The organism is Streptomyces sp. NPDC048623 (assembly GCF_040650755.1).
Lineage (GTDB): Bacteria > Actinomycetota > Actinomycetes > Streptomycetales > Streptomycetaceae > Streptomyces.
This window is the reverse complement of the sequence record NZ_JBEZHV010000002.1, coordinates 284,983-340,489: the sequence shown is the minus strand read 5'-3', so window position 1 is coordinate 340,489 and position 55,507 is coordinate 284,983. Positions and strand designations below refer to the sequence as shown.

At 71.8% G+C, this 55,507-nt stretch carries 54 protein-coding genes, 2 tRNA genes and 1 riboswitch (2 of these 57 running past the window's edge); of the genes, 29 read left to right on the top strand and 27 right to left on the bottom strand.

What is annotated here, in order from left to right:
• Positions 1–387 carry the 5' portion of a ThiF family adenylyltransferase gene (locus tag AB0C73_RS04605; RefSeq protein WP_362524742.1) on the bottom strand. It extends 828 nt beyond the left edge of the window, so the window shows 387 of its 1,215 coding nt (coding positions 1–387); its start codon is at positions 385–387; its stop codon lies beyond the left edge, outside the window.
• Between the two features lie 212 nt (positions 388–599).
• On the opposite strand from AB0C73_RS04605, the gene AB0C73_RS04600 reads away from it, so the two are divergent.
• The 4 genes from AB0C73_RS04600 to AB0C73_RS04585 all read left to right on the top strand — a co-directional run bounded on the left by AB0C73_RS04600 (position 600) and on the right by AB0C73_RS04585 (position 4,481).
• Entirely contained in the window at positions 600–1,211 is a 612-nt protein-coding gene (locus AB0C73_RS04600) for a M48 family metallopeptidase (protein WP_362524487.1), read from the top strand.
• Between the two features lie 135 nt (positions 1,212–1,346).
• Positions 1,347–3,011 (top strand): TerD family protein, encoded by a 1,665-nt coding sequence (locus AB0C73_RS04595; RefSeq protein ID WP_362524484.1) that lies wholly within the window; start codon positions 1,347–1,349, stop codon positions 3,009–3,011.
• Between the two features lie 14 nt (positions 3,012–3,025).
• Complete coding sequence (locus tag AB0C73_RS04590) at positions 3,026–3,706, top strand: AIM24 family protein (protein ID WP_362524481.1); 681 nt, start codon at positions 3,026–3,028, stop codon at positions 3,704–3,706.
• Between the two features lie 19 nt (positions 3,707–3,725).
• Positions 3,726–4,481, top strand: a complete 756-nt coding sequence (locus tag AB0C73_RS04585; RefSeq protein WP_362524478.1) for an AIM24 family protein — start codon at positions 3,726–3,728, stop codon at positions 4,479–4,481.
• Between the two features lie 75 nt (positions 4,482–4,556).
• Here the strand turns inward: AB0C73_RS04585 and AB0C73_RS04580 are convergent, their stop codons facing one another.
• Together AB0C73_RS04580 and AB0C73_RS04575 are read right to left on the bottom strand one after the other, a co-directional pair.
• Positions 4,557–5,081: an NUDIX hydrolase gene (locus AB0C73_RS04580; RefSeq protein ID WP_362524476.1), complete on the bottom strand. Its 525-nt coding sequence runs from the start codon at positions 5,079–5,081 to the stop codon at positions 4,557–4,559.
• Complete coding sequence (locus AB0C73_RS04575) at positions 5,078–6,550, bottom strand: zinc-dependent metalloprotease (protein WP_362524473.1); 1,473 nt, start codon at positions 6,548–6,550, stop codon at positions 5,078–5,080. Before AB0C73_RS04575 ends, AB0C73_RS04580 begins: the two co-directional genes overlap by 4 nt.
• A gap of 232 nt (positions 6,551–6,782) precedes the next feature.
• On the opposite strand from AB0C73_RS04575, the gene AB0C73_RS04570 reads away from it, so the two are divergent.
• From AB0C73_RS04570 to AB0C73_RS04555, 4 genes are all read left to right on the top strand, one after another.
• On the top strand, positions 6,783–7,892 hold the full coding sequence (locus AB0C73_RS04570; protein WP_362524472.1) for an SDR family oxidoreductase: 1,110 nt from the start codon (positions 6,783–6,785) through the stop codon (positions 7,890–7,892).
• Between the two features lie 79 nt (positions 7,893–7,971).
• Positions 7,972–8,472, top strand: coding sequence for a molybdenum cofactor biosynthesis protein MoaE (locus AB0C73_RS04565; protein ID WP_362524470.1), 501 nt, complete (start codon positions 7,972–7,974; stop codon positions 8,470–8,472).
• Between the two features lie 173 nt (positions 8,473–8,645).
• Positions 8,646–8,882: a hypothetical protein gene (locus AB0C73_RS04560; protein WP_362524468.1), complete on the top strand. Its 237-nt coding sequence runs from the start codon at positions 8,646–8,648 to the stop codon at positions 8,880–8,882.
• A 102-nt stretch (positions 8,883–8,984) separates the two neighbouring features.
• A complete protein-coding gene (locus AB0C73_RS04555; protein WP_362524466.1) occupies positions 8,985–10,073 on the top strand; it encodes a PDZ domain-containing protein in 1,089 nt (362 codons plus the stop codon).
• A gap of 64 nt (positions 10,074–10,137) precedes the next feature.
• Here AB0C73_RS04555 and AB0C73_RS04550 read toward each other — a convergent pair whose 3' ends face one another.
• Complete coding sequence (locus AB0C73_RS04550; protein WP_362524464.1) at positions 10,138–10,698, bottom strand: PPA1309 family protein; 561 nt, start codon at positions 10,696–10,698, stop codon at positions 10,138–10,140.
• Between the two features lie 163 nt (positions 10,699–10,861).
• Between AB0C73_RS04550 and AB0C73_RS04545 the strand changes: the two genes are divergently transcribed.
• The 4 genes from AB0C73_RS04545 to AB0C73_RS04530 all read left to right on the top strand — a co-directional run bounded on the left by AB0C73_RS04545 (position 10,862) and on the right by AB0C73_RS04530 (position 16,241).
• Positions 10,862–13,825 (top strand): UPF0182 family protein, encoded by a 2,964-nt coding sequence (locus AB0C73_RS04545; protein WP_362524740.1) that lies wholly within the window; start codon positions 10,862–10,864, stop codon positions 13,823–13,825.
• A 45-nt stretch (positions 13,826–13,870) separates the two neighbouring features.
• Positions 13,871–13,944, top strand: a tRNA-Met gene (locus tag AB0C73_RS04540).
• Positions 13,945–14,147: 203 nt separating this feature from the next.
• Positions 14,148–16,121: a tetratricopeptide repeat protein gene (locus tag AB0C73_RS04535; protein ID WP_362524462.1), complete on the top strand. Its 1,974-nt coding sequence runs from the start codon at positions 14,148–14,150 to the stop codon at positions 16,119–16,121.
• 46 nt (positions 16,122–16,167) lie between these two features.
• Positions 16,168–16,241, top strand: a tRNA-Met gene (locus tag AB0C73_RS04530).
• 118 nt (positions 16,242–16,359) lie between these two features.
• On the opposite strand, the gene AB0C73_RS04525 is transcribed toward AB0C73_RS04530, so the two are convergent.
• The 3 genes from AB0C73_RS04525 to hisN all read right to left on the bottom strand — a co-directional run bounded on the left by AB0C73_RS04525 (position 16,360) and on the right by hisN (position 18,246).
• Positions 16,360–16,779 carry a Fur family transcriptional regulator gene (locus AB0C73_RS04525; RefSeq protein ID WP_362524459.1) on the bottom strand — a complete coding sequence of 140 codons (420 nt, stop codon included), beginning with the start codon at positions 16,777–16,779 and terminating at the stop codon, positions 16,360–16,362.
• A gap of 106 nt (positions 16,780–16,885) precedes the next feature.
• Positions 16,886–17,272 carry a CBS domain-containing protein gene (locus AB0C73_RS04520; protein WP_362524457.1) on the bottom strand — a complete coding sequence of 129 codons (387 nt, stop codon included), beginning with the start codon at positions 17,270–17,272 and terminating at the stop codon, positions 16,886–16,888.
• 161 nt (positions 17,273–17,433) lie between these two features.
• On the bottom strand, positions 17,434–18,246 hold the full coding sequence (gene hisN, locus AB0C73_RS04515) for a histidinol-phosphatase (RefSeq protein ID WP_362524454.1): 813 nt from the start codon (positions 18,244–18,246) through the stop codon (positions 17,434–17,436).
• Between the two features lie 106 nt (positions 18,247–18,352).
• Between hisN and AB0C73_RS04510 the strand changes: the two genes are divergently transcribed.
• On the top strand, positions 18,353–19,009 hold the full coding sequence (locus AB0C73_RS04510; RefSeq protein ID WP_362524452.1) for a TetR/AcrR family transcriptional regulator: 657 nt from the start codon (positions 18,353–18,355) through the stop codon (positions 19,007–19,009).
• Here the strand turns inward: AB0C73_RS04510 and AB0C73_RS04505 are convergent.
• The 4 genes from AB0C73_RS04505 to AB0C73_RS04490 form a co-directional block, all read right to left on the bottom strand.
• Complete coding sequence (locus AB0C73_RS04505; protein ID WP_362524450.1) at positions 18,901–19,224, bottom strand: multidrug efflux SMR transporter; 324 nt, start codon at positions 19,222–19,224, stop codon at positions 18,901–18,903. The genes AB0C73_RS04510 and AB0C73_RS04505 overlap by 109 nt on opposite strands.
• Positions 19,225–19,333: 109 nt before the next feature.
• Positions 19,334–20,344 (bottom strand): ribosome small subunit-dependent GTPase A, encoded by a 1,011-nt coding sequence (rsgA, locus tag AB0C73_RS04500; protein ID WP_362524448.1) that lies wholly within the window; start codon positions 20,342–20,344, stop codon positions 19,334–19,336.
• A 3-nt stretch (positions 20,345–20,347) separates the two neighbouring features.
• A complete protein-coding gene (aroA, locus tag AB0C73_RS04495) occupies positions 20,348–21,679 on the bottom strand; it encodes a 3-phosphoshikimate 1-carboxyvinyltransferase (RefSeq protein ID WP_362524445.1) in 1,332 nt (443 codons plus the stop codon).
• 31 nt (positions 21,680–21,710) lie between these two features.
• A complete protein-coding gene (locus AB0C73_RS04490; protein ID WP_362524737.1) occupies positions 21,711–22,397 on the bottom strand; it encodes a M50 family metallopeptidase in 687 nt (228 codons plus the stop codon).
• Positions 22,398–22,484: 87 nt separating this feature from the next.
• Between AB0C73_RS04490 and AB0C73_RS04485 the strand changes: the two genes are divergently transcribed.
• The 8 genes from AB0C73_RS04485 to def all read left to right on the top strand — a co-directional run bounded on the left by AB0C73_RS04485 (position 22,485) and on the right by def (position 30,093).
• The gene (locus tag AB0C73_RS04485) at positions 22,485–23,300 is read left to right on the top strand and encodes an SOS response-associated peptidase (RefSeq protein WP_362524442.1); all 816 of its coding nucleotides are present in this window, start codon (positions 22,485–22,487) and stop codon (positions 23,298–23,300) included.
• Between the two features lie 51 nt (positions 23,301–23,351).
• On the top strand, positions 23,352–24,008 hold the full coding sequence (locus tag AB0C73_RS04480; RefSeq protein ID WP_362524439.1) for an alpha/beta family hydrolase: 657 nt from the start codon (positions 23,352–23,354) through the stop codon (positions 24,006–24,008).
• A gap of 231 nt (positions 24,009–24,239) precedes the next feature.
• Positions 24,240–24,896, top strand: a complete 657-nt coding sequence (locus tag AB0C73_RS04475) for a sigma-70 family RNA polymerase sigma factor (RefSeq protein ID WP_362524736.1) — start codon at positions 24,240–24,242, stop codon at positions 24,894–24,896.
• Positions 24,893–25,213 carry a mycothiol system anti-sigma-R factor gene (gene rsrA, locus AB0C73_RS04470; protein ID WP_362524436.1) on the top strand — a complete coding sequence of 107 codons (321 nt, stop codon included), beginning with the start codon at positions 24,893–24,895 and terminating at the stop codon, positions 25,211–25,213. Before AB0C73_RS04475 ends, rsrA begins: the two co-directional genes overlap by 4 nt.
• 173 nt (positions 25,214–25,386) lie before the next feature.
• Complete coding sequence (locus AB0C73_RS04465) at positions 25,387–27,039, top strand: HD-GYP domain-containing protein (RefSeq protein ID WP_362524434.1); 1,653 nt, start codon at positions 25,387–25,389, stop codon at positions 27,037–27,039.
• Entirely contained in the window at positions 27,036–28,310 is a 1,275-nt protein-coding gene (locus tag AB0C73_RS04460; RefSeq protein ID WP_362524431.1) for an HD domain-containing protein, read from the top strand. The genes AB0C73_RS04465 and AB0C73_RS04460 overlap by 4 nt, the downstream gene beginning before the upstream one ends.
• A 79-nt stretch (positions 28,311–28,389) precedes the next feature.
• A complete protein-coding gene (locus tag AB0C73_RS04455) occupies positions 28,390–29,370 on the top strand; it encodes a hypothetical protein (RefSeq protein WP_362524429.1) in 981 nt (326 codons plus the stop codon).
• 72 nt (positions 29,371–29,442) lie between these two features.
• Positions 29,443–30,093, top strand: a complete 651-nt coding sequence (gene def, locus AB0C73_RS04450) for a peptide deformylase (RefSeq protein WP_362524428.1) — start codon at positions 29,443–29,445, stop codon at positions 30,091–30,093.
• Here the strand turns inward: def and AB0C73_RS04445 are convergent.
• The 8 genes from AB0C73_RS04445 to AB0C73_RS04410 all read right to left on the bottom strand — a co-directional run bounded on the left by AB0C73_RS04445 (position 30,069) and on the right by AB0C73_RS04410 (position 38,233).
• Positions 30,069–30,479 (bottom strand): DUF2809 domain-containing protein, encoded by a 411-nt coding sequence (locus AB0C73_RS04445; RefSeq protein WP_362524426.1) that lies wholly within the window; start codon positions 30,477–30,479, stop codon positions 30,069–30,071. The two genes, def and AB0C73_RS04445, sit on opposite strands and share 25 nt — an antisense overlap.
• Positions 30,476–31,018: a 2'-5' RNA ligase family protein gene (locus tag AB0C73_RS04440; RefSeq protein ID WP_362524424.1), complete on the bottom strand. Its 543-nt coding sequence runs from the start codon at positions 31,016–31,018 to the stop codon at positions 30,476–30,478. Before AB0C73_RS04440 ends, AB0C73_RS04445 begins: the two co-directional genes overlap by 4 nt.
• 93 nt (positions 31,019–31,111) lie before the next feature.
• Positions 31,112–32,131: a ribonucleotide-diphosphate reductase subunit beta gene (locus AB0C73_RS04435; protein WP_362524421.1), complete on the bottom strand. Its 1,020-nt coding sequence runs from the start codon at positions 32,129–32,131 to the stop codon at positions 31,112–31,114.
• Positions 32,128–34,491: a ribonucleoside-diphosphate reductase subunit alpha gene (locus AB0C73_RS04430; RefSeq protein WP_362524418.1), complete on the bottom strand. Its 2,364-nt coding sequence runs from the start codon at positions 34,489–34,491 to the stop codon at positions 32,128–32,130. The genes AB0C73_RS04435 and AB0C73_RS04430 overlap by 4 nt, the downstream gene beginning before the upstream one ends.
• Before the next feature lie 127 nt (positions 34,492–34,618).
• A riboswitch (cobalamin riboswitch) is annotated at positions 34,619–34,788 on the bottom strand.
• Position 34,789: 1 nt separating this feature from the next.
• Positions 34,790–35,308: a GNAT family N-acetyltransferase gene (locus AB0C73_RS04425; protein ID WP_362524415.1), complete on the bottom strand. Its 519-nt coding sequence runs from the start codon at positions 35,306–35,308 to the stop codon at positions 34,790–34,792.
• A gap of 82 nt (positions 35,309–35,390) precedes the next feature.
• On the bottom strand, positions 35,391–37,016 hold the full coding sequence (mctP, locus tag AB0C73_RS04420) for a monocarboxylate uptake permease MctP (protein WP_362524412.1): 1,626 nt from the start codon (positions 37,014–37,016) through the stop codon (positions 35,391–35,393).
• Complete coding sequence (locus AB0C73_RS04415; protein ID WP_362524733.1) at positions 37,013–37,276, bottom strand: DUF3311 domain-containing protein; 264 nt, start codon at positions 37,274–37,276, stop codon at positions 37,013–37,015. The genes mctP and AB0C73_RS04415 overlap by 4 nt, the downstream gene beginning before the upstream one ends.
• A gap of 192 nt (positions 37,277–37,468) precedes the next feature.
• Positions 37,469–38,233, bottom strand: coding sequence for a GntR family transcriptional regulator (locus tag AB0C73_RS04410; protein WP_362524731.1), 765 nt, complete (start codon positions 38,231–38,233; stop codon positions 37,469–37,471).
• A 304-nt stretch (positions 38,234–38,537) separates the two neighbouring features.
• Between AB0C73_RS04410 and AB0C73_RS04405 the strand changes: the two genes are divergently transcribed.
• The 4 genes from AB0C73_RS04405 (at position 38,538) to AB0C73_RS04390 (ending at position 43,439) form a co-directional block, all read left to right on the top strand.
• Entirely contained in the window at positions 38,538–39,824 is a 1,287-nt protein-coding gene (locus tag AB0C73_RS04405) for an extracellular solute-binding protein (RefSeq protein ID WP_362524409.1), read from the top strand.
• A gap of 214 nt (positions 39,825–40,038) precedes the next feature.
• A complete protein-coding gene (locus AB0C73_RS04400; protein ID WP_362524407.1) occupies positions 40,039–41,031 on the top strand; it encodes a sugar ABC transporter permease in 993 nt (330 codons plus the stop codon).
• A 38-nt stretch (positions 41,032–41,069) separates the two neighbouring features.
• Positions 41,070–41,909, top strand: coding sequence for a carbohydrate ABC transporter permease (locus AB0C73_RS04395; RefSeq protein WP_362524729.1), 840 nt, complete (start codon positions 41,070–41,072; stop codon positions 41,907–41,909).
• Between the two features lie 9 nt (positions 41,910–41,918).
• Positions 41,919–43,439 carry a glycoside hydrolase family 3 N-terminal domain-containing protein gene (locus AB0C73_RS04390; RefSeq protein ID WP_362524405.1) on the top strand — a complete coding sequence of 507 codons (1,521 nt, stop codon included), beginning with the start codon at positions 41,919–41,921 and terminating at the stop codon, positions 43,437–43,439.
• A gap of 93 nt (positions 43,440–43,532) precedes the next feature.
• Here AB0C73_RS04390 and nagB read toward each other — a convergent pair whose 3' ends face one another.
• Positions 43,533–44,318, bottom strand: a complete 786-nt coding sequence (gene nagB, locus AB0C73_RS04385; protein ID WP_362524403.1) for a glucosamine-6-phosphate deaminase — start codon at positions 44,316–44,318, stop codon at positions 43,533–43,535.
• A gap of 576 nt (positions 44,319–44,894) precedes the next feature.
• Between nagB and AB0C73_RS04380 the strand changes: the two genes are divergently transcribed.
• Complete coding sequence (locus AB0C73_RS04380) at positions 44,895–46,361, top strand: PAS domain-containing sensor histidine kinase (RefSeq protein ID WP_362524726.1); 1,467 nt, start codon at positions 44,895–44,897, stop codon at positions 46,359–46,361.
• Between the two features lie 182 nt (positions 46,362–46,543).
• On the opposite strand, the gene AB0C73_RS04375 is transcribed toward AB0C73_RS04380, so the two are convergent.
• On the bottom strand, positions 46,544–46,801 hold the full coding sequence (locus AB0C73_RS04375; RefSeq protein WP_003953983.1) for a WhiB family transcriptional regulator: 258 nt from the start codon (positions 46,799–46,801) through the stop codon (positions 46,544–46,546).
• A 319-nt stretch (positions 46,802–47,120) separates the two neighbouring features.
• On the bottom strand, positions 47,121–48,089 hold the full coding sequence (locus tag AB0C73_RS04370) for a diacylglycerol kinase family protein (protein WP_362524400.1): 969 nt from the start codon (positions 48,087–48,089) through the stop codon (positions 47,121–47,123).
• 697 nt (positions 48,090–48,786) lie between these two features.
• Here AB0C73_RS04370 and AB0C73_RS04365 point away from each other — a divergent pair.
• Positions 48,787–49,251, top strand: a complete 465-nt coding sequence (locus tag AB0C73_RS04365) for a hypothetical protein (protein ID WP_362524399.1) — start codon at positions 48,787–48,789, stop codon at positions 49,249–49,251.
• Positions 49,252–49,352: 101 nt separating this feature from the next.
• Here the strand turns inward: AB0C73_RS04365 and AB0C73_RS04360 are convergent, their stop codons facing one another.
• The 3 genes from AB0C73_RS04360 to AB0C73_RS04350 form a co-directional block, all read right to left on the bottom strand.
• Positions 49,353–50,414, bottom strand: a complete 1,062-nt coding sequence (locus AB0C73_RS04360; protein WP_362524397.1) for a SigB/SigF/SigG family RNA polymerase sigma factor — start codon at positions 50,412–50,414, stop codon at positions 49,353–49,355.
• Positions 50,411–50,824, bottom strand: a complete 414-nt coding sequence (locus tag AB0C73_RS04355) for an anti-sigma regulatory factor (RefSeq protein WP_362524394.1) — start codon at positions 50,822–50,824, stop codon at positions 50,411–50,413. Before AB0C73_RS04355 ends, AB0C73_RS04360 begins: the two co-directional genes overlap by 4 nt.
• Before the next feature lie 254 nt (positions 50,825–51,078).
• Positions 51,079–51,339, bottom strand: coding sequence for a UBP-type zinc finger domain-containing protein (locus AB0C73_RS04350; RefSeq protein ID WP_362524392.1), 261 nt, complete (start codon positions 51,337–51,339; stop codon positions 51,079–51,081).
• Between the two features lie 178 nt (positions 51,340–51,517).
• On the opposite strand from AB0C73_RS04350, the gene AB0C73_RS04345 reads away from it, so the two are divergent.
• On the top strand, positions 51,518–53,113 hold the full coding sequence (locus tag AB0C73_RS04345; protein ID WP_362524390.1) for a Na+/H+ antiporter: 1,596 nt from the start codon (positions 51,518–51,520) through the stop codon (positions 53,111–53,113).
• Positions 53,114–53,161: 48 nt separating this feature from the next.
• On the opposite strand, the gene AB0C73_RS04340 is transcribed toward AB0C73_RS04345, so the two are convergent.
• On the bottom strand, positions 53,162–54,121 hold the full coding sequence (locus AB0C73_RS04340; protein ID WP_362524387.1) for a pyridoxal-phosphate dependent enzyme: 960 nt from the start codon (positions 54,119–54,121) through the stop codon (positions 53,162–53,164).
• Between the two features lie 95 nt (positions 54,122–54,216).
• Positions 54,217–54,807 (bottom strand): N-acetylmuramoyl-L-alanine amidase, encoded by a 591-nt coding sequence (locus AB0C73_RS04335; RefSeq protein WP_362524385.1) that lies wholly within the window; start codon positions 54,805–54,807, stop codon positions 54,217–54,219.
• Between the two features lie 427 nt (positions 54,808–55,234).
• Here AB0C73_RS04335 and AB0C73_RS04330 point away from each other — a divergent pair, with 427 nt between their 5' ends.
• Positions 55,235–55,507, top strand: partial view of a family 2 encapsulin nanocompartment cargo protein polyprenyl transferase gene (locus AB0C73_RS04330; protein WP_362524723.1) — the beginning only. Its footprint extends 780 nt past the window's final position; only the first 273 of its 1,053 coding nucleotides appear in the window; its start codon is at positions 55,235–55,237; its stop codon lies off the right edge, out of view.

Genomic DNA, 55,507 nt, shown 5'->3' with positions numbered 1-55,507 from the left:
GGCCAGCACACGTGCCGCGCCGTCCGGGGCCCGGTGCACCACCGAGAGCGATGCCAGGTCGGCCCGTAACGGATCGAGCTCCGGATCGGCCCGCCCGTCAGCCCCGGCAGGCGCCCCGCCGGGCGGGAGCACCGAGGCGTCGGCGATCAGCCCGGCCGCCGCGAGCCGGTCGATCAGCTCCTCGAGCCGCCCCTCGGGCAGGCCGAGCGCCGCCGCCTCGGCCCGCAGCAGTTCCATCCCCCGGGTCCCGTCGAGCAGCCCGAGCAGACTGCCGGTCGTGAGGTCCACCGGCCCCAGGACCACCGCGTGCGCCGGCGTCACCCCGAACTGCACGGACTGCATGTCGCGCCAGGCGCGCCGCAGCGCCGGCTTCACCATCGGATGCATCGAGTCCATGGAATCCATCGGTCATCCACCCCCGTCGTCCCCGTCGTCGTGTGTCGTTCCTGTTGTTCCTGCCGTTCCCGGTCATCGCTTCCACGCTCAGGTTGCCCGGGCCGGGCGACCGGTGCGGAAAGTTGTCCACAGGGCTGGGGTATTAATCATTCGAATGGGACGGTGCGCGACTTCCGCCGCCGCCAGCGGGTAACGTCGGGGCCGTGCCGGCCGACCCACAGCGCAGCGTGACCAACCAACCGCCCCGCGGCTCGGGGACGAGCGCGGTCGAGGTCCGCAGAAGCTCCCGCCGGAGCAGAACGGTGTCCGCCTACCGCGAGGGCGACCGGACCATCGTCCTGATCCCCGCCCGGATGTCCGAGGCGGAGGAGAAGCGCTGGGTCACCGTGATGCTCGACAAGCTGGCCGCGCAGGAGAGCAGGAGCGTCCTCGGCGACCGCGAGCTGACCGAGCGCGCCGCACAGCTGTCCGAGCAGTACTTCGGCGGGCGGGCCCGCCCCACCTCGGTGCGCTGGGTCACCAACCAGAACACCCGCTGGGGCTCCTGCACCCCCTCCGAGGGCAGCATCCGGCTCTCCCACCGCCTCCAGGGCATGCCCGAGTACGTCGTCGACTACGTGCTCTGCCACGAGCTGGCCCACCTGCTCGTACCGGGCCACGGCCCGCGCTTCTGGCGCCTCCTGGACGCCTATCCGCGCACCGAACGGGCCCGTGGCTACCTGGAGGGCGTGGCCGCCGCCGCACGGCTCCCGCACCCGCCCCACCCCCCGGCACAGACCGGCGAGGAGCAGAGCCCGGACCGGAATCAGGACTAGCACGGGCCCGCTCCGCTCGGCGGCGGTGTGCTCCGGTTCTGTACCGAACGGGTACGGCCCTGCCGCGATGTCCCGGCCACCCGTTAGCCTGGCGCGACGCAATCGTCGTAATCGGATGGGGGACGGTCGTCACTCATGGCCAGGGAATTCCAACGCGGCCACAAGGCCAAGATCAGCGATCTCACGGCGGGCACCGATCTGTACGTGGGCGTGCAGATCGCGGCGCCCGGCCTGAGCTTCGACATCAGCTGCTTCGGACTGGACGCCGCGGAGCGGCTCTCGGACGACCGCTACTTCGTCTTCTTCAACCAGCCGAAGTCGCCCGAGGAGTCCATCCAGCTGCTCGGCGCGCAGTCCGGTGACACGGAGTCCTTCCGGGTGACGCTCGACCGCATCCCGGCGCACATCCAGAAGCTGTCGTTCACCGCGACCATCGACGGCGCCGGGCAGATGTCCCAGGTCGGGCCCGGCTGGATCCGGATCGTCGCGGGCGGCGAGGAGGTGGCCCGCTACGCCTTCACCGGCGCGGAGTTCACCACCGAGCGCGCCGTCATGCTCGGCGACTTCTATCTGAAGGACGTGTGGCGGTTCGCCGCCGTCGGCCAGGGCTTCGACGGGGGCCTGGAAGCGCTCCTGAAGAACTTCGGCGGCGAGGTCGCCGAGGAGGAGCCCGCCGCGCCCGCCCCGCAGCAGCAGCCGGCCGCCGCTCCCGGCTTCGCCCCGCCGGCCCAGGCCGCCGCGCCGCCCGCCTTCGGCGCGCCCGCCGTCCCGGCCCCGGCGCCCGCCCCGGCTCCCGCGCCCGCCCCGGCGTTCGGTGCCCCGGCCGCTCCCACGCCGCCGCCCGCACCCGCGCCGGTGCACTCCGCGCCGACGATGGTCGGCCCCATGACGCCCCAGGCGCCCACCCCGCCGCCCGCTCCGGCTCCGGCGCCCGCCCCGTACGGGCAGGTCCCCGGCCAGACCCCGCCGCACGGCGCGCCCGCGCCCTACGGCCAGCCGGCCCAGGCCCCCTACGGACAGCCCGCGCCTGCCCCGTACGGACAGCCGGCGCCCGCCCCGTACGGGCAACAGCCGCAGTTCGGACAGGTCCCCGGCCAGGTGCCGCCGCAGGGCATGCCCCAGGGCATGCCGGCCGCCGGCGCCGGGCTCGCCGCCGCGCTCGCGCCGTACAAGGAGACCGCGACCGGCGCCCGCTGGACCCCGCAGAACCAGCAGCTCATGCGGGTCGACCTCGCCATGGGCGGCACCCCCGTGCTCGCCCGCCAGGGCTCCATGGTCATGTACCAGGGCAAGGTCGACTTCGCCTACAAGGGAGCCGGATTCGCCGGCCGCATCGTCGGCAACGCCACCGGCCAGGAGATGCAGCTGATGCGCTGCACCGGCCGCGGTCAGGTCTTCCTCGCCGAGAACGGCGCCCATCTGCACCCGATCGAGCTCCAGGGCGACGCCATCTGCGTCTCCGCCGAGAACGTGCTCGCCTTCGACGAGTCGCTCCAGCACGAGGTGCGGCGCATCGAGGGCCACGGCATCCCCGGCGGCGCGCTGTTCACCATGCAGTTCCAGGGCACCGGCACCGTCATCGTGAAGACCCACGGCACGCCCGTGGTGCTGCCCGTGACCCCGACCACCTTCGCCGACTGCAACGCCGTCGTCGCCTGGTCGGCCGCGTCCCAGGTCATCCTGTCCAGCCAGGTCCGGCTGCGCCGCAACGCCTACCCGGGCCACAGCGGCGAGACCGTGAACCTCCAGTTCCGGGGTGCCCCCGGCAACTTCATCGTCGTCCAGCCCTACGAGGTCTGAGGGAGCCCGGAACCATGAACCAGCAACTCGCGGGCTACGCCCCGACCCCGATCGCGGCCCGGATGGAGAACCACGGCCGCGCCATGCTCAAGGTCGCCATGGCCTCCGGCCAGGACCTGTACGCGCGCACCGGCTCGATGGTCGCCTACGAGGGCTTCGTCTCCTACGAGCCCAACCCGCCGGCCCTCCGGCAGCATGCCCAGCAGTGGCTCACCGGCGAGGGGGCGCCGATCATGAAGTGCACCGGCGACGGCCTGCTCTATCTCGCCGACTACGGCGCCGACGTGGTCGTCATCAACCTCAACAACGACTCCCTCTCCGTGAACGGCACCAACCTGCTCGCCTTCGACGCGCACCTCCAGTGGGGTGTCGAACGGGTCAAGGGGCTCGCCAAGTTCGCCGGCCAGGGTCTGTTCAACGTCGAGATCGCGGGCACCGGCTGGGTCGCCATCACCTCCCGCGGCACGCCGATCGTCGTCGACTGCGGGCGTGGCGAGGACGAGACGTACGTCGACCCGGACGCGCTCGTCGCCTGGTCGCCCGCGCTCAAGGTGAAGGGCAAGCGCAGCTTCAAGGCCTCCTCCCTGATCGGACGGGGCAGCGGCGAGGCGTACCAGATGGCCTTCTCGGGCCAGGGCGTCGTCGTCGTACAGCCGAGCGAGGACAGCAGCGACCGTCTCCGGGTCCGGGGCTGAGGGGGAGCGAGAACACACCATGCAGAGCCCGCTTTTCAACCACGCCGAGCAGCAGAGCCAGGACCGCTACGTCGTGCAGAACCCGCAGATGCTGCGGGTCGCGCTGACGGGGCAGGACGACATCCTCGCCCGCAAGGGCGCGATGGTGGCCTACCAGGGCCTGGTCGACTTCGACGGCGAGTACCAGTCCTCCACCCAGCGCCGGGCCCGCGCCCGCACCGGTGAGGGCCTCGACCTGATGCGCTGCTCCGGGCAGGGCACGGTCTACTTCGCCAACCTCGCCCAGTACATCCACGTCGTGGACGTGGATCACGAGGGCCTGACCGTCGACAGCGCCTATGTCCTCGCGCTCGACTCGACGCTGCACACCGAGGTCATCGCGGTGGACAGCCAGTACGGGGTGTCCGGCACCGGCAAGTACCAGCTGAACATCACCGGCCGCGGCAAGGTCGCCCTGATGACCTCCGGCCAGCCGCTGATGCTCCAGGTCACGCCCGACAAGTACGTCAGCGCCGACGCCGACGCGATCGTCGCCTGGTCCACCGGCCTCCGGGTGCAGATGCAGGCCCAGACGGTCAACAGCAGCGTGATGCGCCGGCGCGGCAACACCGGCGAGGGCTGGGAGCTCAGCTTCCTCGGCCAGGGCTTCGCCCTGGTGCAGCCGAGCGAGGTCATGCCGCCGCAGAACGCCGCGATCGGACAGGGCCTCGGCGCCCAGTTCGGCGTCGGCCAGCACGGCGCGCGCGCCCAGAACCAGAACAACGCCTGGAACTGAGGCGGAGCACGCCATCTTGTAAGGGGCGGTCGCCCTGGCGACCGCCCCTTACACATGCCCCCACTGCCGCGCTGCTCAGAGGCGCTTCAGCGTGTTCTCCATGAGCTGCACCACCGAGGTATCCGCCACCTCCGCCACCTCGTCGTACGCGAACCAGCGCAGGTCGAGGGACTCGTCGCTGATCTGTTCCACGACACCGGCCGGGGCCAGCGCCGCGTACTGCACATCCAGGTGCCAGTTGCACGGCGCCGGGATCGGGTGCCGGTCGAGCCGCACCGGACCGCCCGGCAGCAGCGTCAGCCCCGCGATGCCGGACTCCTCCGTGCCCTCGCGCAGCGCCGCCTCCGCCAGGGTCGCGTCCTCCGGCTCGCAGTGCCCGCCCATCTGCAGCCACATGTTCAGCTTCTTGTGCAGCGTGAGGAGCACTCGCCCCCGCTCGGGGTCGATCACCAGCGCGCTCGCCGTCACATGCCCGGCCGAGCACGGCTTGTACATGCCGTCCTCGCCCCGCGCCATGAGGTGCTCCAGATAGACATCACGCAGCTCCGGCTGGTCCGCGTACTCCTTGAGCACCAGGACCGCGTCGTCGTACAGGCTCACTTCTCGGTCTCGTCCTTGCCCTCGTCGCCCTCGTCGCCCTCGTCGTCCGTGCCCGCGTCCTGGGAGCGCCCCTCGGCCGCCTCGCCCAGCATCTTGTCGAGCTCCGAGAAGTCCAGCTGCTCGCGGTGCACGAAGCCGTCCGGGTCGTCCAGGTCGGTCGCCGTCGGCAGCATGTCCGGGTGCTCCCACAGACCGTCCCGGCCGTCCACGCCGCGCGCGTCGGTGAGCGAGGCCCACAGCCGCGAGGCGTCCCGCAGCCGGCGCGGACGCAGTTCGAGGCCGATCAGGGTCGCGAAGGTCTGCTCGGCCGGGCCGCCGGTCGCACGGCGCCGGCGCAGCGTCTCACGCAGCGCGTCCGCCGAGGTCAGACGGGTCTTCGCGGCCTCGTGGACCACCGCGTCCACCCAGCCCTCGACCAGCGCGAGCGCCGTCTCCAGGCGGGCCAGGGCGGCCTTCTGCTCCGGCGTGTCCTCGGGCTGGAACATGCCCTGCTGGAGCGCCTCCTGCAGCTGCTCGGGGTGCGTCGGGTCGAGCTGACCCACCGCCTCCTCCAGCTTCGAGGTGTCGACCTTGATGCCCCGGGCATAGCCCTCGACCGCGCCGAACAGATGCGAGCGCAGCCACGGCACATGCGCGAAGAGACGCTGGTGGGCGGCCTCGCGCAGGGCCAGATACAGCCGGACCTCGTCCGCCGGGACACCCAGGTCCTTGCCGAAGGCCGCGACGTTCAGCGGCAGCAGCGCCGCCTTGCCGGCCGGGCCCAGCGGCAGGCCGACATCGGTCGAGCCGACGACCTCGCCCGCGAGCACGCCCACGGCCTGCCCGATCTGCTGGCCGAACATGGCGCCGCCCATGGAGCGCATCATGCCGATCAGCGGGCCCGCCATGGCCTGCATCTCCTGCGGCAGCACATCGCCCATCGCCGCGCCGACCCGCTCGGCGACCGGGTCCACGAGCTGCTTCCAGGCCGGCAGGGTCGCCTCGACCCACTCCGCGCGGCTCCACGCCACGGCCGTGCTCGCGCCCGAGGGCAGCGAGGTCGCCTGGTCGAGCCACAGGTCGGCCAGACGCACCGCCTCCTCGACCGCCGCCTTCTCGGCGGGGCCGACGCTCGCGTCCTTGGTGCCGTCCGGGGTGCCCTGCGCCACGACCTGGCGGGCGATCTGCTTCGCCATGTCCCAGTTGACCGGCCCGCCCTCGTAACTGAGCATCTGGCCGAGCTGCTGGAAGGCCGCGCCCAGGTCCTGGGGGTTCAGGTTCCCGAACATCGCGGCGAACGGGTTGTCCGCGCCGCCCGGTCCGCCCATGCCGGGCAGCCCGCCGAAACCGAACGGGTTCGCCCCGAACGGGTTGCCGCCGCCCTGGCCACCGGACCCCTGGCCACCTCCGGCGGGGTCCTTCTTCTTGCCCTCGTCGCCGTTGTCCGGCTCCTCCGGCGGAAGGCCGAATCCGAATGGGGTGTCACTCACAGGTTTCCTCGGCTCGTCGGGCCGCCGGCTTCCTGCCGACGGCGGGCTCTCACCACCAGCGTAGGCGGTGGTTCACCGGTCAGGCCGGGCCGACCGGCGGGCCACCGCCCCGACATCCGCACCGGATCCGGGCTCGGTGCTCCGCCGGGCCGTGGCCTGGGGCAGGATGGACGCCACCTGGTACGTACGCGTCATTCGGGTACGTACTGAAGACAACCGCTGGAGACGCCCGGTGAGTTCCCCTGATCCTCAGGTTCGCGCAGCGCGAAACCACTCAACCCGGTCCGCCGCGCGCGGCCCCGTCGTCGCGGTCACCGGTGCCGCGTCCGGCGTCGGAGACCTGCTGACCCGGCGACTCGCCGCGTCCGAGGAGGTCAGGCAGGTCATCGCGATCGACGAGCGCCGCGGCGAGGTGTCCGAGGCGCAGTGGCACATCCTCGACGTGCGCGATCCGGCCATCGCCGAGAAGCTGCGCGGCGCGGACGTGGTCGTGCACCTCGCCGTCGACCTCGACCTGGAGACCGACCCGGCCGCGCGCACCGCCTACAACGTGCGCGGCACCCAGACCGTGCTCACCGCCGCCGCGGCCGCCGGGGTGCACCGGGTGGTGCTCTGCACCTCGGCGATGGTCTACGGCGCGCTGGCCGACAACGACATCCCGCTCTCCGAGGACGCCGAGCTGCGCGCCACTGCCGAGGCCACCGGCGTCGGCGACCTCCTGGAGATCGAGCGGCTCGCCCGGCGCGCCCCGCGCGCCCACCCCGGTCTGAACGTGACCGTCGTCCGGCCCGCGGTCCTCGTCGGCGGTACGGACACGGCGCTGACCCGCTACTTCGAGTCGCCCCGGCTGCTCGTCGTCGCCGGATCGCGCCCCACCTGGCAGTTCTGCCACGTCGACGACCTGGTCAGTGCCCTGGAGTACGCGGCCCTGGAGAAGGTCGACGGCGAGTTCGCGGTCGGCTGCGACGGCTGGCTGGAGCAGGAGGAGGTCGAGGAACTGTCCGGCATCCGGCGCATGGAGCTGCCCTCGGCGGTCGCCCTGGGCGCGGCGGCCCGGCTGCACCGGATCGGCCTCACCCCGTCACCGGCGGGCGACCTCGCGTACACGATGCACCCCTGGGTGGTCAGCGTCGGACGCCTGCACGACGCGGGCTGGCGGCCGCAGTGGACCAACGAGGAGGTGCTCGCCGCGCTCCTGGAGGAGGTGCAGGGCCGCCACACGGTCGCCGGACGCCGGCTCGGCCGCAAGGACGCGACGGCGGCGGGCGCGGCCGGTGCGACGGTGGCGCTGCTCGGCACGGCCGCGCTGGTACGCCAGATGCGGAAGCGGCGCGGCCTGTAGGACCCTCCTACGGAGGGTCCGCCGCCCCGGCGGAAAGGGCGATTCCGCGATGTCGGTGCCGTACGGCACGATGGAGGGCATGGCAGACACGCACGCCCACGGCCAAGCCCACGGTCACGCCGGCGCCCGCCCCGACCACCCCGGCGAGCGGGTCGCGGACGACCCGATCAAGCTGCTCGCGATCCGTGACGCCCCGCTCTCGGTCGACGAGGTCCTCCGCGCGGCCAGCGACGACGCCGCGGGCGGCACGACCCTGTTCGTGGGCACGGTGCGCAACCACGACGGCGGCGCCGACGTGGACGCCCTGGGCTACTCCTGCCACCCCACCGCCGAGGCCGAGCTGCGCCGGGTCGCCGAGAAGGTCGTCGCGAACTACCCGGTCCGCGCCCTGGCGGCGGTCCACCGGGTGGGTGACCTCCGTGTGGGTGACATCGCGGTGGTCGTCGCGGTCTCCTGCCCGCACCGCGGTGAGGCCTTCGAGGCCTGCCGCATGCTCATCGACGACCTCAAGCACGAGGTCCCGATCTGGAAGCACCAGACGTTCTCGGACGGTACGGAGGAGTGGGTCGGCGCCTGCTGAGAGGCGTGGCCGCGCAGGATTCCGTATGCACGCTGCATGGCAACGCGCCACGCCGACGACCCGTAGCCGAACGCCCCGATTTGCGTAACCGCCCCCCGCGCGTGAGCGTTGATTCCGCGGATGAATAATCTGCTGATCAACTCACTGCGGACCATTGGGGATGGGAGGTCGGGATGGCAGCGCTGGCGTGGTTGTTGATTCCGCTTTTCGCCGTCGTCGGGGCGGCGATATGGGGAAGCTGGGCTTCGAGGAACAAGACGACAGGCGACGTCGCCGAGCTCGCGGGGTACGCACGGTTCAGGGACGCCATGGAGCGCACCCACACCGTCCCCGCCGACCCCACGACCGCCGCCGCTTCCGCTTCGCTGGTGCCCGAGCGCGAGGCCGCGCCGGCGACCACCACCGGCTGAACCGTACGGCCCGCGCCGCCGGCCCCGTACCGGCGAGCCCGCTTGATCACGTACGGACCGCCCCAGGGGCGCACTCACAGGCCGGTCCCGTACTGTCGTTCCATGCCACGCCGCACCGCGACGATGCTCGCCTCCACCCTGGTCCTGATCACGCTGCTCTGTGTCGGCGTCCTCATTCCGGTCCCGTACTCGGAGATGAGCCCCGGCCCGACCGTGAACACGCTCGGTGAAGCCCGCGGCGAACCGGTTCTGCAGATCTCCGGGCACCAGACCTACCCGACCTCCGGCAACCTCAACATGACGACCGTCCGGGTCACCGGCGCGGACTACCGGATGAACGCGGTCGAGGCCGTCTACGGCTGGCTGGCGCACGACAGCGTGGTCGTCCCGCACGACACCCTCTACCCGGACGGAAAGACGGAGGAGGAGTCGAGCCAGGAGAACGCCGAGGAGTTCAGCCAGTCCCAGGAGAGCGCCAAGGCGGCCGCCCTCAAGGAGCTGAACATCCCGGTGACCACCCGGGTCGTCGTCGCCACCGTCGTCAAGGGCACCCCCGCCGAGGGCAAGCTGCACGCGGGCGACGTGATCCGCGCCGTGGACGGCGTCGCGATCAAGGAGCCGGGCGACGTGGCCAAGCAGGTCACCAAGCGCAAGCCCGGCCAGGACGTGGTCTTCACGATCGTCCCGGCCAAGGAGGCCGCCGCCGCGGAGCAGGCCCACAAGGACGCCACCACCACCGAGCAGGTGGTCATCAGGACCGCCAAGGCGGAGGAGGGCGACCGGGCGATCGTCGGCATCCAGGCCGGCACCGACCACGTCTTCCCGTTCACCATCGACATCAAGCTCGCCGACGTCGGCGGCCCCAGCGCCGGACTGATGTTCGCGCTCGGCATCGTCGACAAGCTGACCCCGGGCGCGCTCACCGACGGGAAGTTCATCGCCGGCACCGGCACCATCGACGACAAGGGCGAGGTCGGCCCGATCGGCGGCATCGAGATGAAGCTGGTCGGCGCGCGCCGCGCGGGCGCCGAGTACTTCCTGACCCCCGCCGACAACTGCGCCGTCGCGGCCGCCGACACACCCGCCGGCCTCACCCTGATCAAGGTCGACACCATCACCGACGCGAAGAAGTCGCTGGAGAAGCTGCGCAACGGCGACACGAGCTCGCTCCCCAGCTGCTCCAAGAGCTGACCGCCGCCCCGTGCGCGTGAAGGGGGCGCCCACCCGGGCGCCCCCTTCACGCACGCGTGCGGCCTCAGGACTCGAACGTCGCCGCCAGCGCGTCCGCCAGCCCCGGCACCAGGTCCGGGCCGGTCAGCACCTCGCTCGGCGAGTCCTTCTCGCGCAGTCGGATCGCGGCCTCACGGGCCCCGTCCCGCAGCACCGCGACCGTCATCCGGACCTCCTGCCGGTCCGGGTGCCGGGCCACCCACTTGGCGAGCCCGGCCTCGTTCAGGCCCTTCGGCACGGCGGCCTCGGCCGACGGCGGCAGCATCAGGCGCTCCACCGTGAGCGCGCAGCCGGCCACGCCGTCGGGCCAGGCGATGGTGCCGAGGAACTCGTCGAGCGCCTTGCCCTTCGGCAGCTCCTCCTGCTCGATCGGCGTGTACGAGGTGGTCTGGTCGGTACCGGCACCGGCGCCGAGCTGCGAGGCGAGCGAGGGCGCCTGGGCGCGCAGCCGTGCGGTGTCGACCAGGGCGAACAGGCGGGCCGGCCGGTCCCAGCCGAGGCCCGAGGCGTACTCGTCGATCTCGAGCACCGCGCGGGTGAGGGGGCTCGCGGCCATCGGAGGGCCGGAGGGGGAAACGTTGGACATGAGCAATATCCTGCCTGGTCTTCTCCCGAAGACGGGAACTAGGTAAAGCCTCAGTAAGTTGCATCAGTGGGCTCTACGATCGCGGAGCCTGCTTACCGACGCATTCGAAGCACTAGAACGCATTCGAAGTATCAACCTCGAGGGGCGCACGTTGGCTTTCCAGATGCCGGACCGCGGCGGCGGCACAGGTCCTTCCGGGCCGAGGATCAGAGTCGGCCGGCCGTCCCGGCGCGCCCGTACGCTGCTCATGACGCTCGGCGTCCTGGCGGTGCTCGCCATGGTGTTCGTGATGTTCAGCGGGTTCTGGACGGACTGGCTGTGGTTCCGCTCGGTCCACTACTCGTCGGTGTTCACCACGACCCTGTGGACCAAGATCGGCCTGTTCCTGGTGTTCGGTCTGCTGATGGCGCTCGCCGTCGGCCTGAACATCTGGCTGGCGTACCGGCTGCGGCCGCCGCTCAGCGCGATGTCGCTGGAGCAGCAGAACCTCGACCGCTACCGGATGGGCGTGGCGCCTTTCAAGAAGTGGGTGCTGCTCGCGATCACCGCCCTGGTCGGCCTGATCGCCGGTGCCTCCGCCTCCGGGCAGTGGCGCACCTGGCTGATGTGGGTGAACGGGGTCTCCTTCGGGCAGCGGGACCCGCAGTTCCAGCTGGACGTGTCCTTCTACGCGTTCGACCTGCCCTGGTACCGCTTCCTGCTCGCCTTCGGCTTCGCCGCCACCGTGCTCTCGCTGATCGCCGCCGCCCTCACCCACTATCTGTACGGCGGGCTGCGCATCACCAGCCCCGGCGCCCGGGCCACCGCCGCCGCGACCGGGCACCTCTCCGTGCTGCTCGGCGTCTTCGTGTCGCTGAAGGCCGTGGCGTACTGGCTCGACCGGTACGGCCTGGCGGTGAAGTCCAGCGACTTCAAGGCCACCGGCAACTGGACCGGTCTGCGCTACGTGGACGCCAACGCGTACCTCCCGGCGAAGACCATCCTGTTCTGCATCGCCGTGATCTGCGCGCTGCTGTTCTTCGCGACGCTGTGGCGGCGCACCTGGCAGCTGCCGGTGATCGGCTTCGGTCTGATGGTGCTCTCGGCGATCCTGATCGGCGGCCTGTACCCGGCCATCGTGCAGAAGTTCCAGGTGCAGCCGAACGAGCAGGCCAAGGAAGCGCCGTACATCCAGAAGAACATCGACGCGACCCGCAAGGCCTACGCGATCGACTCGACCGAGCCCGAGGACTACTCGGGCAAGTCGACGGTCAAGGCCAAGGACCAGCTGCGCACCGACGCGGACACGGCGGCCAGCTACCGCCTGGTCGACCCGAACGTGGTCTCGCCGACCTTCCAGCAGCTGGAGCAGAAGCGGAAGTACTACCAGTTCCCGCTCACCCTGGACGTCGACCGCTACCAGGGCAAGGACACCGTCGTCGGTCTTCGTGAGCTCAACATCAAGGGCATCCCGAAGCGGAACTGGATCAACGACCACTTCACCTACACCCACGGTTACGGCGCCATCATGGCGACCGGCACCCAGACGGACAGCAACGGCTCCCCGATCTTCACCGAGCAGGGCCTGCCGACCACGGGCATGCTCCCGAAGTACGAGCAGCGCATCTACTACGGCGAGAAGACCGACCAGTACTCCATCGTCGGCGGGCCCCAGAAGGAGCTCGACTACGAGGAGAACGGCGAGAAGACCACCAGCTACCAGGGCGGCAGCGGGGTCAGCCTCTCCAGCGCCTTCAACCGGGCGGCGTACGCGGTCGCGTTCAGCGAGCCGCAGATCCTCTACTCGGGCGCCATCGGCGACGGTTCGCGGATCCTCTACAACCGCACCCCCAAGGAGCGGGTCGAGGCCGTCGCGCCGTGGCTGACCATCGACGGCGACGCCTACCCGGCGGTCGTCGACGGCCGGATCCAGTGGATCGTCGACGCCTACACCACCACCAACGGCTACCCGTACGCCTCGCGCACCACCCTGGGCGAGAGCACCGCGGACGCCCTGACGGTCGGCAACCAGCAGCGCGCGGTCGTCGCCCAGCAGAACCAGGTCAACTACATCCGCAACTCGGTGAAGGCCACCGTCGACGCCTACGACGGCACGGTGAACCTCTACCAGTGGGACACCCAGGACCCGGTCCTGAAGACCTGGATGAAGGCCTTCCCCGGCACGGTCAAGGAGCGCTCCGCGATCAAGCCGGACCTGCTGGCCCACCTGCGCTACCCGCAGGACATGTTCAAGGTCCAGCGCGAGCTCCTGACCCGCTACCACGTGCAGGACCCGGCGCAGTTCTACAGCGGCTCGGACGCCTGGCAGGTGCCGGACGACCCGACCAGCAAGGACGGCAACGCGGTCCCGCCGTACTACCTGAGCATGAAGATGCCCGGGGACACGGCGCAGAAGTTCTCGCTGACGACGACGTTCACGCCGAACGGGCGGCCCAACCTGGGCGGGTTCATGGCGGTGGACGCGGACGCCCACAGCAAGGACTACGGCCGGATAAGGCTGCTGAGGGTCGGCGAGAACGTGCCCGGACCGCAGCAGGTGCAGAACAAGCTCAACAGCCTCCCGTCGGTCGCGACCTTCGTGCGGGACATGAAGGGCGCCGACTCCGACATCATCTACGGCAACCTGCTCACGGTCCCGCTGGACGGCGGCTTCCTGTACGTGGAGCCGGTGTACGCGCAGGGGCGCACCGGGCAGTACCCGCTCCTGAAGAAGGTGGCGGTGTCCCACGTGGACACGGACCAGCCGAAGGGCGACACCACCACGGACACCACGGTGTTCGCGGACAATCTGACGGACGCCCTGAACGCGGTCTTCGGGGTCGAGGGCACGCAGCCGCCGGCCACCCAGCCGCCCGGCACCAAGCCCCCGACGACGCCCACGACGCCGCCGACCAACGACGCCGCCCTGAAGCAGGCCATCGCGGATGCGCAGAAGGCGTACGACGACGGCCAGGCGGCGCTCCAGAAGGGCGACTGGGCGGCGTACGGCAAGGCCCAGACGGCCCTGCAGGACGCCCTCCAGCGCGCGGCCGACGCGGGAGCGAAGCTCCAGCCCAGCCCCTCGGCCAGCCCGGCGCCCGGCCAGTCCGGTCCTGCGCCCGGCCAGTCCAGCCCGCCCGGCAGTTGATCGGTCAAGGCCTCACCCCGCGTCGTGATACGGTTTCTCTACCGACGCGGGGTGGAGCAGCTCGGTAGCTCGCTGGGCTCATAACCCAGAGGTCGCAGGTTCAAATCCTGTCCCCGCTACTGACGAAGAGGGCCCGAATCCATAAGGATTCGGGCCCTCGGCGTGTGTCCGGAGCCATCCGGAGGCCGAAGAGCGGTATGGATGGGGGGAGTTGACGCAGGACGTGTTTGACTTGTCTCTCTGTGGGCATGTCGACAAAACGCTGAAGTGACCTCACTGGCTGCGGTATACCAGGTGTACGCAGGTTGCGGGTGGTGCGACGATGGTATTTATGGGGGACAGGGCAACTCTGTTGGAGACAGGGCGGTTTGTGCAGCGGCATGCCGGAAACGCCGCAGACGAGATCATCGAGGCCGCGGGAGCAGCCGTCGATGCGGCCGTCGACACCACCGCCGACCAGGAGACCGAGGCCGAGACCGAGGCCCGCCACCGCCTCGCCGCCGAGAAGGGCGACGCCGCGTCCATGAGCGTGCTCGGCGCGCTGCTGCTGCGCCGCGGGGACCTGGACGGCGCCGAGCCGTATCTGCGCGGTGCCACCGGCCAGGGCGACCGTGCCGCCGCCAACAACCTGGGTGTCCTGCTGCACCAGCGCGGCTACCCGGACGAGGCCGCCGGCTGGTGGCGGGTCGCCGCCGTCGCCGGCTCCGCGCCTGCCGCGCACGCCCTCGGCCGGCACCACCGCGAGCGCGGCGACGAGCCCGCCGCCGAGTACTGGCTGCGCCAGGCCGCCGAACAGGGCCACGCCCTCGGCGCGTACGCCCTCGCCGACCTCCTGGAGCACCGCAGCGACGTCGGCGCCGAGCGCTGGCTGCGCGCCGCCGCCGAGCAGGGCCACCGCGAGGCCGCCTACCGGCTCGCCCTCGCCCTGGAGCGGCGGGCCTCCGGACCGGCCGCCCGCGGCCCGCACGCGTACGACACGGGTACGGGCACGGGTACGAGCACGGGCCTGCGCGCCGTGCGTCCGGCGTCCGCCGGGCCCGAGCACCGCGACGCTGCCGGCAAGACGAAGCCCGCTGCCGCCGCCGACGGGCTCGCCGAGGCCGAGCAGTGGTTCCGGCAGGCCGCCGCGCGCGGCCACCGGCGGGCCGCGCTGCACCTGGGCGCCATCCTGGAGAAGCGCGGCGACCTCAAGGAGGCCGGCCGCTGGTACCTGACCTCCGCCAAGGACGGCGAGGCCCGGGCCGCCTGCGCGCTCGGCTTCCTGCTGCGCGACGCCGGCGACGAGGAGAGCGCCGCCGTGTGGTGGCTGCGCGCCGCCCAGGACGGCGACGGCAACGCCGCCAACGCGCTCGGCGCGCTGCACGCCGCCCGCGGCGAGCAGCAGACCGCCGAACGCTGGTACCGCGCCGCCATGGACGCCGGTGACGTGAACGGCGCCTACAACCTCGGGCTGCTCTGCGCCGCCCAGGAGCGCACCGCGCAGGCCGAGCAGTGGTACCGCCGGGCCGCCTACGCCGGCCACCGCGAGGCCGCCAACGCGCTGGCCGTGCTGCTGCTCCAGGCCGGCGACGCCAACGGCGCCGAGCCGTGGTTCTCCAAGGCCGCCGAGGCCGGCAGCGTCGACGCCGCCTTCAACCTGGGCATCCTCTACGCCGGCCGCGACGACGACCGCACCGCGCTCACCTGGTACGAGCGGGCCGCGGCCGCCGGCCACACCGAGGCCGCGCTCCAGGTCGGCATCGCCCACCTGCGCGACGGTGACGAGCAGGCCGCCGAGCGGCATCTGCGCTGTGCGGCGGGCGGCGGCAGCCCCGAAGCCGCCTACCGGCTCGCCACCGTCCTCGACGCGCGCCGCCCGGCGCCCGGGCCGCCGGTCCTCGGGGCCCCGCGCGAGGAGAAGAGCGAGTGCGAGGAGTGGTACGAGCGGGCCGCCCAGCAGGGCCACCGCCGCGCCCAGGTCCGGGTCGGCATGCTCGCCGCCGCCCGCGGCGACGTCGCGGAGGCGGCCCGCTGGTACCGGGAGGCGGCCGAGGCCGGCTCCCGCAACGGCGCCTTCAACCTGGGCCTGCTGCTCGCCCGCGAGGGCGCGGAGCGGGAGGCCGCCCTCTGGTGGACCCGCGCCGCACACGCCGGCCACGGCCGGGCCGCCCTGCGGCTCGCGCTGCTCGCGGCGCGGCGCGGCGAGCTCACCGAGGGGCGCCGCTGGTGCGACCGCGCGGTCGAGCTCGGCCCGGCCGAGGTGGCCGAGCGGGCGGCGCGGCTGAGCGAGGCGCTGCACCAGGAGCTCACCGCTTAACGGATTTGCGCTGGTGAGGGCCGTCCCGTAAGGTTGGGTTCACCGACGCGGGGTGGAGCAGCTCGGTAGCTCGCTGGGCTCATAACCCAGAGGTCGCAGGTTCAAATCCTGTCCCCGCTACTCAGTAGCACGAAGGCCCGGATCCTCAGGATCCGGGCCTTCGTCGTATGTACGGGCTGGGCCGGCAGGCACGGAAAAGCCCCGCCCGAAGGCGGGGCTCTCGTGTGTCGCCGAGAAGCTACGCGGTCGTCGCGCAGCTCGGGCAGATGCCCCGGTAAGTGACCTCGACGTTCGAGATCGTGAAGCCGAAGCGCTCGCTCGCGGGCAGGTCCGCCAGCGGGTCGCCGGCCGGGTGCACATCGCGGATCGCGCCGCAGCGGGCGCAGACCAGGTGCTGGTGCGGACGGTGGGCGTTCGGGTCGTAGCGCTTGGCGCGCCCGTCCGTGGCCACCTCGATCACCTCGCCGAGCGTCACCATCTCGCCCAGCGTGTTGTAGACGGTCGCCCGCGAGATCTCGGGCAGGCGCTCCACGGCGCGGGCGTGGACCTCGTCGGCGGTCAGGTGCACATGATCTCCGTCGAGCACCTCGGCCACGACGCGACGCTGCGCGGTCATCCGCCAGCCACGGCCGCGCAGTCGTTCCAACAGGTCACTCATGGGGGTCAGAGTAACAGTCGCGGCAAGCGAGTCCCGAACGGGTGTGAGTTTGGATACCCCCTCGGATTGGACAAAGTCCAATCCGAGGAGGGCGTGTCGTGGCGCGTCAGGCGGCGCTGTGCACCGGGAGCCAGCAGCGGATGATGTCGCGGACGGAGACGATGCCGACCGGCCCGTGGTCGTCGAGCACCACGAGATGGCGGAAGCCGCCGCGGGTCATCGCCTCCGCGGCCTCCTCCAGGGTCCAGGTCGGGGCGGCGAAGACCACGTCACGGGTGGTGTGGGCGTCGCAGGTCTCGCGGTCGGGGTCCCGGTCGGTGCCGATGGCGTTGAGGACGTCGCGTTCGGTGAGGATGCCGAATCCGCCGGCGTCGCCGTCCTGGACGACGGCCGCGCCGACGCGGCGCGCCGACATCAGCCGGGCGGCCTGGCGGAGTGTGTGGGCCGGTCCGATGGTGAGGATCACGGTGGTCATGGCGTCACGGACGAGCATGGAGGGAACCACCTCCGGTTCGGAGACTTCACAGGCGGAGACTTCGAGAACTTTTTCACAAGTTCACAAAGGGGGGATTCTCAGAGTGACACCGGGGGAGGGAGCCGACAAGGGGGCGCGCGGAGCTCCCCGCGGAGTGCGCGGGGGCGCGTGACGGATGCTCAGTCCTGCTGCGCCGGCTCCGTGTTGAGGTAGCTCAGGAGCTCACCGTGGAGCAGGCCGTTCGACGCCGCAGCGTTGCCGCTGTGCGGGCCGTGCCGGCCGTCGAGGCCGGTGAAGGTGCCGCCGGCCTCCTGGACCACGATCGCCGTGGCCGCCATGTCCCACAGCGACAGCTCGGGCTCGGCGCACAGGTCCACCGAGCCCTCGGCGACCATCATGTACGGCCAGAAGTCGCCGTACGCGCGCGTGCGCCAGACCGCCCGCGTGAGGTCGAGGAAGCCGTCGAGTCGGCCCCGCTCCTCCCAGCCGGTCAGGCTGGAGTACGCGAACGAGGCGTCCTCCAGGCGCCCGACCTTAGAGACCCGGAGCCGGGTCGCCGAGGCCAGGCTGCGGCCGGTGTACGCGCCGAGCCCCTTCGCCGCCCACCAGCGCCGGCCGAGCGCCGGGGCCGACACCACGCCCACCACCGGCTGGAAACCGGTCTCGCCGGCCTCCATCAGCGCGATCAGGGTCGCCCACACCGGCACCCCTCGAACGTAGTTCTTGGTGCCGTCGATCGGGTCGATCACCCAGCGGCGCGGGCCCGAGCCCTCCACGCCGTACTCCTCGCCGAGGATCGCGTCCCGCGGCCTGGCGCGCTGCAGCTGCCCGCGGATCAGCTCCTCCGCGGCCTTGTCCGCCTCGCTCACCGGCGTCATGTCGGGCTTCGTCTCGACCTTCAGGTCGAGCGCCTGGAACCGGTCCATGGTGGCCGCGTCCGCGGCATCCGCGAGGACATGGGCGAGACGCAGATCGTCGTGGTAATCGGCCATGGTCGAAACTCTATCCCCCGAAGGCGCGTCGCCCCGCGGTGGCCCTTGACACTGCGTGGCCGTGCGTCAACGCTGTGCGCAGTACCGATACGGCCGGGAGGCGACGATGCCTACTGCCCGAGAGTCCCTGCTCGACACGGCCCTCGCGGCCCTCGCCACGCTGCCCTGGTCCGCCGTGCGGATGGTCGACGTCGCCGCCCGCGCCCGGGTGTCCCGGCAGACCCTCTACAACGAGTTCGGCAGCAAGGAGGGGCTCGCCCGCGCGCTCGTCCGGCGCGAGGCCGACACCTACCTCCAAGGGGTACGGCGGGTGCTCGCCGCCCCCGCACCGCCCGAGCGCAATCTGGTCGCCGTCGCCGAGTGGACCGTCGCCCGCGCCGCCGAGCGCCCGATCCTGCGGGCCCTGCTCACCGACGCCTGGACCGAGGGCCTGCCCCGGCCGCGGCCCGCGAGGACGGGGGCGAGGACCGCGCCCGTACCCGCCCAGCGGCGCGCCGACGCGGGGCCGCCCGCGCCCGGCGAGCTGGTCGCCGAGACCGCCGCCTGCGCGGGGGAGCGCTGGGCCGTCGGCTGCGAACTCGCCGTACGCCTCGCGCTCAGCCATGTGGTCGCGCCGCCGATCGCCGTCCCGAGGGCCCCGGACACGCCCGACGCTCAGTGCGCCGAGCCGGAGAGCTGGAGGCCGATCACGCCGACGATCACCAGCGTGATCGAGACGATCTTGAGCGTGGAGACGACGTCGCCGAGGAAGACCATCCCGTAGATCGCGGTGCCCGCCGCGCCGATCCCGGTCCACACCGCGTACGCCGGACCCACGTCCAGCTTGCGCAGCGCGAGGGTCAGCAGGCCGAAGCTGCCGAGGGCGAAGGCGGCGAACGCGATCGTCGGCCAGAGCCGGGTGAAGCCGTGCGACAGCTTCAGGCACACCGCGAATCCCGTCTCCAGGAGCCCGGCGACCACCACCAGCAGCCACGCCATCGTCAGTGCCTCCCACGCCCCGTAGGGATCCACCCCGCGGGGCCGCCCGTATGGATCACTTGGTGCGATTATGCACTTACCGTTCGCGCCGGTTCGCAAACGCGCGCGGTCAGTCGCCTTCGCGCCGCTCCCGCGTCGCGAGCAGCCGGCGCAGCGAGTAGAGCCGGGCCGGGTCCGCGTGGCCCTCGGCCACCCAGGCGTCGAGCGCGCAGTCCGGCTCGTCGTGGCTGCACGCGCGCGGGCACTCCTCGGTGCCCGGCTCCAGGTCGGGGAAGGCGTGGATGACCCGGGACGGATCGACATGGTGCAGGCCGAAGGAGCGCACGCCCGGGGTGTCGATGACCCAGCCGTCGACCTTGTCGAGCGGCAGCGCGAGCGCCGAGGTCGTGGTGTGCCGGCCGCGGCCGGTCACCGCGTTCACATGCCCGGTGAGCCGCCGCCGCTCCTCCGGCACCAGCGCGTTCACCAGGGTGGTCTTGCCCACGCCGGAGTGCCCCACGAACGCGGTGACCCGGTCGCCCAGGTACTCGCGCACCCGGTCCGCCGCCCCGCCGTCGTACAGCTCCTCGCGGTTGACCACCACGTACGGGATGTCCAGGTCGCCGTACAGCTCCAGGAGCGTCGACGGCGGCGCCAGGTCCGACTTGGTGAGCACCAGGAACGGGTCGAGCCCGCCGTCGTACGCCGCCACCAGGCAGCGGTCGATCAGGCGCGGGCGCGGCTCGGGGTCGGCGAGCGCGGTGACTATGGCCAGCTGGTCGGCGTTGGCGACGACCACGCGCTCGTACGGATCGTCGTCGTCGGCCGTGCGGCGGAGCACCGAGCTGCGCTCGCCGATCCGCACGATCCGGGCCAGGGTGTCCTTCTCGCCGGACAGGTCGCCGACGAGCGAGACCCGGTCGCCGACCACGGCGGCCTTGCGGCCCAGCTCGCGGGCCTTCATCGCGACCACGGCCCGGTCGTCGACCAGACAGGTCAGCCGGCCCCGGTCGACGGTGAGGACCATGCCCTCGACGGCGTCCTCGTGCTTGGGGCGGATGTTGGTCCGGGGGCGGCTGCCCTTGGGGTTGGGCCGCTGGCGGATGTCGTCCGCGTCGGTGTGCTTGCCGTAACGCCGCATGGCTCAGACTCCGAGCATTTCGGTCCACATCCTCGGGAAGTCGGGCAAGGTCTTCTCCGTCGTCCGCACGTTCTCGATCTCCACACCCTCGACGGCCAGGCCGACGATCGCGCCCGCGGTCGCCATCCGGTGGTCGTGGTACGTGTGGAAGACGCCGCCGCGCAGCGGGCGCGGGCGGATGTGCAGGCCGTCCTCGGTCTCCGTGACGTCGCCGCCGAGCCCGTTGATCTCCCGGGTCAGGGCCGCGAGCCGGTCGGTCTCGTGCAGCCGCAGATGCGCGACGCCGCGCAGGGTGGACGGGGAGTCGGCGAGCGCGGCGACCGCCGCGATGCCCGGGGTCAGTTCGCCGACCTCGCCGAGGTCGACGTCGATGCCGCGGATCCGGCCGGTGCCGGTGAAGGTCAGCCCCCGGTCCGTCAGCTCGCAGGAGCCACCCATCCGGGTGAAGATCTCCCGCAGCGCGTCACCGGGCTGGGTGGTCCTGGCCGGCCAGTCCGGCACCGTGACCCGGCCGCCGGTGACCAGGGCCGCGGCCAGGAACGGCTGGGCGTTCGACAGGTCCGGCTCCACCACCAGATCGCGCCCGAGCAGAGCGGACGGGGCGACCCGCCACACGTCGGGGCGGCCGCCGTGCTCCGGCTCGTCGACCTGGGCGCCGACCGCGCGCAGCATGTCGACGGTCATCCGGATGTGCGGCAGCGAGGGCAGCCGGCCGCCCACGTGCCGTACCTCCACGCCCTGGTTGAAGCGCGCGCCGGAGAGCAGCAGGGCGCTGACGAACTGGGACGAGGACGAGGCGTCGATCTCCACGACCCCGCCCTCCAGACCGCCGCCGCCGTGCACGGTCATCGGCAGCGCGCCGCGCCCGTCGTCGTCGATCCGGGCGCCGAGCGCGCGCAGCGCGTCGATGACGCCGTGCAGCGGGCGCTCGTGGGAGCGCGGGTCGCCGTCGAAGCGGACCGGGCCGTCGGCGAGGGCCGCGACCGGCGGAAGGAAGCGCATGACCGTGCCGGCGTTGCCGACGTCCACGGTCGCCGGGCCGCGCAGCCCGGCCGGGATGATCCGCCAGGCCTCGCCGGTGCCGTCCGGGCCCACGCCCTCGTCGATCTTCACGCCCAGGGTGCGCAGCGCCTCCGCCATGAGCACGGTGTCGCGCGAGCGCAGCGGGCGCCGCACCCAGCCCGGCTCCGCGGCCAGGGCCGCGAGCACCAGGGCGCGGTTGGTGACCGACTTGGATCCGGGCACGGTGACGGTGGCGTCGACGGCGCCGCCCGCGTACGGGGCGGGCCACAGGCCGGTGAGCGGATCGGTGGTGGACGCGGTGCTGTCGGTCATGCCCTCACTTTACGGGGGTGAACAGCGCCCGCTACACGCCGAGCAGCCAGCGTCCGCCGCCGATCAGGGAGCAGATCGAGACCGCGTGGAAGAACAGCAGCCACAGCACGGGCGGTACGTGGGTGAGGCGGCCGAGCTGGTCCGCGTCGGAGTCGCCGGCGCCCTCGTGCCGCCGCTTGGCCTGGAGCTCGAAGGCCGGGCGCACCCCGCCGAGCAGCAGGAACCACACCACCGCGTACGCGAACACGGACTGCACGTCCGGGCCGGTGAACCAGGACACCAGGAGGAACACGCCGCCGGTGAGCAGCACCGTGAAGATCCCGTACGCGTTGCGCACCATCAGCAGCAGCGCCACGAGCAGCGCCGTGGCCAGCCAGAGCAGCAGGGTGATGTGGTGCGTGGAGAGCAGCGCGGCGCCGCCGAGGCCGAGCAGCGGCGCGGCGGTGTAACCGGCGGCGGCCGTGAGGATCATGCCGAGGCCGGTGGGGCGGCCGCGCGAGACGGTGAGGCCGCTCGTGTCCGAGTGCAGCCGGATCGACTGGAGCCGGCGGCCGCTGAGCAGCGCGATGAGGCCGTGGCCGCCCTCGTGCGCAATGGTGATGGCGTTGCGGGACAGGCGCCACAGGGGGCGGGGCAGGACGGCGGCGAGCGCGGCGACCGCCGTGACGATCACGATCCACTGCTCGGGCGCGCTCTGGGTGCCGAGGACGTCCGCCATGCCGAGCACGTCCGCCATGCCGAGGACTTCTGACATTTCGTGTACGGGCTCCTCGGTCGGGGGCGGGATCGTGGCAGTGTGGCACGTATGTGCGGACGGTATGCGGCGAGCAGGCGCCCCGAGGACCTGGTGGACGTCTTCGAGGTCGAGAAGTGGGAGCCCGAGGAGACCCTGGCCCCCGACTGGAACGTGGCCCCGACCAAGGAGGTCTACGCGATCCTGGAGCGTCCTCTGAAAGACGCGGAATCCCGGCGCCCGGTTCGCCAGATGCGGGTCCTGAAGTGGGGCCTGGTGCCGTCCTGGGCCAAGAACCCGGAGGGCGCCGCCCGGATGATCAACGCCCGCGCGGAGACCCTCCACGAGAAGCCCTCCTTCAAGCGGGCCTTCGCGCAGCGCCGCTGCATCCTGCCGGCCGACGGATATTACGAGTGGGTGACCGGCTCCGAGGAGCGGGACCTGGAGGTCGAGGGGAAGAAGAAGCGGCCCCGCAAGCAGCCGTACTTCGTGACCCCCGCCGACGGCTCGGTCTTCGCGATGGCCGGGCTCTACGAGTTCTGGCGCGACCGGACCCTGCCCGACGAGGACCCGCTGGCCTGGTGGGTGACCTGCTCGGTGGTCACCACGGAGGCCGAGACCGGACCCCTGGGCGTCGCCCCGGCCGAGGGCCCGCGCTCGCTCGCCGACATCCACCCCCGGATGCCGCTGATGCTCACCCCCGACCGCTGGGACGCCTGGCTCGACCCGGCCCGCACGGGCCTCGACGAGCTGCGGGGGCTGCTCGCCCCGCCGCCGGAGGGCCTGATGCGGGCCTACCCGGTGCCGACGGCGGTCAGCAACGTGCGCAACAACGGACCCGAACTGCTGACGGAGCTGGCCGCACCGGAGGTCGCCACGCTCTTCTGAGACCTGCCCCTCTTAAACCTCTCCTTGGTCTTCGCGCGAGAGGATGGGGGCGTGACGAAGAGCGAGATCGTTCCGACCGACGCCGGGGACGCCCGGATCACCTGGCACGCGGCGAAGAAGCCGTGGACCGTGCTCGCCGTGAGCCACGGTGCCGGCGGTGGCATCGAGGCCCGCGACCTCGTGGCCCTGGCCGCCGCGCTGCCGGCCGAGGGCGTCACCGTGGCCCTGGTCGAACAGCCCTGGCGGGTGGCCGGCAAGAAGCTGGCCCCCGCGCCGAAGACCCTCGACACCGGCTGGCGCGGCCTGTGGCCCGCGCTCGCCGCCCCCGGCCTGCCGGTGATCGCCGGCGGACGCAGCGCCGGCGCCCGGGTCGCCTGCCGCACCGCCCGCGAACTCGGCGCGAGCGCCGTCCTCGCGCTGAGCTTCCCGCTGCACCCCCCGGGCAGGCCGGAGCGCTCCCGAGCTGACGAACTCCTCGGCGCGGGCGTGCCGACCCTCGTCGTGCAGGGCGGCAACGACCCCTTCGGGAAGCCCGCCGAGTTCCCGGCCGGCGACCACACCCTCGCCGAGGTGCCGTACGCCGACCACGGCTTCGCCGTACCCAAGCGCGCCCCGATCACCCAGGACGAGGCCCTGGACACCGTCGTGAGCGCCGTCACCCAGTGGCTCGCGTCACTGGGCCGACCGCCTCGCACGGGCCGGGAATGACGGGCGGGGCGGTGCTGTTGTGACGGACATCGGTGCTTGGAGCAAAAGGAAGAGGGAGTCCGTCGCATGGGTTCTGCCATCTGCCGTGAGCGCCCGCAGGCCGCTGACCTCGACTGGACAGTGCTGCCCGGGCCCAAGGCCGCCCCAGTTCGGGCGGCGGGCGGAGCGGTTCCTCGTCTATCCTCCGAAGCGAGCGGGTCCGCGTTCGGATTCGCCGCAGCGCTGGAGGAGGTGGGTCCGGTCACTGGGACCGACACAGGGACCGACGACGGCCCCGAGGAGACGACCGAGGAGCGCAACGCGCGCTTCGAGCGGGACGCCCTCGGCTACCTCGACCAGATGTACTCGGCCGCACTCCGCATGACGCGCAACGCCGCGGACGCGGAGGACCTCGTGCAGGAGACCTACGCGAAGGCGTACGGCTCCTTCCACCAGTTCCGTGAGGGCACCAACCTCAAGGCGTGGCTGTACCGCATCCTCACCAACACCTTCATCAACTCGTACCGCAAGAAGCAGCGTGAGCCCCAGCGTTCGGCCGCCGAGGAGATCGAGGACTGGCAGCTCGCCCGCGCCGAGTCGCACATGTCGACCGGCCTGCGCTCCGCCGAGTCCCAGGCCCTCGACCACCTGCCGGACTCCGACGTGAAGGAAGCGCTGCAGGCGATCCCCGAGGAGTTCCGCATCGCCGTCTATCTCGCGGACGTGGAGGGCTTTGCGTACAAGGAGATCGCGGACATCATGGGTACACCCATCGGCACGGTGATGTCCCGACTGCACCGGGGCCGCCGCCAGCTGCGCGGCATGCTCGAGGACTACGCCCGCGACCGCGGGCTGGTTCCCGCGGGCGCCGGAGAGTCGTCGCACGATCTGAAAGGCTCGGGCTCATGAGCTGCGGAGAGCCGCACGAGACGGACTGTTCGGAGATCCTGGACCATCTCTACGAGTTTCTCGACCGGGAGATGCCGGACAACGACTGCACCAAGTTCGAGGTGCACTTCGAGGAGTGCTCCCCGTGCCTGGAGAAGTACGGGCTCGAGCAGGCCGTGAAGAAACTGGTCAAGCGCTGCTGCGGCAGTGACGACGTGCCGATCGATCTGCGGGCCAAGGTGATGGGCCGGATCGAGCTGATCCGCGAGGGCCATCTGCTCCCCGAGCAGGACGCCCAGGACGCCGCGCCCGCGCCGGCGGCCCCGCAGGAGCAGTAGGGCCTGTCCGCACACTTACCCGGGAGGCCGGGCGCGCATGGATCATTGCCGCGCCCGGCCTCCGGCGTACGTGTGAGCGGTGTGTCCGTCGGCTGATCGGTTTGTATCACCCGATGGTGCGAATCGTTCCCGGCCGCCGGTCGCCGCCGCCCCGACTCGCTAGCGTGACCGGCGTGAAGGTCATTCCGCGGGGCAAGGGCGTCCCGCTCGCGGCACGCGGCTATGTCGGCTGCGCGCTTTTCGCCGCCGCCGCGGTCGTCCTGCCCGCGTTACGCCCCGGGGCCGGCACCCCCTGGCCGACCGTGCTGCTGCTCGCCGCGCTCCACCCGCTGTGCGAACTGCCCGCCCGCTGCCGCCTCTTCCGCGGCTACCGCGGCCTTTTCGGCGGCCGCGACGGCGGACCGGCACCCCTCGGCACCGGCTCCTTCTTCCCCGTCCTCATCGCCGCCGCGCTGCTGCTTCCGCCCGCCGCTGCCGCGCTCACCGCCCTGCCCGGCGCGCTGCTCACCCGTGTCGACCGGCCGCCCGCCGTGCTGCGCCGGGCCTGGCGGGCCGCCGAACTCGCCCTCGCCGTCGGGGCCGCGGCCGCCGTCGGCCAAGCGCTGCGCTGCCCCGAAGCCCTCGGCCTCGGGCCGCGTACCCCCGACTTTCCGTACGTCCTGCTCCCCGCCGGGGCGACCGCGCTCACCTTCTGCCTGGTCCTCACCGCCCTCGACGGCGGCATCCGCGCCACCGCCGAACAACTGCCCCCGCACACCGCCTGGCGCGGACTGCTCGGCCGGGCGCTCGCCCCGCACGCCGTGCACGGCCTCGCCGGACTGATGACCGCGGTGCTCTGGCGCAGCGGATACGGGCCGGTCGCCGCGCTGTTCGCGCTGCTGCCCATGTACCTGTCCTGCTGGGGCTTCGCCCAGTACCACCGTGAGCGCGCCGCCCACCAGGCCACCATCCGCGCCCTGGTCCAGGCCGTCGACATCAAGGACCGCTACACCCGCGGCCACAGCGAACGCGTCGGCCACGCCTCCGTCCTGATCGCCCGTGAACTCGGCATGCCGGAACCGCGCCTGGAGGTCGTGCGGTTCGCCGGCATCCTGCACGACGTCGGCAAGCTCGGCGTACCCACCCGGGTGCTCCGCAAGGACGGCCCGCTCACCCCCGAGGAACGCCGGATCATCGAGCTGCACCCCGAGTACGGGCACGAGATGGTGCGCGGCATCGGCTTCCTCGGCGAGGCCCGCACGGCGATCCTCCACCACCACGAACGCATGGACGGTTCCGGCTACCCGTACGGCCTCAAGGGGGACGAGATCCCCGAGTACGCGCGCGTGGTCGCCGTCGCCGACGCCTTCGACGCCATGACCTCCACCCGCTCCTACAGTCGCGCCCGGCCGGTCGGGACGGCCCTCGCCGAGCTGGAGCGGTGCGCCGGCAGCCACTTCGACCCGCGGATGGTCGAGGCGCTCGTCCGCGCCCTGGACCGGCACGGCTGGCAGCCCGAGGTCACCGCCGACGAGCCGGCCGTCCCCACCCCGCGCACTCCGGGCCCGGCGCCGGCGACGGCCCCGGCCGCCGGTGCGGACGGCCGCGCCACGGCCACGATCGGCGTGCCGGGCAGCGTGCCGCAGGCGCCCGCTGCCGCGGCCCCCGCCGAATCCATCCCCGCCTCCGCGTCCATGCCCGCCCAAGTCCCCGCGCCCGCGCCCGGCCCGGCCCCGGCCGCCGGTGCGGACGGCCGCGCCACGGCCACGAGCCGCGCGCCGGGCGGCCCGCCGCAGGGCCCCGCCGCCCCGGCGCCCGCGCCCGCACCGCTCCAGGAGCCCGCGTGAGCACCGGCCGCGCCACCGTCGGCCTCGTCGGCCCGGTCGGCCCGGTCGGCCTGATCCACGGCGCCGCCCTGCTGCTCACCCTCGCCGGCCTGGGCTCCACCCTCTGGTACGGCCTCGACGAACCCGGCAACGCCCTCGCCTTCGGCGTCCTCATCGCCTTCGGCGAGCTGACCCGCTGGGGCGCCCGGCGCGGCGAGAGGGAGCCCGCACCGCTCGCCGCCGCCGGCGCGCTCGCGTACGCCCTGCTCGGCCAGAGCGGCGGCCGGCCCACCACCCACGGCGTCCTCCAGACCGTCGCCGTGGTCGTCGCCGCCGGCCTTGCCGGGATCGTGCCGCACGTCGCCCAGGGCCGCGGCCCCGACCCCGACCAGCTCGCCCGCCGGGTCCTCACCGTCGCCTTCGCCGCCCTCTGCTTCCAGCCCCTCTACAACGCGGGCATCGTCACCGCCCGGATCGGCGAGGGCCCGCCGTACGCCCTCTTCCTGCTCCTCCTGCTGCTCCTCACCGCCCTCTGCGACGCCGTCCTCGCCGCCCTGCTGCGCCGCGCCCGCCGCGGCCACCCCTTCGGCCCGCTGCTCCGCGACGAGCTGCGCGCCCTGCTCGGCATCGGCTCCGCCGTGGGCGCCACCGGCGCCGTGATGGCCCTCGGCGTCGCCGTCGCCGGCCTGTGGGCGCTGCCCGTCTTCGCCGTACCGCTGCTGCTCACCCAGGTCTCCCTGCGCCGTTACGCCGCCGTCCGCACCACCAACCGGCAGACCATCGCCTCGCTCGCCCGCGCCACCGAGATCGCCGGCTGCACCCCGCCCGGCCACGCCCGCCGGGTCGCCGTGCTCAGCCGGGCGGTGGGCCGCGAGCTCGGCCTGTCCGGGGCGGAGCTGACCGTCCTCGAATACGCGGCGCTCATGCACGACATCGGACAGCTCTCACTCGTCGACCCGGTCGCCGGCGGCGCCACCGCCCCGCTGTCCCCCGAGGAACAGCGCCGGATCGCCCTGCTCGGCGCCGCCGTCGTGCGCCAGACCGGGGTCCCCGAGGCCGTCGCCCGGATCGTCGAGCAGCAGGCCGACCCGTACCGCGAGCAGCCCCTGCCCGCCCGGATCGTGCGCACCGTCAACGCCTACGACGACCTGGCCGGCACCGGTGCGGACGGCGGCCTCGGCGCCCTCGAACGCCTTCGGCTCGGCACCGCCCGCGATCACCACCCGGACGTCGTCGAGTCCCTCGCCCGCGTTCTCGCGCGAGGCGGCGTCGCCCCAGCTCCTCCGGGGTAACCCATGGGTAATGAGCGCGCGTCCGACCGGGCATGGTTGGATGCGAACAAGAGGGTGTAGCGACCGGCAGGCGGGAATCGTGAGGATCTTCGGGAAGGTACGGCATCGGCCCTCCGCCTCGTGGCGGCAGGCCACCGACCGCGCGTTCACGCTGATCGGCGACGGCCGGTACGAGGACGCGGGCGCGCTGCTCACGCGCGCGGCCGATCTGGAGCCGTGGCTCTCCGAGTCCTGGTTCAACCTGGCCCTGCTGCACAAGTTCCGGCACGACTGGGAGCAGGCCCGCGCCGCCGGCCTGCGGGCCGTCGCCCTGCTCGACAAGGAGTCCGGCGCCCCCGACTGGTGGAACGTCGGCATCGCCGCCACCGCCCTCCAGGACTGGCCGCTGGCCCGCCGCGCCTGGCAGGCCTACGGACTGAGGGTGCCCGGGGCCGCCGCCGGCACCGGCGAGCCGGCCGGCATGGAGCTGGGCAGCGCGGCCGTGCGGCTCTCCCCGGAGGGCGAGGCCGAGGTCGTGTGGGGCCGCCGCCTCGACCCGGCCCGGATCGAGGTCCTGTCCATCCCGCTGCCCTCGTCGGGGCGGCGCTGGGGCGAGGTCGTCCTGCACGACGGCGTGCCCAACGGCGAGCGCACCACCAGCGCCGGCCCCTCCTACCCCGTCTTCGACGAGATCGAGCTGTGGGCGCCCTCGCCGGTCCCCACCTGGGTGGTCCTCCTGGAGGCCGCGACCGAGGCCGACCGCGACGCCCTGGAGCAGCTGGCCGCCGACGCGGGCTTCGCCGCTGAGGACTGGTCGTCCTCCGTACGGCTGCTCTGCCGCGCCTGCTCCGAGTCGACCATGCCCAGCGCCGAGGGCGAGGGCGAGCACCTCGACCCGCACGACCACAGCGAGCCCGGCCACCCCGGCCCACTGGGCCACCGCTCACCCGGCGAGCTGTGGGTGCCCGAGCGCGAGTGCGGCATCGCCGCCCCCGCGGGCCTGGTCCGCGGGCTGCTCGACGGCTGGGTGGCGGACAGCCCGGACAGCCGGGAATGGCGTGATCTGGAAGAAGTCTGCTGACCGCTGCCCGTAGGCTGTACCCCGCATCTATGACGGATCCCTCGGATCTCAGGAAGAAGGCGTACGGCGGACATGTCGCAGCAGGGCACTGAGCAGGAGCAGACGGGCGTGTACGCCGTGGACGACGAGGGCTTCATCGTCGACACCGAGGACGCGGAGGAGCGCGAGACCGCCCACCGCGAGCGCGGCACCTCGCGGCCCATCACGGTCGTCGGCAACCCCGTGCTCCACCGGGAGTGCAAGGACGTCACCGAGTTCGACGACGAGCTGGCCACGCTCATCGACGACATGTTCACCAGCCAGCGCACGGCCGAGGGCGTCGGCCTCGCCGCCAACCAGATCGGCGTGGACCTCAAGGTCTTCGTCTACGACTGCATGGACGACGAGGGCAAGCGCCACGTCGGCCACGTCATCAACCCGGTCCTCGTCGACCTGCCGGCCGACCAGCGCCACCTCGACGACTCCAACGAGGGCTGCCTGTCCGTCCCCACCGCGTACGCCGAGCTCGCCCGCCCGGACTACGCCGAGGTCACCGGCCAGGACCTGAAGGGCAACCCGATCAAGGTCCGCGGCACCGGCTACTTCGCCCGCTGCCTCCAGCACGAGACGGACCACCTCTACGGCTTCCTCTACATCGACAAGCTGTCGAAGCGGGACCGCAAGGACGCCCTGCGCCAGATGGAAGAGGGCACCCCGCGCTACGAGATCGTCCCCAACGCCTGACCCCTGCCCCTGCGCGCACCCACGGCGCGGTGGACGGCCCAGCCGACCGCCGCGCCGATCGCGTACCAGAACAGGTCCGGCCCATTGAACGTCGTCCCGAGCACGAGCCGCGCGAGCGCACTGCGCGCGGCAAGCTCCGCCGGCACCCCGGTCAGCTGGAACAGCTCCACGCCGCAGCTGACCCCGAGCGCGACCCCCGCCGCCACGCCCGGCCGCACCCGGGGCGCGACAGACACCACCACGGTCAGGACCAGGATCGTGTAGAGCGCGTCCCCCGCGTACTTGGCGACCACGCCCGACGCCGCGGACCTGATCCCCAGGCCCGCGGCGACGGTGAGCAGTGCGGCACAGCACGCCACCAGCCGCGTGCGCAGGAACATCCTCATGACTCTCCGAGCGCGAACGACGCCCGTTCCTGCCACTTCGTGCCGTCGTGGACGATGAGTTCGACCGACGAGACGCGGGAGGTGAACGGGAGCCTGTCGGCGAGATCGGCCTCGATCTCCTCCAGGACGGCGTCTTCCTGACCTTGAGCGACGGTCAGGTGCGGGATGATCTCGGCGAATCGGCCGCCGTACGGCGGAGCCTCGGGCCAACGATCGGCGATCGCCTCCGTGAGCTGCCGCAACGGCGTGCCGGGCTCGGGGACGAGATGGAGCACTCCCGGCAACCGTCCGCATCGCTCGAACCGCAGGTCGAATGCCCGATGGCGGCCCAGTACGTCCGCGAGCGCGGAGTGGACGAGCCCGTCTATTCGGCTCTCGTCGAGGAACGGAAAGAGCACGGTGACGTGGGCCGGAACCCCGGCCCGGGCCGAGGGGTCGAACCGCTCACGCCACCCGCGCACGGATGCTTCCGCTTCCGGGACCCGGACGATGAGTCCCGTCTGGCCCGCCTGGAACCCACTGGTGTTGTCGTCTGCCATGACACCGCATGGTGTCAGCTCCGATGCCACCGTGGGCCGCCCCCGGCACGCAGTCGGGGGCAGCCCACGTCGACACAGCTGTCGGAGCAGCGGTCAGAAGTCCTCGTCCAGGTCCACCGAGCCCTCGACCGCCACCTGGTAGGCGGAGGGACGGCGCTCGAAGAAGTTGGTCAGTTCCTGAACGCCCTGGAGCTCCATGAAGGAGAACGGGTTCTCCGAGCCGTACACCGGGGCGAAGCCGAGGCGGGTGAGGCGCTGGTCGGCGACGCACTGGAGGTACTCGCGCATCGACTCCGTGTTCATGCCCGGCAGGCCGTCGCCGCACAGGTCGCGGCCGAACTGGAGCTCCGCCTCGACGGCCTCCTTCAGCATCTCCGTGACCTGCTGCTGCAGCGCGTCGTCGAAGAGCTCCGGCTCCTCCTTGCGGACGGTGTCCACGACCTCGAAGGCGAAGCTCATGTGCATCGTCTCGTCGCGGAAGACCCAGTTGGTGCCCGTCGCCAGGCCGTGCAGCAGGCCGCGGCTGCGGAACCAGTAGACGTACGCGAAGGCGCCGTAGAAGAACAGGCCCTCGATGCACGCGGCGAAGCAGATCAGGTTGAGCAGGAAGCGGCGGCGGTCGGCGGCCGTCTCCAGGCGGTCGATCTTCTCGACAGAGTCCATCCACTTGAAGCAGAACTGCGCCTTCTCGCGGATGGAGGGGATGTTCTCGACGGCCGCGAAGGCCGCCGCCCGGTCGTCCGGGTCGGGGAGGTAGGTGTCGAGCAGCGTCAGATAGAACTGGACGTGCACGGCCTCCTCGAAGAGCTGGCGCGAGAGATAGAGCCGCGCCTCCGGGGAGTTGATGTGCTTGTAGAGGGTGAGCACCAGGTTGTTGGCCACGATCGAGTCGCCGGTCGCGAAGAAGGCGACGAGGCGGCCGATCATGTGCTGCTCGCCCGGGGACAGCTTGGCGAGGTCGGCGACGTCCGAGTGGAGGTCGACCTCCTCCACGGTCCAGGTGTTCTTGATCGCGTCGCGGTAGCGCTCGTAGAAGTCCGGGTAGCGCATCGGACGCAGGGTCAGTTCGAAGCCCGGGTCGAGCAGGTTGTGGTTGCGGCTGGGGGTCGTCACTGGCAGGCCTCGCAGGACTCGGGGTTTTCGAGGGAGCAGGCGACGGCGTCCGCGTCGGGCGTGGCCTGCTGCACGGGGATCGTGGTGGCCTGGGCGGCGCGGGCGATCCGGGTCGCCGGGCGCGAGCGCAGGTAGTACGTGGTCTTCAGGCCCTGCTTCCAGGCGTACGCGTACATCGACGACAGCTTGCCGATGGTCGGCGTCTCCATGAAGAGGTTCAGGGACTGCGACTGGTCGAGGAAGGGGGTGCGGGCGGCGGCCATGTCGATCAGGCCGCGCTGCGGGATCTCCCAGGCCGTGCGGTACAGCTCGCGCACCTCGGCCGGCACCCAGCCGAAGCCCTGCACCGAGCCGTTGGACTCCCGCAGCGCCTCGCGGGTCTGCGCGTCCCACACGCCGAGCCGCTTCAGCTCGTCCACCAGGTACGAGTTGACCTGGAGGAACTCGCCGGACAGCGTCTCGCGCTTGAACAGGTTGGACACCTGCGGCTCGATGCACTCGTAGACACCGGCGATCGAGGCGATCGTCGCGGTCGGGGCGATGGCGAGGAGGAGGGAGTTGCGCAGGCCGGTCGACGCGATCCGCTCGCGCAGCGCGGCCCAGCGCTCCGGCCAGGTCAGCTCGACGTCGTAGTGGTCGGGGTGCAGCACCCCGCGCGCGGTGCGGGTCTTCTCCCAGGCGGGGAGCGGGCCGTTGCGCTCGGCGAGGTCGGCGGAGGCCTCGTACGCGGCGAGCATGATCCGCTCGGCGATCCGGGTGGACAGGGCGCGGGCGGCGGGGGAGTCGAAGGGCAGCTTCAGCTGGAAGAAGACGTCCTGGAGGCCCATCGCGCCCAGGCCCACCGGGCGCCACTTGGCGTTGGAGCGGCCGGCCTGCTCGGTCGGGTAGAAGTTGATGTCGACGACCCGGTCGAGGAAGGTCACGGCGGTGCGCACGGTCGCGTCGAGCCGCGCCCAGTCCATCTCCCCGTCCACCACGAAGGCGCCGAGGTTGACCGAGCCGAGGTTGCAGACCGCGGTCTCGCCGTCGTCGGTGACCTCGATGATCTCGGTGCACAGGTTCGAGGAGTGCACGACCGCGCCGGGCTCGGCGGTCTGGTTGGCGGTCCGGTTGGAGGCGTCCTTGAAGGTCATCCAGCCGTTGCCGGTCTGCGCGAGGGTGCGCATCATGCGCCCGTACAGGTCGCGGGCCGGCATGGTCTTGCGGGCCAGGCCCGCCGCCTCGGCCTTGCGGTACGCGGCGTCGAACTCCTCGCCGTACAGGTCGACCAGCTCGGGCACGTCGGCCGGCGAGAACAGCGACCACTCGGCGTCCGCGTTGACCCGGCGCATGAACTCGTCCGGGATCCAGTGCGCCAGGTTGAGGTTGTGCGTACGGCGGGCGTCCTCGCCGGTGTTGTCGCGGAGCTCCAGGAACTCCTCGATGTCCGCGTGCCAGGTCTCCAGGTAGACCGCGGCGGCGCCCTTGCGGCGGCCGCCCTGGTTCACGGCGGCGACGGACGCGTCGAGGGTCTTGAGGAAGGGGACGATGCCGTTGGAGTGCCCGTTGGTGCCGCGGATCAGCGAACCGCGGGCGCGGATGCGGGAGTAGGCGAGGCCGATGCCGCCGGCGTGCTTGGAGAGGCGCGCGACCTGGTGGTAGCGGTCGTAGATGGAGTCCAGCTCGTCGAGCGGGGAGTCGAGCAGGTAGCAGGACGACATCTGCGGGTGGCGGGTGCCGGAGTTGAAGAGCGTGGGGGAGGAGGGCAGGTAGTCGAGCCGGCTCATCAGCCCGTACAGCGCCGTCACCTCGTCGAGCGCGCGGACCGAGTCGTCCTCGGCGAGACCGGCCGCGACGCGCAGCATGAAGTGCTGGGGGGTCTCGACGACCTTGCGGGTGATCGGGTGGCGGAGCAGGTAGCGCGAGTAGAGGGTGCGCAGGCCGAAGTAGCCGAAGCGGTCGTCGGCGGCCGGGTCGATCGCCGCGTCCAGGCGGTCGGCGTGCAGCGCGACGAACTCGGCGGTGCGGTCGGCGATCAGGCCCTCGCGGTGCCCGACGGCGACGGAGGCGGAGAAGGAGACCGCGCCCTGGCCGGCCGCCTCCTCGGCGACGGTACGGGTGAGCAGGCGGGCGGCGAGCCGGGAGTACGCCGGGTCCTCGGCGATCAGACCGGCGGCGGCCTCGGTGGCCAGCTCGCGCAGCTCCGCCTCGTCCGAGCCGGGGTGCCGGCCGCGCAGCGCGGCGGCGGCGACCCGGCCGGGGTCGGTGTCCGGGAGGTCGGCGGTGAGATCGGTCAGGGTCCGCAGCAGTGTGGTGCCGGGGCCGTCGGTCTCGACCGCGGAAGCCTCGGCCGAAGCCGGATCGGCGGGCGCGATGGTCACGTGGGGGCTCTCCCTCGCTCGGCTCGGGGCCAGGACGGGAGGCGGGAAACGGGCGCCGTACGCACGGCGGCGCCGCGTCCACCGGCCCACTCCGCGAGGCCCGGACGTCTGTGGCACCCGGAACGGACGGTCCGGGCGCGCTGTCGGCAGGTCCTCGGACTCACGTCGTACGGAAACGCACTTGGTACACCGTTGCGGGACAGTTCCGGATTTGCACCGGATTCCCCTGCGACGACAGCGAGGATGAGCATACATGTGGGGGGCGCTCCTCGGAGCACCCCCCACATGTTGTGTGTCGTCAGCTAGCGTGCAACTCCAGGCAGTAGCAGAGCAGCGTGAATTCCGGCTGGTCGGGGATGGGGCTCCAGTCCCGTTCCGGGGTGCGGTGGAAGCCGAGCCGCTCGTAGATCCGGTGTGCGGTGCGCATCTCGGGCTGGGTGGACAGGACGATCCTCTCGCAGCCGGGGACGGCCCGGGCGCGTTCGACGCAGGCCCGGACGAGCGCCTCGCCGACGCCGCGGCCGCGGGCCGCGCGGTCGACGGCCAGCATCCGGATCTCGGTCTCGCCCTCGGTGGCGCGGTCGCCCATCACGCCGGGGGCCGGGACGAAGGTCACGCCGCCGAGGACGGTGCCGTCCGCGTCCACGGCGGCCAGCACCTCGGCGACCTCGGCCCGTCCGGCCACGTTCCGCAGATGCCCGTAGTACCAGTCGTCCTCGCCGTGGAGGAGGAACCCGTCGTCGAGGTAGGCCCGTCCGGTGAGTTCGCCGAGGGTCTCGTACTCCTGCGGCCGTACCGCTCTGATCATGAAGTCCATGCCCGGCAGTCTGCCCCCGGTACGGCTCCGCCCGCCCCCGGGTTTCCGGAGGCGGGCGGAGCGTACGGAGGGACTGGTGCGATCAGTGGTCGGCGGCGCCGACCTTCGGCAGCTCGGTGACGACGCCCGCGTCACCCGCGTCGGCCGTGTAGTCCGCCGGCGAGGTCTCGTCCACGCCGTCCGGGGCCTTGACGGCCTTCAGGACGAAGGTGAGGACCACGGTGACGAGCACGTTGAGGACGAAGGCGGTGAGGGCGATGTAGCCCATCTCGCCGATGCCCGGGATCTCGGCGGCGGAGCCGCCGAAGTGCTTCTGGGTCGGGCTCGCGACGCCGTACGCGGCGACCGTCCCGTACACCATGCCGACCGCCCAGCCGGCGAGCAGCGCCCAGCGGTGCATCCAGCGGGTGAACAGACCGCCGACCAGGGCCGGGAAGGTCTGCAGGATCCAGATGCCGCCGAGCAGCTGGAAGTTGATCGCGACGGTCTTGTCCATGGTGAGGACGAAGATCAGCGCGCCGACCTTCACCAGGAGCGAGACCAGCTTGGAGACCTTGGTCTCCTGCTTGGGGGTCGCGTCGGGCTTGATGAAGTCCTTGTAGATGTTGCGGGTGAAGAGGTTGGCGGCGGCGATCGACATGATCGCGGCCGGGACGAGGGCGCCGATGCCGATGGCGGCGAAGGCCACGCCCGCGAACCAGTCCGGGAACATGTTCTCGAAGAGCTGCGGGATGGCGAGCTGGCCGTTGGTCACCTTCACGCCGGCCGCGATCGCCATGAAGCCGAGCAGCGCGAGCAGACCCAGCATCAGCGAGTACAGCGGCAGGATCGTGGTGTTGCGGCGGATCACCTCGCGGCTCTTGGAGGACAGCGTCGCGGTGATCGAGTGCGGGTACATGAACAGCGCGAGCGCCGAGCCGAGCGCCAGCGTCGCGTACGTCCACTGGCCCGTCTCGCCGGGCACCAGCGCGCCCTTGGGCTTGCCGGTGGCCGGGTTGACCGTGGCGAAGGCCTCGCTCGCCCTGCCGAAGATCTCGTCGAAGCCGCCCAGCTTGATCGGGATGTAGATGATCGCCACCGCGATGACGAGGTAGATGAGCGTGTCCTTGACGAAGGCGATGAGCGCCGGGGCCCGCAGACCGGACGAGTAGGTGTACGCGGCGAGCACGCCGAAGGCGATGAGCAGCGGCAGGTCCTTGACGAACCAGTGGGTGCTCTCGCCGCCGCCGACGCCCATCACGTCCAGGACGGCCTGGATGCCGACCAGTTGGAGCGCGATGTACGGCATGGTGGCGAGGATGCCGGTGATCGCGACCGCCAGGGACAGGCCCTTGGAGCCGAAGCGCCCGCGGACGAAGTCCGAGGTCGTCACGTATCCGTGCCTGTGCGACACCGACCAGAGGCGGGGCAGGAAGGTGAAGATCAGCGGATAGACCAGGATCGTGTACGGCACGGCGAAGAAGCCCGAGGCGCCCGCCGCGTAGATCGCCGCCGGGACGGCGACGAAGGTGTACGCGGTGTAGAGGTCGCCGCCCAGCAGGAACCAGGTGATCCAGGTGCCGAACGAGCGTCCGCCCAGGCCCCATTCGTCGAGGCTGTGCTCGTTCTCGGCCCGGCGCCACTTGGCGGCCAGGAAGCCCATGACCGTGACGGCCAGGAAGAAGAAGACGAAGACGCCGAGCGCGACGCCGTTCACGCCGTCCTTCATCGCGACGCACCCCCCTTGCGGGCGCGCTGGTCACGCTGCCACAGCTTGTAGGCCAGCATGGTGAGCGCGGTCGAGATGAGCACCCACAGCATCTGGTACCAGTAGAAGAACGGGACGCCGATGAAGGTGGGTTCCACCTTCGCGTACGAGCTCACCCACAACATCGCGACGAACGGCGCGAAGAGGCAGAGCGCGATCACCACCCTGATCGGGGTGATGACCGGTTGTTTCCCTTGTGATGCTTGTGTCGCTTGTGACATGGCGATCTCGTCCCATCGCTGCTGACCTGGCAAGTGCCGAGGAAATCTAGGGGACCGATCGGGTTCTCGGAACCCCCGTGCGTATCACGGATCACTTCCCCGGACGGTTCACCTGAATTCCGCGCGCGCTCATGCCGAACGGCCGCACCCCCGCCGGGGGTACGGCCGTTCGGCGAAACCGGATCCGTCGTGTCAGCCGTTGGGGCGCTGGAGCCGGGCCACGAACTTGTAGCGGTCGCCGCGGTAGACCGAGCGCACCCACTCGACCGGCTCGCCGTTGGCGTCGAGCGAGTGGCGGGAGAGCATCAGCATCGGCAGGCCCACGTCCGTACCGAGCAGGCCGGCCTCGCGCGGGGTGGCGAGCGAGGTCTCGATGGTCTCCTCGGCCTCGGCGAGGTGCACGTCGTACACCTCGGCGAGCGCGGTGTAGAGCGAGGTGTACTTGACCAGCGAACGCCGCAGCGCGGGGAAGCGCTTGGCGGACAGATGGGTGGTCTCGATGGCCATCGGCTCGCCGCTGGCCAGGCGCAGGCGCTCGATGCGCAGCACCCGTCCGCCGGCGGTGATGTCGAGCAGCCCGGCGAGGGTGTCGTCGGCGGTGACATAGCCGATGTCGAGGAGCTGCGAGGTCGGCTCCAGGCCCTGCGCCCGCATGTCCTCGGTGTACGAGGTGAGCTGGAGGGCCTGGGAGACCTTGGGCTTGGCCACGAAGGTGCCCTTGCCCTGGATGCGCTCCAGGCGGCCCTCGACGACCAGCTCCTGGAGGGCCTGGCGGACCGTCGTGCGCGAGGTGTCGAACTCCGCGGCGAGCGTCCGCTCGGGCGGCACCGGCGTGCCGGGTGCCTGGGTCTCGGTCATGTCGAGCAGGTGCCGCTTGAGGCGGTAGTACTTGGGCACGCGCGCGGTGCGGGTGGCGATCCCGCTGTCTGTCTCGGTGTTTCCCGCGTCCGTGGCCATGGCCTGCCTCTCCGACTCCTGTGCTGCTGCCGTCACCGGCTCCTCCGTCTGTCGCGGCTCACATGGTGGCACGGACCGGTCACGGGTCGTCGCCCTCCCTCAGGTGTCGGTCCGGTAACGGACCCGACTGCCCTTCTTATACACCCTTGACACCCCTAAAGGTCTAGGCCAAGCTCCCGGTACTGGTCTACACCATTTAAGGCCAGGTCCCAGCCCCACAGCATTACTCGACGTATGACTCGTCGTAAGTCTTCGCGTCTTCGCGCGGTGGGAGGGGGGAGCAGGCATCCCTGAGGAGGGTGGCGTGAAGCGCAAGCTCATCGCGGCGATCGGCGTCGCGGGCATGATGGTCTCTATCGCTGCGTGCGGTTCCGGCAGCGATGACAAGGGTGGGGCGAACGCCGGCGGCGACGCCAAGGAGCTCACCGTCTGGCTGACGGTCGACGCTCAGAACAACTGGCCCGAGCTGGTCAAGGCCGCCGACGACGCGGTCACCAAGAAGCACCCGGGCATCAAGATCAACCACGAGTACTACGGCTGGCCGGACAAGAACACCAAGCTCGACGCGGTGCTCGCGACCGACAAGGCCCCGGACGTTGTCGAGATGGGCAACTCCGAGATGATCAGCTACATGGCCAAGGGCGCCTTCGCCGAGGTCGACCCGTCGAAGTTCGAGAACTCCGACAAGTGGCTGGACGCCCTCAAGGACTCCGTCACCTACAACGGCAAGACCTACGGCGTCCCCTACTACGCCGGTGGCCGCGTCGGCACCTGGCGCAAGGACATCGCCGCCGAGGCGGGCGTCAAGGCCGCCCCGAAGACCTGGGCCGAGCTGACCGCCGCGCTCGACGCCATCCAGAAGAAGAAGGGCGACAAGTTCAGCGCCTGGTACCAGCCGTCGCCGGACTGGTACGCCGCGATGTCCTTCGTCTACGAGCAGGGCGGCTCCATCGCCAAGCAGGAAGGCGAGACCTGGAAGGCGAACCTGTCCTCGCCGGAGTCCATCAAGGGCCTCACCGAGTACAAGAACATCGTCGACAAGTACATGCACGGCGACAAGACGAAGGACGAGTCCGACCGTCCCGTCGTCTTCGGCCAGGGCAAGTCCGCGACGATCTTCGCTGCCGGCTGGGAGGGCGCCACCTCCGCCACCCCGGAGAACGACAAGGTCGGCGGGCTGACGGACAAGCTCGAGAACTTCGTCATGCCCGGCCCGACCGGCAAGAACCTCCCCGTCTTCCTCGGCGGTTCGGACCTCGCCGTCCCGGTCAAGTCCAAGGCGCAGGGCGTCGCGGCCGAGTGGATCAACGCCTTCACCGGCGCCGAGGGCCAGAAGGGCCTCGTCGCCAAGGGCAACCTGCCGAACAACAAGACGGACCTCGCCCCGCTGAAGAGCGCCCCGGCCACCACGGTCGCGGCCACCGCGGCCGAGTCCAGCTGGTTCGTCCCGACCGCCCCCGGCTGGGGCCAGGTCGAGAAGGCCCAGACCCTCAAGACGATGCTCATCGAGATCGCCAACGGCAAGAAGTCGGTCGAGCAGGCGGCCAAGGACGCCGACGCCGCGATCGACAAGGTCATCAACACCAAGTGACCTGACGTGCAGGGCCCCGTCGGCCTGGCGAGTGAACCGAAGGGGCGCGCGGGTGTCGAAAGGGAGAACGCGCGGAGGGTCGCGAGGAACGAGCGACCCGAGCACGATCGACCGTCGACGCACGCTGAGAGCGCCCCGGAGGAGAACCGAGCCTCAAAGGGCGTGACGGGGCCCTGCCGCCCGTACCAGGAGAGGGATCGCTGAGGAGCACGGGATGAGTGCCGCAGACACAACCACCGCGAAGGTGCCGCCGGCGCGGCAATCGCCACCATCCGGCTCCACGGCCGGTACGCCCGCCCCACGCGGCGGGAAGTCCAGGAGCGGGGCCGGGGTCCCCTGGCTGCTGCTCGCGCCATGCCTGCTCGTGCTGCTCCTGGTGCTGGGCTATCCGCTGGTCCGCCTGGTCACCCTCTCGTTCCAGCACTTCGGCCAGCCGCAGCTGTGGGGGTTCCAGGAAGCCGAGTCGGCCGGCCTCGAGAACTTCACCAAGATCCTCGGTGACGGCGAGTTCTGGGCCGTCGTCCTGCGCACCGTGATCTTCGCGGCCGGCGCCGTGATCGTCACCATGGTGCTCGGCATGCTGATCGCCCTGCTCCTCCAGCGCGTCTCGGGCTGGGTCAAGGTGCTGATCAACATCGTGCTCGTGGCGAGCTGGGGCATGCCCATCATCGTCGCCACCGCCATCTTCAAGTGGCTCTTCGACGCCGACTACGGCGTCCTCAACTGGCTGCTCAGCCGCCTGCCCGGCGTCGACATGATCGGCCACAACTGGTTCGCCAGCGGCCCCGAGGGCCTGGCCGTGATCATGCTCCTGGTGGTCTGGGGCGCCGTGCCCTTCGTGGTCATCACCCTGACCGCGGGCCTCACCCAGGTGCCCAAGGAGCTCGAAGAGGCCGCGCGCCTCGACGGCGCCGGCGCCTGGGGGGTGTTCCGCTACGTCACCCTGCCCATCCTCAAGCCCGTCATCGTCATGCTGACGACGCTCTCGGTGATCTGGGACATGGGTGTCTTCCCGCAGGTCTACGTGATGCGCAACGGGCACCCCGAGGCGGAGTTCCAGTTGCTGACCACGTACTCCTTCGACCGCGCGTTCGTCGTCAACGACTACGGCACCGGCTCGGCCATCGCGCTCGTCACGGTGCTGCTGCTGCTCGGCGTGGTCGCGGTGTACATGCGCCAGATGCTCAAGATCGGAGATGTGGAGTGAGCGCCACCGAGGCACCCGCCATCACCCAGGCACCCGCCATCACCCGCCGCCCGCGCAAGCCCCGCAAGTCCAAGCTCGGCTGGAACCTGCTCGGCCTGCTCGTCTTCGTCACGGCCGGCTTCCCGGTCTACTGGATGCTCAACACGGCCTTCAAGCCGGCCAAGGACGCGATCGACCCCGATCCGCACTTCTTCCCGAGCACCTTCACGCTGGAGAACTTCAAGCGCGCCCTGGACATCGCGGACTTCTGGGGCCCGGTCGTCCGCAGCCTCGTCGTGTCGACCGTCGTCGTCGTCATCGGCATCGCGGTCGGCCTGCTCGCCGCCCTCGCCATCTCCCGGTTCGCCTTCCGCGGCCGCAAGATCGTCATCGTCGGCATCCTCGCCGTCCAGATGGTCCCGCTCGTCGCGATGATCATCCCGGTCTTCCTGCTGCTCAACGACCTCGGGCAGTACGACAAGCTCAGCGGCCTGATCATCACCTACCTGACCTTCATCCTGCCCTTCACGGTGTGGACGCTGCGCGGCTTCATCGTCAACATCCCCAAGGAGCTGGAGGAGGCCGCCCAGGTCGACGGCTGCACCCCGACCGGGGCCTTCCTCCGGGTCGTCTTCCCGCTGCTCGCCCCGGGCATGGTCGCCACCTCCGTCTACGGCTTCATCCAGGCGTGGAACGAGTACCTGTACGCGCTGATGCTGATGAGCCAGCAGAACCAGACGGCCACCGTCTGGCTGTCCAACTTCATCACCAAGAACGGCACCGAGTACGCGCCGATGATGGCCGGCTCGACCATGATGGCCGTCCCCATCGTGGTGCTCTTCCTCCTTGTCCAGCGCAAGATGGCCGCGGGTCTCACCGCCGGCGCGGTGAAGGGATAACGGCGCCCCATGACCACGCTCGCAACCGGTTCCGACACCCTGACCCGGGACGCGCTCACCGTCCTCCAGCCGGGCTTCGTCGGCACCACCGCCCCCGACTGGCTGCTCCGCCGGATCGGCGAGGGACTGTCCTCGGTCGGCCTCTTCGGCCGGAACATCGTCGCTCCCGAACAGCTGGCGGCGCTCACCGCCCGGCTGCGCGCCGAGCGCCCGGACGTCCTGGTCGCCATCGACGAGGAGGGCGGCGACGTCACCCGCCTCGAGGTGCAGCAGGGCTCGTCCTTCCCCGGCAACTACGCCCTCGGCACCGTCGACGACGTCGAGCTCACCCGGGCCGTGGCCCGCGAGCTCGGCCGCCGGCTCGCCGAGTGCGGGGTCGACCTCAACTGGGCCCCGTCGGCCGACGTCAACTCCAACGCCGACAACCCGGTCATCGGGGTGCGCTCCTTCGGCGCCGACCCCGACCTGGTCGCCCGGCACACCGTGGCCTATGTCGACGGCCTCCAGGCCGTGGGCGTCGCCGCCTGCACCAAGCACTTCCCGGGACACGGCGACACCAGTGTGGACTCGCACGACGCGATGCCCCGGATCGATGTGGACCTCGCCACACTGCACGCCCGTGAGCTGGCACCTTTCCGCGCGGCCATCGCCGCGGGTTCCAAAGCGGTGATGAGCGCGCATATCCTGCTTCCCGCGCTCGACCCCGAGCGGCCGGCCACCCTGAGCCCGCGGATCCTCACCGGACTGCTGCGCCGGGAGCTGGGCTTCGAGGGGCTGATCGTCACCGACGGGATGGAGATGCAGGCCATCGCGTCGACGTACGGCATCGAGCGCGGATCCGTCCTCGCGATCGCCGCGGGCGCCGACGCCATCTGCGTCGGCGGCGGGCTGGCCGACGAGGACACCGTACTGCGGCTGCGCGACGCGCTGCTTGACGCGGTACGGGCCGGTGAACTGCCCGAGGAGCGGCTGGCCGACGCCGCGGCGCGCGTGCGCGCCCTGGCGGCCTGGACCCAGGCGCACCGGGCCAGGGGGGCTGTATCGGGGCCGGGCGCGGCGTCACAGGAGGGGACCGCGCCCGGCACCGAGGTCGGACTCGTCGCGGCCCGCCGGGCCCTGCGGCTGACCGTGGGGGAGCGGCCCTTCGAGCCGCTGACCGAGGCGCCGTACGTGGCCTCCTTCAACCCGGTCGCGAACTTCGCGGTCGGCGACGAGACGCCCTGGGGCGTCGGGGCCGAGCTGGAGAGCCTGCTGCCGGGCACCACGACCGGCTGGTACGGCGAGGAGGCCTCGGCCGCCGCCGTGCTCGCCGCCGCCGGGGAGCGGCGCGTGGTCGCCGTGGTCCGCGACGCCCACCGGCACCCGTGGATGGCCGGCACCCTGGACGCCCTGCTCGCGGCCCGCCCGGACACCGTCGTGGTGGAGATGGGCCTGAACGAGTCGGTGCCCCGCGGCGCCCTGCACATCGCCACCCACGGCGCCGCCCGCGTCTGCGGCCGCGCCGCGGCGGAGGTCATCGCGGGCGTCTGAATCGCGGGAGTCCGAGGGGTACGAGGAGGGGCCCGGCACCTGGATCAGGTGCCGGGCCCCTTCCCGTACGGCTGCGTGGGGTGGCTGGGTGCCCTAGATGCCCTGCCAGGTGGGCTTGTTCGCGTAGGTGTGGCGGAAGTAGTCCGCGAGCTTCAGCTTGGAGGCGGCGGCCTCGTCCACGACCACGGTCGCGTGCGGGTGCAGCTGGAGCGCGGAGGCCGGTACGAGCGCCGCGACCGGGCCCTCGACGGTCTGCGCCACGGCCTCGGCCTTGCCCTCGCCGGTGGCCAGCAGCACCAGGTGGCGGGCCTCCAGGATGGTCCCGATGCCCTGGGTGATCACGTGGTGCGGCACCTGGTCGATGTCGTTGTCGAAGAAGCGCGCGTTGTCGATCCGGGTCTGCTCGGTGAGCGTCTTGATCCGGGTGCGGGAGGCGAGCGACGAGCAGGGCTCGTTGAAGCCGATGTGCCCGTCGGTGCCGATGCCCAGGATCTGGAGGTCGACGCCGCCGGCCTCGACGAGCGCCCGGTCGTAGGCCTCGCAGGCGGCCTGGACGTCCTCGGCCGAGCCGTCGGGGCCCATGAAGGAGTCGGCGGAGAGCCCGAGCGGCTCGACGACCTGGCGGAGCACGGTCGCCCGGTACGACTCGGGGTGCCCGGTGGGCAGGCCCACGTACTCGTCCAGCTGGGCGACCCGCGCCCGGGACACGTCGACGGAGCCGGCCCGGACCTTGGCGGTCAGGGCGTCGTAGATGGGCAGCGGGGTCGAGCCGGTGGCCACGCCGAGCAGCGCGTCGGGCTTGCGGCGCAGGAGGCCGGCTATGCCGTCCGCGATGAGCTCGCCGCCCGCCGTGGCGTCCTTGACGATGACAACTTCCACGCTGTGCCTGCCGATCTGAGTTCGGGCCTGAAGAAGAGCCGGTGGTATAGACCAATCTAGGCTCAAATCTAGCAGAGCGGGACCCCTTTCCTCATGTTGTTCCGGCTCCTGGGCGGCTCCTGGGCGGGGTGCTGGACGGGTGCCGGACGCGGCTGTTCTCATCGTCGGCCGCACGGGTCCCACGGGCCACTCGAAAAGGCTCGGGGAGGGGGCGGGGAGGGGGAGGGAGGGGGTCGGGGGATCGGAGAGGGCCCGGAAACAACTGCGGGCCGCGGCGCCGGGACGGGACCCTCAACCCGTCCGGCACCGCAGCCCGGAGTTTGCCCGGCCGGGGATGTGCGGTCCCTCGGCCGTTTCGGGAGGCCTCGGCGCAGTCAGGGCAGAGAGCGCCGGGTGCCTCGTCCGTCCTCCTGTGCGGGGAGGACGGAGGTCTATGAAAATATTGTGGACTAGACCAATCCTGTCTGTCCATCCACAGGACCGCTGTCGTTCCGGGCCCATCCTCCAACACGGACGCCGGGAACTCCAGGTTCATCGTCCGGTAATTCCACGGGTACGCTCGCTGACGTGCCCTCCATGAACGACCTCGTCCGCCAGCACACCGCGCTGAGCGAGTCCGACCTCGACTGGCTCCACCTGCTGGTCTCGGAGTGGCAGCTGCTCTCCGACCTCTCCTTCGCCGACCTGGTCCTGTGGGTCCCCACCCTGGACGGCACCCGCTATGTCTCCGTCGCCCAGATGCGGCCCAACACCGGGCCCACCTCCTACCAGGACGACATGGTCGGCCACCTGGTCCCGCGCGGCCGCCGCCCGCTGCTCGACGCCGCCCTCGACGAGGGCCGCATCGTGCGCGAGGGCGACCCCGAGTGGCGCGAGGAGGTCCCGGTCCGGGTCGAGTCCATCCCCGTACGCCGCGAGGGCCGCGTCCTCGGCGTGATCGCCCGCAACACCAACTTGCTCACCGTGCGGACCCCGTCCCGGCTCGAACTCACCTACCTCCAGTCCGCCTCCGACCTGGCCCAGATGATCGCCGCCGGCTCCTTCCCGTTCCCCGGGGAGCAGGTCGACATGGACTCCTCGCCCCGGGCCGGCGACGGCCTGATGCGGCTCGACGCCGACGGCGTCGTCCAGTACGCCTCGCCCAACGCGCTGTCCGCCTACCACCGGCTCGGCCTGGCCGCCGACCTGGTCGGCCAGGACCTCGGGCAGGTCACCGCCGAGCTGGCGCCGTCCCGCGGCCCGGTTGACGAGGCCGTGGCCAAGATGGCCTCCGGCTACGCCCCGCGCGAGTTCGAGATCGAGGGCGCCGGTGGTGTGATCCAGCTCCGCGCGATCCCGCTCAAGCCCAAGGGCACCCGGATCGGCTCGCTCGTCCTCCTCCGCGATGTCACCGAACTGCGCCGCCGCGAGCGCGAGTTGATCACCAAGGACGCCACCATCCGGGAGATCCACCACCGGGTGAAGAACAACCTCCAGACCGTGGCCGCGCTGCTGCGCCTCCAGGCCCGCCGGATGGACTCCGACCGGGGCCGCGAGGCGCTCAACGAGGCGGTCCGGCGGGTCGGTTCGATCGCCATCGTCCATGAGACGCTGTCCCAGAATCTGGACGAGCGGGTCGAGTTCGACGAGATCGCCGACCGGGTGATCGCGATGGTGGCCGAGATCTCCCCCGGCAAGGTGACCTGCCGGCGCAACGGGCGCTTCGGCATCCTCGACGCAGAGGTCGCCACCCCGCTCTCCATGGTCCTCACCGAGGTCCTGCAGAACGCCCTGGAGCACGCCTTCGCGCCGGCGGAGACGGGCACGGTCGAGGTCACCGCGGTCCGCGGCGAGCCCCGTGCCGACGCCCGTCTGCTGATCACGGTCACGGACGACGGCCGCGGTCTGCCCGAGGGCTTCGACCCGCAGCGGGCCGGCAACCTCGGGCTGCAGATCGTACGGACCCTGGTCGAGGGCGAGCTCGGCGGCAGCTTCGACATGCAGCGCGGCGCGGAAGGCGGCACCCGGGTGGTCCTCGACATTCCCGTACAGCCGCAGAAGTAGAGGGAGTTGGGGCCCGTGGGGCCCGTGGGGTCCGTGTGGAACCTTCCGTACAGCAGCGAGCCCCGGACCGAAGGGAATCGGTCCGGGGCTCGAATGCTGTGGGTTACTGCGCGCGCTGCGGCTCAAGGGCGGTGATTGCGCACACGGTGTACGCGCCGCTTGCCTCAGACTGTGCAGGTGGCTCAGGCGCTCGCGTTGCGCGCCCGGTTGCGGGCGGCGCGGCGCTTCATCGCGCGGCGCTCGTCCTCGCTGAGGCCACCCCAGACGCCGGAGTCCTGGCCGGACTCGAGCGCCCACTGCAGGCACTGCTCCATGACGGGGCAGCGGCGGCAGACGGCCTTGGCTTCCTCGATCTGCAGCAGCGCAGGACCGGTGTTGCCGATGGGGAAGAACAGCTCGGGGTCTTCCTCACGACAAACGGCGTTGTGACGCCAGTCCATGGCTGCTACCTCTCTCAGGTGTTACGTGCAAGTTGCTTGTGAATGTGAACGCTTTCACGAATCCCCCCGCAGGGGAAGGGCCGACTGCCAGACGAACTGGCGTGGTCCTTGTCACTGGGGTGGGGTTCTGGCTCTCAGTGGAGGCCGGTCTTGCGGGCCGTCCCGATCGCCAAGAAGAGACTCCCAAACCCCAGCAACGGATACAACCCCTTCTGGAAAGTTTTTTTTGATTCCTCGGTGTCGGCTCCGTCACAGCCGTACTTCTAGGGGGTGGAGGGCAGCCTAAACGTTCGAGTGGAAGGACTTTCGGTCCTTCTGGTCACACAATCACACGCAGTGCACGGCGTACGCCTGTGAACGTCACGCTCGTACGCAGCCCCAGGTGGTCACCGTCCATCTGGAGCGGCAGCGGGACCTTCGAATGCAAGGTGAAGTCGGTCAGATCGTGCAGGGTCACCGCATGCTTCCCGCGAGGCCCCCGTTCGGGGCTCGAAGTGAGCAGCTGAGTGCCGTACCGGGCGACCGAAGGAGCCGACAGGCGGGTCAGCCCGAGCACGTCCAGGGCCGTGTCGAAGGAGGCCTCGGGCGACGCGTACACCGGACGATTCCCCAGGTAGGTCCAGGGGGAGGTGTTGCAGATTATGGAGAGGACCAGATCCCGCACGGGATCCTCGCCGGGCCGCTCCAGGGTGATCGTGCCGTGCCGCCGGTTCCGCTCGCCCAGGAACTGGCGCACCACCTGGCGCAGATAGAGTGCATGGGTCGAACGCTTGCCCAGTTCGCGCTGCTGTTCGACCCGGCCGATCACGCTCGCGTCGAAACCGAAGCCGGCACAGAACGTGAACCAGCGTTCGGGAACACCCTCGTCGTCCGTGCCCGGCGTCCCGGACGCCAGACCCAGACTGACCGTCCGCGCCCGCCGCTCGCGCAACGCGTCGAGCAGCGCGCCGGTCGCCTCCACCGCGTCGTTCGGCAGACCGAGCGCCCGGGCGAACACATTGGTCGAGCCGCCCGGCACCACCGCGAGCCCCGGCAGCCGCTCCGGATCGGGCCCCGCGTGCAGCAGCCCGTTGACCACCTCGTTGACCGTGCCGTCGCCGCCGAGCGCCACCACGAGATCGATGTCGTCCGACTCGGCGGCCCTGCGCCCCAGGTCACGGGCGTGACCCCGATACTCGGTCGTCACCGCCTCCAGCTTCATCTCGCTGGCGAGCGCGTGGATCAGAACGTCCCGTGTGCGGGCACTGGTGGTGGTTGCTGCCGGATTGACCACGAGAAGCGCGCGCATGCCCGCCAGCGTACCTACCCGGGGGTACCGGGCCCAGTCCCGGCCTCCCTGACCTGCCCCGGACCGAACCCTGGGTGTCCCCTGAGGCGCGCCTCTGTCCTGCGCCGGGGCGCGCCCCGGGTGTGCGCATGGGGCATGCCTCGGGGTCTGCCCAGGGCGCGCCGCGGGCCTGCGCTGGGTGCCGGCTCGGGCATGCTTCGGGTCCTGCCCTCGGTGCAGGCTGGGGCAGGCTTCGATCCAGCGCTCGGCCACGCTTCGGGTTCTGCCCTCGGTGCCGACTCGGGCACGCCTCGGGCCCTGCCCTCGGACAGGCTCGGGCACGCCTCGGGGCCTGCCCTCGGACAGGGCCGGGCACGCTTCGATCCCGCCCGCGCCCACGCCGCGGTCCTGCCTGGGGCACGTGCCGGTCCGGCGTCGGGGACGCCCTCGGGCACGCCTTGGTCCTGCCCACCGGCCCGGCCACGCCCGGCCCCCGGCCCGGCCACGCCCTTGGTCCTGCCGCGGGCTCACCTCGGGTTCACCCTCGGACGCGTCTCGTCCTGTCCTCGGGCACGGCCGGGTCCTGCCTCGGCTGGTCGATCAAGGTCGAGCCCGCGACGGGTGGGCCGGTCGCGGCACCGGCCGGCGGCTGCCGTGCGGCACCGGTGTGACGGCCTGGGCGCCCCGCCCCGTACCCGCCCCGGCTACCCTGCCTTGCATGAGCAGTGCGAGCAGGGCGAGCAGCGCCGACACGAGCAGTCCCGAGCAGCCGACGGAGCCGGTCTCCCGGCCCGGGCGGCTCACCGCCGCCGCGGTGGTGGCCGGCGTCGAGGGCCTGGCCCTCGTGGCGGGCGGCCTCGCCCTCCTGGTCACCAGCCTCGGCGACCGGCCCGACGACCCCGCCTCGGCCCTCATGGGCGCGGTCACCCTGGTCGCCCTCGGCCTCATCCCGCTGGTCGCCGCCCGCGGCCTGTGGCTGCGCCGGTCCTGGAGCCGCGGCCCCGCCGTGATCACCCAGATCCTGGCGCTGCCCGTCGCCTGGCAGCTCCTCCAGGCGAACAGCGTGATGATCCCGGCCGGCATCGCCCTCGCGGTCCTCGCCGTGACCGGCCTCGTCCTCCTGGTGAGCCCGTCCACCACCGCGGCGCTCGGCATCCGCCGCCCGGGCCAGGACGCCTCGTAACGCACCTGCCGTACATGACCTGCCGTGCATGACGGAGGGGCCGGGGGATCACCCCCGGCCCCTCCGTCACGTACGGGAATCCGCGCCGCTCAACTCCTCGCTCACTCCTCCACGAGGAGCTTGTCCCGCAGCTGCGCCAGCGTGCGCGCGAGCAGCCGGGAGACATGCATCTGCGAGATCCCGACCTCCTGCGCGATCTGCGACTGGGTCATGTTCCCGAAGAAGCGAAGCAGCAGGATCCGCTTCTCGCGCGGCGGCAGGTCCTCCAGGAGCGGCTTGAGCGACTCCCGGTACTCGACGCCCTCAAGGGCCTCGTCCTCCGCGCCGAGCGTGTCCGCGACCGCCGGCGACTCGTCGTCCGTGTCCGGCACGTCCAGCGAGAGCGTCGAGTAGGCGTTCGCCGACTCCAAACCCTCCAGGACCTCCTCCTCGGAGATCCCGAGCCGCTCCGCCAGCTCGTGCACCGTCGGCGACCGCCCGTGCTGCTGGGACAGCTCGGCCGTCGCCGTCGTCAGCGAGAGCCGCAGCTCCTGGAGGCGGCGGGGGACGCGTACCGCCCAACCCTTGTCACGGAAGTGGCGCTTGATCTCACCCACCACCGTCGGCGTCGCGTACGTGGAGAACTCCACCCCGCGGTCCGGGTCGAACCGGTCCACCGACTTGATCAGGCCGATCGTCGCCACCTGCGTCAGGTCGTCGAGCGGCTCGCCCCGGTTGCGGAAGCGCCGGGCCAGGTGCTCCACCAGCGGCAGGTGCATCCGCACCAGCCGGTCGCGCAGCGCCGCCTTCTCCGGCGAGCCCTCCGGCAGGCCGCGCAGCTCGACGAAGAGCGCCCGGGCACCGCTGCGGTCGTGCGGATGAGGGACCTGATCGGAGGCCTGGTCGGCGTCCTCGCCAGAGTCATGGCCGGACGCCCGATCGGAGTCCTCGCCGGAGTCGTGACCAGACGCCTGATCGGAGTCCTCGCCGGAGTCGTGATCGGACGCCTGATCGGGAACCGCCCGCGGCCCGGCCGCGTCCGGGACCTCTTCGTGCTGCTCGTGCTCGCTCATCTGGTCCGCCTGCTCCGTAGCGACCTCGATCTCGACCTCGACACCGGCCGCCCCCTGCGGCCGTGCGCGTTGCTGCTCAGGGATGCCGGCCGTCGCGTCCCCGCTCCTCACGCCGGGCCTGGCCCCGCGCCGCGCTGTTTGTACAGGCTGATGGAGACAGTCTTGTCCTCGGCGACCGACGACTCCACCTTCCCGGCCAGCGCCGACAGCACCGTCCACGCGAACGTGTCGCGCTCCGGCGCCCGCCCGTCCGTGGTCGGCGCCGACACCGTGACGTCCAGCGAGTCGTCGACCAGACGGAACACGCAGCTCAGCACCGACCCCGGCACCGCCTGCTGGAGCAGGATCGCGCACGCCTCGTCGACCGCGATCCGCAGGTCCTCGATCTCGTCGAGGGTGAAGTCCAAGCGCGCCGCGAGACCGGCCGTGGCCGTACGCAGCACGGACAGGTAGGCACCCGCAGCGGGCAGCCGGACTTCCACGAAGTCCTGGGTCCCGGGCTCGCCTGCGATCTGGGACACCCTCACCTCCAAGGTGGCACAAACTCTTTCGGGGGTCCGGGGCGGAAAAGCTCCGGACCAGGCGGTACGCAGTCGGATCTGCAGTCCGCCGAGACGCTATCGCGATCCGTCCCGCCGTGTCGCCGGGGGCCCGGCAGGACCGCCCCCGCGGGGTCCGGTCCGGAAGGGCCCGCCGTACGCACCGGCGGCCGCGGAGAACCCGCGGAGGGGTGACGTACCCAGCCGTAGGCCGGTCGAACCCCGTCCCCGGGCCGTCAGACGATCGAACTGTCCACGAAGCACCAGCGCCAGCGCTCGTTCGGCTCGAAGGTCCGCATCACCGGGTGCCCCGAGGTGTGGAAGTGCGCCGTCGCGTGCCGCCCCGCCGACGAGTCGCAGCAGCCCACATGCCCGCAGCTCAGGCAGAGCCGCAGCTGGACGGGGTGCGTGCCGTCCGCCAGGCACTCCGGACAGGTGTCGTGCAGCGGCGCCGGTTCGGGGCGCGGCATTTCGGCAACGTGCGGGCACTCGCTCATGATGGCCAGGTTACGTCGTGGCCGGAGTGACGGACGGGCACGAGGCAGGCACGAGGCAGGCACACGGCAGGCACGAGGCAAGCCACGCAGCAGGCCACGCGGCAGGCGCGAGGCAAGCCACGCGGCAGGCACGAGACGGTGCGGCGCACGAGACGGCGCACGAGACGGGGAGCGGGGCATGGACGCAGTGCAACTGGTGGGGCTGGTCGCGGCGAGCACCGCCGTGGCGGGCCTCGCCCGCCGGACGCCGGTCCCGGCCCCGCTGCTCCTGGTCGCCGTCGGCCTCGCGGCCGCCTATCTGCCCGGCGTGCCGGACTACACCCTCGACCCGCACATCGTGCTGCCGCTCGTCCTGCCGCCGCTGCTCTACACCGCCGCCGTCGACGCCTCCTATCTGGACCTGCGCGCCAATATCCGGCCGGTCGCGCTGCTCTCCGTCGGCTACGTCCTCTTCGCGACCGTGGCGGTCGGCTGGCTCGCGTACATCCTGGTGCCCGACCTGCCGCTGACCGCCGCCCTGGTCCTGGGCGCCGTCGTCGCCCCGCCGGACGCGGTCGCGGCCACCGCCATCGCCCGCAAGCTCGGCCTGCCCCACCGGATCACCACCATCCTCCAGGGCGAGTCCCTGGTGAACGACGCCACCGCGATCACCGCCTACAAGGTCGCCCTCGCCGCCGCCGTGGGGGAGGGCATCAGCTGGGCCGGCGGCCTCGGGGAGTTCGCGCTCGCCGCCGTCGGCGGCATCGGCGTCGGCCTGATCCTGATGGTCCCCATCCACTGGCTGCGCACCCATCTGCGCGAGGCCCTGCTGCAGAACACCCTCTCCCTGCTCATCCCGTTCTTCGCGTACGCCGCCGCGGAGCAGGTGCACGCCTCCGGGGTGCTCGCCGTCGTCGTGGTCGGCCTCTTCCTCGGGCACAAGAACTGGAAGGTCGACTTCGCCACGCGTCTTCAGGAAGAGGCGGTGTGGAAGATGGTCGCCTTCGTCCTGGAGTCCGCCGTCTTCGCGCTGATCGGCCTCCAGCTGCCGTTCGTCGTCCAGGGGCTCGGCCCGTACGGGATCGGCGAGGCCGCCTGGTACGCGGCCGGGGTCTTCGTCTTCGTGGTCCTGGTCCGCTTCGCCTGGGTCTTCCCCGCGACCTTCCTGCCCCGCTGGCTGTCCCCACGGGTCCGCACCCGCGAGTCCGGGGTGGACTGGAGGGCACCGGTGATCATCGGCTGGGCAGGCATGCGCGGTGTGGTCTCGCTCGCCATCGCCTTCTCCATCCCCCGCCTCACCGACGGCGTCCCCTTCCCCGCCCGCAATCTGGTCCTCTTCCTCACCTTCACCACCGTCATCGGCACCCTCGTCGTCCAGGGCCTCACCCTGCCGCCGCTCATCCGGGCCCTGAAGCTGCCCGGCCGCGACCGCGTCCAGGACACCCTCGCCGAGGCGCAGGCCCAGAGCGAGGCCTCGCAGGCCGCCGAGGCCCGGCTCGACGAGCTCCTCGCCGACGAGCGCAACGCCCTCCCGGGGCCGCTCGCCGACCGGCTGCGCACGGTCATGGAGCGGCGCCGCAACGCCGTGTGGGAACGCCTCGGCACCGTCAACGAGCTCACCGGCGAGACCGCGGACGACACCTACCGGCGGCTCTCGCGCGAGATGATCGACGCCGAGCGCGAGGTCTTCGTGCGGCAGCGCAACGCGCGCCGGATCGACGACGAGATGATGCGGACTCTGCTGCGGCGGCTCGACCTGGAGGAGGCGGCGGCCTACCGGGAGGAGGCGGGCTGAGGCGGGTCCCGGGCTTCCGGACCAGGCTCCGGGCCCGGTCCGGGGGGCTTACGCGCCCGGTCCGGAGACTTCCGCGTCCGGTTCCGCGTCCGGTTCCGCGCCCGGCTCGGGGGCGCCGGTGACCACGGCCGCGATACGGGTGCCGGGCGCGAAGGCGCCCTCCGCCGCCAGGGTCACCAGTCCGTAGAGCATTTTGGCGACATACAGTCGCTCGATGGCGAGTCCGTGCCAGGCACCGTGCCGCGACTCGAAATCCCGTGCGAAGGCGGTGAGCTCGGGGGTCGTACGGGCGAAGCCGCCGCCGTGGAAGCGCTCGTCGAGCCGCCAGTCGCCCCGCGGACCGCCGAACGCCGCCTCCTGGAGGGCCCGTACCTCGGCACCGAGGAAGCCGCCCCTGAGGACCGGAACGCCGAGCGCCCGCCCGTCGAAACCGGCCGCGAGCCCCGCCAGGGTGCCGCCGGTGCCGCAGGCCACGGCGGCCACCTCGGCCCGGCCCGACAGCTCCCGGCCCAGCTCCACGCAGCCGCGGACGGCGAGCGCGTTGCTGCCGCCCTCCGGTACCACGTAGGTCTCCTCTGGGATCTCGGCCAGGGCGAGAATCCGGGCCAGGGTGTCCGGTTCGTGCTTCACGCGGTACGTGGCGCGGTCCACGAACACCAGACGCATCCCGTCCGCCGCGCAGCGCGCGAGCGAGGGGTTCAGGGGCCGGCCGGCCAGCTCGTGGCCGCGGACGACGCCGACCGTGGGGAAGCCGAGCAGCCGGCCGGCGGCGGCCGTGGCCCGCAGATGGTTGGAGTAGGCGCCGCCGAAGGTGAGCACCGGCCGCCCGGCGGCCTCCGTCAGGTTGAGCGCCAGCTTGCGCCACTTGTTGCCGGGCAGCGCGGGATGGATCAGATCGTCCCGCTTGAGCAGCAGCGTCAGCCCGTACCGGGCGAAGCGCTCGTCCTCGACCGGCTCCAGGGGCGAGGGGAGCCGGGGGTGCAGCCGGGCGGGATCGAACGCGTTCACCCGGCCATTGTCGCCGGTGGCTGACCTCTGGCTGAGTGGGGCCGGGGTCGGCCCGGTGGATCAGCGTCGGACACGGACAGAGCCCTGGGCGTGTCCTAGTGCAGCCGGTCGGCGATCCGCTGGCGCATCGACGCCATGGTGAAGCCGCGCGGGTCGATCTTGCCCGGCTGCCACTCCAGGTGGCCGATGACCGAGCGCTGGGTCCAGCCGTGCACCCGGCACACCGCGGCGGCGGCCTTGGCGATGGCGTCCAGCTGGACCTTGGGCCACGGGTCGACGCCGTCGCCGAGGTTCTCGCACTCGAAGCCGTAGAAGTGCCGGTTGCCGTCGGTGGTGGCCTCGTCGTCAGGCGGCAGGCCCTTCTCGGCGATGACCGCCCGCAGCACCTCGTCGTCGCCGAGGCCGGCGTGGTTGGCCCGGCCGTAGCCGACCAGGTGCACCCGGCCGTCCTTGGCGATCACGCCGTGGCAGAGCGGGCCCGGCAGGGACGCGTAGCCGTCCCGGCAGATGCGGACGGTGTTGGCGGTGCCCCGGGTGACGGTGTGGTGGATCATCACGCCGTGCACGGGGCCCCAGGGGCCCTTGTGGTTGCGGTTGTGGGTGCGCCAGTCGCCGACCTCGACGACCGTCAGCCCTTCACCGCGCAGTGCGCTGAGGAAACGGCTCGCGGACATGGGTGTGGACATGACCGGCTCCTTCCGGGATGGGGATTGCGGTCTTCCGGTTTCTCCGGATCCCCTTCCACCGGGGTACCGGAGTCATCCCCTCCGCTGCTCGGCGTTCGGTTCGTGTGCGAGCCGATCCGGACGAATCGTTAAAGCGGGCTGGGGGGTGGGTGGGGATGCGGTGGGCCGGGGTGCTGCGCGGCGGGCCGTGGTTGCGGGCGAAATCGCGCGCCAATGCCCAGCCTGCCGCCGTCGAGTCCCACTCTTTTGTGTAATGGCGTGCGCACGCTGTGTGTTGGAGGCTTTCTCTCGCAGGTGCCGAGTCCGCCGCGCTGTTGCAGCACCGCATCCGTGCCGGGGGCGGGGGTCAGGCCGACAGGTCCCCGCCCCCGGTGCCCGCCACCCCACCCACCAGGCCACCAGGCCCCTGAGGAAAGTGACCGACAAGATGCTCATGACCAGTGCGGACGCCGCGAGCGGTGGACGCAGCGCCGTGCTGCTCCTGGACCGGACGCGCCGCGTCGTCGACCCCCAGCTCCGGACGACCGTCGCGTCCCTGCCCGGCTCCGTACGGCGCATCGCCGCCTATCACTTCGGTTGGGAGGAGGCGGACGGCTCCCCGGCCGAGGGCGGCCAGAGCGGCAAGGCCATCCGGCCCGCCCTGGTCCTCGCCGCCGCCCGCGCGCTCGGCGCCGACCCCGGCCCGGCGGTCAAGGCCGCC

What these genes read in the sequence shown, in the direction of transcription:
- AB0C73_RS04595 (WP_362524484.1), top strand. Translation starts at nt 1,347, where the DNA reads ATGGCCAGGGAATTCCAACGCGGCCACAAGGCCAAGATCAGCGATCTC.
- AB0C73_RS04590 (WP_362524481.1), top strand. Translation starts at nt 3,026, where the DNA reads ATGAACCAGCAACTCGCGGGCTACGCCCCGACCCCGATCGCGGCCCGG.
- AB0C73_RS04585 (WP_362524478.1), top strand. Translation starts at nt 3,726, where the DNA reads ATGCAGAGCCCGCTTTTCAACCACGCCGAGCAGCAGAGCCAGGACCGC.
- AB0C73_RS04565 (WP_362524470.1), top strand. Translation starts at nt 7,972, where the DNA reads ATGGCAGACACGCACGCCCACGGCCAAGCCCACGGTCACGCCGGCGCC.
- AB0C73_RS04560 (WP_362524468.1), top strand. Translation starts at nt 8,646, where the DNA reads ATGGCAGCGCTGGCGTGGTTGTTGATTCCGCTTTTCGCCGTCGTCGGG.
- AB0C73_RS04555 (WP_362524466.1), top strand. Translation starts at nt 8,985, where the DNA reads ATGCCACGCCGCACCGCGACGATGCTCGCCTCCACCCTGGTCCTGATC.
- AB0C73_RS04550 (WP_362524464.1), bottom strand. Translation starts at nt 10,698, where the DNA reads ATGTCCAACGTTTCCCCCTCCGGCCCTCCGATGGCCGCGAGCCCCCTC.
- AB0C73_RS04545 (WP_362524740.1), top strand. Translation starts at nt 10,862, where the DNA reads ATGCCGGACCGCGGCGGCGGCACAGGTCCTTCCGGGCCGAGGATCAGA.
- AB0C73_RS04535 (WP_362524462.1), top strand. Translation starts at nt 14,148, where the DNA reads ATGGTATTTATGGGGGACAGGGCAACTCTGTTGGAGACAGGGCGGTTT.
- AB0C73_RS04525 (WP_362524459.1), bottom strand. Translation starts at nt 16,779, where the DNA reads ATGAGTGACCTGTTGGAACGACTGCGCGGCCGTGGCTGGCGGATGACC.
- AB0C73_RS04520 (WP_362524457.1), bottom strand. Translation starts at nt 17,272, where the DNA reads ATGCTCGTCCGTGACGCCATGACCACCGTGATCCTCACCATCGGACCG.
- hisN (WP_362524454.1), bottom strand. Translation starts at nt 18,246, where the DNA reads ATGGCCGATTACCACGACGATCTGCGTCTCGCCCATGTCCTCGCGGAT.
- AB0C73_RS04510 (WP_362524452.1), top strand. Translation starts at nt 18,353, where the DNA reads ATGCCTACTGCCCGAGAGTCCCTGCTCGACACGGCCCTCGCGGCCCTC.
- AB0C73_RS04505 (WP_362524450.1), bottom strand. Translation starts at nt 19,224, where the DNA reads ATGGCGTGGCTGCTGGTGGTGGTCGCCGGGCTCCTGGAGACGGGATTC.
- rsgA (WP_362524448.1), bottom strand. Translation starts at nt 20,344, where the DNA reads ATGCGGCGTTACGGCAAGCACACCGACGCGGACGACATCCGCCAGCGG.
- aroA (WP_362524445.1), bottom strand. Translation starts at nt 21,679, where the DNA reads ATGACCGACAGCACCGCGTCCACCACCGATCCGCTCACCGGCCTGTGG.
- AB0C73_RS04490 (WP_362524737.1), bottom strand. Translation starts at nt 22,397, where the DNA reads ATGGCGGACGTCCTCGGCACCCAGAGCGCGCCCGAGCAGTGGATCGTG.
- AB0C73_RS04485 (WP_362524442.1), top strand. Translation starts at nt 22,485, where the DNA reads ATGTGCGGACGGTATGCGGCGAGCAGGCGCCCCGAGGACCTGGTGGAC.
- rsrA (WP_362524436.1), top strand. Translation starts at nt 24,893, where the DNA reads ATGAGCTGCGGAGAGCCGCACGAGACGGACTGTTCGGAGATCCTGGAC.
- def (WP_362524428.1), top strand. Translation starts at nt 29,443, where the DNA reads ATGTCGCAGCAGGGCACTGAGCAGGAGCAGACGGGCGTGTACGCCGTG.
- AB0C73_RS04445 (WP_362524426.1), bottom strand. Translation starts at nt 30,479, where the DNA reads ATGAGGATGTTCCTGCGCACGCGGCTGGTGGCGTGCTGTGCCGCACTG.
- AB0C73_RS04440 (WP_362524424.1), bottom strand. Translation starts at nt 31,018, where the DNA reads ATGGCAGACGACAACACCAGTGGGTTCCAGGCGGGCCAGACGGGACTC.
- AB0C73_RS04425 (WP_362524415.1), bottom strand. Translation starts at nt 35,308, where the DNA reads ATGGACTTCATGATCAGAGCGGTACGGCCGCAGGAGTACGAGACCCTC.
- mctP (WP_362524412.1), bottom strand. Translation starts at nt 37,016, where the DNA reads ATGAAGGACGGCGTGAACGGCGTCGCGCTCGGCGTCTTCGTCTTCTTC.
- AB0C73_RS04415 (WP_362524733.1), bottom strand. Translation starts at nt 37,276, where the DNA reads ATGTCACAAGCGACACAAGCATCACAAGGGAAACAACCGGTCATCACC.
- AB0C73_RS04410 (WP_362524731.1), bottom strand. Translation starts at nt 38,233, where the DNA reads ATGGCCACGGACGCGGGAAACACCGAGACAGACAGCGGGATCGCCACC.
- AB0C73_RS04400 (WP_362524407.1), top strand. Translation starts at nt 40,039, where the DNA reads ATGAGTGCCGCAGACACAACCACCGCGAAGGTGCCGCCGGCGCGGCAA.
- AB0C73_RS04390 (WP_362524405.1), top strand. Translation starts at nt 41,919, where the DNA reads ATGACCACGCTCGCAACCGGTTCCGACACCCTGACCCGGGACGCGCTC.
- AB0C73_RS04380 (WP_362524726.1), top strand. Translation starts at nt 44,895, where the DNA reads ATGAACGACCTCGTCCGCCAGCACACCGCGCTGAGCGAGTCCGACCTC.
- AB0C73_RS04375 (WP_003953983.1), bottom strand. Translation starts at nt 46,801, where the DNA reads ATGGACTGGCGTCACAACGCCGTTTGTCGTGAGGAAGACCCCGAGCTG.
- AB0C73_RS04370 (WP_362524400.1), bottom strand. Translation starts at nt 48,089, where the DNA reads ATGCGCGCGCTTCTCGTGGTCAATCCGGCAGCAACCACCACCAGTGCC.
- AB0C73_RS04365 (WP_362524399.1), top strand. Translation starts at nt 48,787, where the DNA reads ATGAGCAGTGCGAGCAGGGCGAGCAGCGCCGACACGAGCAGTCCCGAG.
- AB0C73_RS04350 (WP_362524392.1), bottom strand. Translation starts at nt 51,339, where the DNA reads ATGAGCGAGTGCCCGCACGTTGCCGAAATGCCGCGCCCCGAACCGGCG.
- AB0C73_RS04345 (WP_362524390.1), top strand. Translation starts at nt 51,518, where the DNA reads ATGGACGCAGTGCAACTGGTGGGGCTGGTCGCGGCGAGCACCGCCGTG.
- AB0C73_RS04335 (WP_362524385.1), bottom strand. Translation starts at nt 54,807, where the DNA reads ATGTCCACACCCATGTCCGCGAGCCGTTTCCTCAGCGCACTGCGCGGT.